Source organism: Streptomyces changchenzhani (assembly GCF_039766235.1).
GTDB lineage: Bacteria > Actinomycetota > Actinomycetes > Streptomycetales > Streptomycetaceae > Streptomyces.
Genome location: NZ_JBDHNH010000007.1, coordinates 56,906 through 113,460 on the forward strand (window position 1 = coordinate 56,906; position 56,555 = coordinate 113,460).

Below are 56,555 nucleotides of genomic sequence, written 5' to 3' on the forward strand. Positions count from 1 at the left end.
GTCACCACCGGGCCCCGGGCCGCTTGCCGCCAATCGATCATGGACAGAGTGTGACGTAACGGGACCGGGTCGGACAGAGTGCCTCGCCGGGTCTCACCTGCTCGACGCCCGCCACGCCCGGTACCCGCGAGGCCGTAGGGTTACGGGCAGTAGGCACAACGAAAGAGGACGGCATATGACGACGGTTCCCCTGCCGACTACCGAGACCCGGTGGCGCTGCGCACTGTGCGGCAATCTCACGCGGTTCGACGTGACCCGCTCCTCCAAGGTCGTCGAGTACGTCCACCTCGACCTGGCCGGAGAGTCCAAGGTCGAGGAACGCGAGGTGGTCAGTGAGACCATCGAGTCGGTGCGGTGCCGCTGGTGCAATGCCGTGGACCAGATCGAACTGGTGGACAGGCCTGGAGTCGGCTCCTGAGCGGACCGGCCCGATAGGTGATGGGGTGACGGATTGTGGAGCACGCGCAAGGCGCCGACCCGGCCGGCTCGGCCGGGGACGCAGCCGAGGTGCTCGACCGCCCGCTGCCCGAAGGCGTGCGGCGCAAGGTCGTCGCGCTGGTCTCGGACGCGTTCGGCGGGCTCACCGTCGCCGAACTCCCGGCCCAGCTGAGACAGTACGCCCGCTTCACCCCGACGCGGCGTGCCAAGTTCGCGGGCAACGCGATGGCAGCCGCCCTGGAGAGCGACCCGCTGTTCCGCCAGCGTATCGGCGAGCGGCTGCGCGAGGCGCAGCCCGAGCTGGCGGGCGCACTGGAGGCCGGTTCGCCGCCCGCCGCCGCCGACCCCGTCGATGTGGCGGCCGCCGCCTACGTGCTGCGGCCCGTCGGCTGGGTCAAGCTGGTGGCCGCCGCGGGCGAAGAGGCGCAGCGCGCGGACGCCGAGCGCGCCGACGAGGCAGCCCAGCAGGAACTGGAGCGGCTGCGCGAGGAGCTGACGCAGGCCCGCGAGCACACCAAGAGCGAGACCGAGCGGCTGCGCACGGAGCTGGAGACGGCCCGCAAGGAAGTCGACATACTGCACCGCAAACTGCGCAGCGCGCTGAGCGATGTGAAGCGCGGCGATGCCGCCCTGCGCCGTACGGGCGCCGAGATCGACTCCATCAAGGCCGCGGCCGCCGCTCATGTCACCTCGGCCGAGAGCGAGTCCAGGCGTCTCAAGTCCCGCCTCGGTGAGGCGGAGGCGGCCGCCGAGGCGGGGCGCAGGGCCGTGCGTGAGGGCCGCAGTATGGAGGACATGCGGGTGCGGCTGCTGCTCGACACGGTGCTGGACGCTGCCCAGGGGCTGCGCCGGGAGCTGGCGCTGCCGCCGGCCACCCTGCGCCCCGCGGACACCGTGGACGCCGTCGAGCCGGGCCGTATGACCCCCAAAGACATCGCGGCCAGGGCACTGTCCGACACGGACCCCGCGCTGCTCGACCAGTTGCTGGCGCTGCCGCAGGCCCATCTGGTGGTGGACGGGTACAACGTCACCAAGACCGGCTATCCGCAGATGCCGCTGGACAAGCAGCGGTTGCGGCTGCTCGGCGGCCTCTCGATGCTCGCCGCGCAGACCGGAGCCGAGGTGACCTGCGTCTTCGACGGGGCGGAGCTGGCGGCGCCGGTGCTGCTCGCGCCGCCGCGCGGGGTGCGGGTGCTGTTCAGCAAGGCGGGGGTGACCGCGGACGAGGTCATCAGGCAGCTGGTGCGGGCGGAGCCGCCCGGCCGTCCCGTCGTGGTGGTCTCCACCGACCGTGAAGTGGCCGACGGAGTGGCCAAGGCGGGCGCCAGGCCGGTCGCGTCCGTCTTGTTGCTGAAGCGGCTTTCGCGCGTCTAGTAACTGGTGCGCGTAATGCCCCAATTGACAGAACGTAACGTCAAGTGGTCATTACTGCGCGTGTGGTGCGAGTAAAGAATGCATCTCTGATGGAGTTTTTTCTCTTGAGGATTTGAACTGATCACAAGAAGGTCACTAAGGTCTGCCCTCGAACCTTCGCGCAGTAGACCACCCATCCGGGGTGGCAGCGAAGGCACCGCCGAGTCCGTGCAGTTCGGTCCAGTTCCGCGGGGGAACCGACCATGGAGCCGGGGATTCGTCCCCACCCGGTAGGCGGCAGAGGAAGAAGGAGCTCGCCTTCGTGGCGTCCCACCGTCGACCCAAGCAGCCGAGCCGCACACGCGTGACCGTGCTCACCGCGACCGCTGCCGCTGCCGTCGCTCTCACATCGCAGACCGCTCAGGCCGACCCCAAGCCGACCAAGACCGAGGTCAAGGCCAAGGTCGACAAGCTCTACCACGAGGCCGAGGCCGCCACCGAGAAGTACAACGGCGCCAAGGAGCGGCAGGAAACGCTCAAGGAAGAGGTCGACAACCTCCAGGACAAGGTCGCCCGCGGCCAGGGTGAGCTCAACGACCTCCGCGGCGAACTCGGTTCGGTGGCGAGTGCCCAGTACCGCACCGGCGGCATCGACCCGTCCATGCAGCTCTTCCTCTCGGCCGACCCGGACAACTTCCTCGACAAGGCCGGCGCGCTCGACCAGCTGAGCGGCAAGCAGGCCGAGGCGCTTCAGAAGGTCAAGGCGAAGCAGCGCACGCTCGCGCAGCAGCGCACCGAGGCGACCGACAAGCTCGACGACCTTGAGGACGTCCGCAAGGAACTCGGCGACAAGAAGCAGAAGTTCCAGGGCAAGCTCGCCGAGGCGCAGAAGCTGCTGAACACGCTGACCGCAGCCGAGCGCGCGAAGATGCAGGAGAAGGAGCAGCGCGCCAGCCGCGCGGCCGGCGACCGGGTCGAGCTCGGCAACGAGGCGCCCGCCTCCCAGCGTGGGGCCGCGGCGCTCAGCGCGGCGGCGACCCAGCAGGGCAAGCCGTACGTCTCCGGCGCCACCGGCCCCAACTCCTACGACTGCTCCGGGCTGACCCAGTGGGCGTACGCGCAGGCCGGTGTCTCGATCACCCGGACGACGTTCACCCAGCACGCCGACGGCACCAAGATCGGCAAGAGCGAGCTCAAGCCGGGCGACCTGGTGTTCTTCAACAACCTGGCGCACGTCGGCCTGTACGCCGGGAACAACCAGATCCTGCACGCCCCGAAGCCGGGTGCCGTGGTGCGCTACGAGTCGATGGACTACATGGGCACCTTCCAGTTCGGTGTCCGTATCTGATCGGTTCGGACCGCCCACCCGAGTCGGTGTGGGTATCCGAAGAACACCACGGGTTGCCGTCGGCACCGCCCATTCGGGCGAATTCCGGTGACTCCCGCTGACGCTCCGCCCCGCCGGTGACCTGGTCCTCCGGCGGGGCGTCACTGTGTGTGCACGGCGCGGTCTTTGGTCAGTGCGTGATCGCACGGCTACTGTCTGCTCGCGCAGCTCCCCGGTCCATTGGTCCGCCCGCCCCGGGCGGCAGGGGGATTGCACGCAGCGGAAGGGAGTGCGGCTTCCTGTGGCGACCCATCGGCGTCCCTCACAGCCCGGCCTCACGCAGAGCGCCCGGGTCACAGTTCTGTCCGCGGCCGCGGCGACCGCGGCGGCGACGCTCGGGGGTGCACCGGCGAGCGCCGATCCACAGGACACGGCCACTGCCACGCAGGCCCGGGTCGACCGCCTGTACGAGCAGGCCGAGCAGGCCACCGAGCGGTTCAACAAGGCCGACGAGCACGCGGACCAGCTGCGCGAGCAGGTGGCCCAGGCCCAGGACAGGGCCGCACGCGGCCAGGAGAGCATCAACCACATGCGGGGGGCGCTCGGTTCGGTCGCGGGTGCCCAGTACCGGTCCGGCGGTATGGACCCGGCCCTGGCGCTGCTGCTGTCCGAGGACCCCGACAGCTATCTCGACAAGGCCGCCGTGCTCGACCGCCTCAGTGCCCGTCAGGCGGACTCCCTGCTCGGCCTCCGGGCCGCGCAGCGCAAGCTGGGCCAGGAGCGCGTGGAGGCCTCCCACAAGCTCACCGAGCTGGAACGCAGCAGGGCGGCGGTCTCCCGTCACAAGCGCGTCGTCGAGCGCAAGCTCACCGAGGCGCGACGGCTGCTGAACTCGCTGCCGTCCGAGGAGCGCGACGAGCACGACCGCGCCTCGCGCGCGGGCCGCGGCGACACACCGCCCCAGTTGGGCGGCGCACCGGCCTCCGGGCGGGCCGCGGCAGCGGTGCTCGCCGCGCAGCAGGCCGTGGGCAAGCCGTACATCTGGGGTGCCAACGGCCCGACTGGCTTCGACTGTTCGGGGCTCACCCAGTGGTCGTACGCGCAGGCTGGCGTCTCGCTGCCGCGCACCTCGCAGGCGCAGCGCTACGCGGGCCGGCAGGTCTCCATGGACCAGGCGCAGCCCGGCGACCTGGTGGCGTACCGCGACGACGCCAGCCACATCGGGATGTACGTGGGCAACGGTCAGGTGGTGCACGCGCCGTACCCGGGCGCCCCCGTGCGCTACGACCCGGTCGGGATGATGCCGGTCTCGTCGGTGACCCGGGTCTGAGCGGGCCAGGCCCGGCGCGGGCCCCCGGCGCTCCGATCGCGCCGCGCCCGGGCACGTACGATCGGCGGGGTGGCAGGTCAGTGGCGGGGTGCGGGACGAGGCCGGTGGGCGGGGCAGGCCCTCGCCGTGCTCCTCCTCGCCTCCGCGTGCACGTCTCCCGGCGAGCCCGGGGGCGCCGCGGCCCGGGACGTCCAGCGGACGCTGGACCGCAGGGCGGCCGCCGTGGTCGACCGTGACGAGGCCGCCTATCTGGCCCCGATCGACCCCCGCGCGGACAGCCTGCGGGCGGCCGAGCGCCGGGAGTTCGCGAATCTCGCGCAGGTGCCGCTGCGCTCCTGGGCGTACCGGCTGACCGGACTCGACCGCACGGGCGCGGGGCGGGCCACCGCCCGGGTCGAGCTGAGCTACCGCCTCGACGGGTACGACGGCGCACCGGTGAAGGCCACCGAGGAACTGGACCTGACGCAGCGGGACGGACGCTGGTACGTCGCGGCCGAAAAGCCCGGCGACACCGAGGGCGGGGACGGTGGCGCCGCACGGCAGCTCTGGGAGCAGGGCAGGGTCACGGCCGTGCGCGGCAAGCACAGCCTGGTGCTCGGCGTCGGCCAGAGCGAGCGGCGCCTGCGCGAGATCGCGAACGCCGCCGACCGCGCGGTGCCCGCGGTCGACCGTGCCTGGCAGGGCCGGTGGACGCGGCGTGTGGTCGTCCTCGTGCCCTCCTCCGTCGACGGCATGGCCTCGCTGCTGGGCGGGCCTGCCGCCGGATACCGGGGCATCGCGGCCGTCACCACCGGAGAGGCGGGCGGCTCGGGCGCGGCGTCGGCTGACCGGGTGATCGTCAACCCCGACGCGTACGCGGTGCTCGGCGGGTTCGGGCAGCAGATCGTCCTCACACATGAGTCGGCCCATGTCGCGACCCGCGCCCATACGTCCGCCGCCACCCCGATGTGGCTCTCGGAGGGCTTGGCGGACTGGGTGGCGTACCGCGGCACCGGACGCACCGCGCGCGAGGTCGCTCCCGAACTGGCGCGCGCCGTACGCGGCCGCGAGCTGCCCGCCGCCCTGCCCACCGACAAGGCCTTCGGCTTCGGCGGGGACGCGGACGCCCTCGCGCAGGCGTACGAGGGCGGCTGGCTGGCCTGCAGGCTGATCGCCGAGGAGTGGGGCGAGAAGCGGCTGGCGGCCTTCTACCGGGCCGTCGGAGGGCACGAGCAGCGGGAGGGCGCGGTCGAGAAGGCGATGCAGGAGGAGCTCGGGACCACGCCCGAGGACTTCACAGTGCGGTGGCGGGAGTATCTGCGCGAGCAGCTGGCCTGAGCGCCCCGCACTCGGCGGTGTCCGGCCCAGGACGCTGGGCCGTTCGGTACTGTCGGCGGCGATGCACAAGACCTTGATCGTGACCAATGACTTTCCGCCCCGCCCCGGCGGCATCCAGGCGTTCCTGCACAACATGGCGCTGCGTCTGGACCCCGAGCAGCTCGTCGTCTACGCCTCGACGTGGAAGCGCGGCCAGGAGGGCGCCGATGCCACCGCGGCCTTCGACGCCGAGCAGCCCTTCACCGTCGTACGGGACCGCGCGACGATGCTGCTGCCTACGCCCCGCGTCACCCGCCGTGCGGTGGGGCTGCTGCGTGAACACGGCTGTACCTCCGTGTGGTTCGGGGCGGCGGCGCCGCTTGCCCTGATGGCCCCGGCGCTGCGCAGGGCGGGGGCGACCCGGCTCGTCGCGACCACGCACGGCCATGAGGCGGGCTGGGCCCAACTGCCCGCCGCCCGGCAGTTGCTGCGCAGGATCGGCGAGGGCACGGACACGATCACCTACCTCGGCGAGTACACGCGCTCACGGATCGCCGGCGCGCTCACGCCCGAAGCCGTCGCGCGGATGGCCCAGTTGCCGCCCGGCGTCGACGAGCAGACCTTCCACCCCGGCTCGGGCGGCGACGCGGTCAGGGAGCGGCTCGGGCTCGCGGACCGGCCCGTGGTGGTGTGCGTGTCCCGGCTGGTGCCGCGCAAGGGCCAGGACACGCTGATCCTGGCGATGCCCCGGATCCTGCGCGCGGTGCCGGACGCGGTGCTGCTGATCGTGGGCGGTGGACCGTACGCCAAGGAGCTGTCGAAGCTGGCCGCCGAGACCGGCGTCACGGACTCGGTGCGCTTCACAGGACCGGTGCCCTGGGCGGAGCTGCCCGCGCACTACGGCGCCGGTGACGTCTTCGCCATGCCCTGCCGCACCCGCCGTGGGGGCCTCGACGTCGAGGGCCTCGGCATCGTCTACCTGGAGGCCTCGGCGACCGGCCTGCCGGTGGTCGCGGGCGACTCGGGTGGCGCGCCCGACGCCGTACTGGACGGGGAGACCGGCTGGGTGGTGCGCGGCAGATCCGCGGAGGAGTCGGCCGACCGGATCGTCACGCTGCTCCAGGACCCCGGTCTGCGACGGCGGATGGGGGAGCGCGGGCGGGAGTGGGTCGAGGAGACGTGGCGCTGGGACCTCCTCGCGGAGAAGCTCAAGGCGCTGCTCTGAGCGGCCTCTGACGCCCTCTCGGGGGAGGGGCGCCCGATGGAGCCCGGGTCGCGGGCTCCATCGGTGTCGGTCCACGGGGGCTGTTCGCACAGCCCCTGCTCCCAGGGCGGCTCAGCCCCGGTAGATCGATTCGATCTCGTCGGCGAAGTCCTTCGCCACCACATTGCGCTTCAGCTTCAGCGACGGCGTGATGTGCCCGGCCTCCTCGGTGAACTGGGCCGGCAGCACCCGGAACTTGCGCACCGACTCCGCCTTGGACACCGCCGCGTTGCCGTCGTTCACGGCCTGCTGGACGACCGCGAGCAGATCCGGATCGTCGCGCAGCTCCACCGCGGTCGACCCGGCCGGCTTGCCGTTCTCCGCTGCCCAGCGGCCCAGGAAGTCCTCGTCGAGGGTGACCAGCGCGCCCACGAACGGCCGCCCGTCGCCCACCACCATGCACTCGGCGACCAGCGCGTGCGCCCGGATGCGGTCCTCGATCACCGCGGGGGCGACGTTCTTGCCGCCCGCCGTGACGATGATTTCCTTCTTCCGGCCGGTGATCGCGAGGTAACCGTCCTCGTCGAGCGTGCCGATGTCACCGGTGTGGAACCAGCCGTCGGTCAGCGCCTCCACGGTGGCGGTCTCGTTGTTCCAGTAGCCCGAGAAGAGATGCTCGCCGTGCAGCAGCACCTCGCCGTCGTCCGCGATCCGCACCACGGAACCGGGCAGCGGCTGGCCGACCGTGCCGATCTTCTGCCGGTCCCACGGGTTGAAGGTCGTCGCCGCACACGACTCGGTGAGGCCGTAGCCCTCCAGGACCGTGAAGCCGATGCCGCGGAAGAAGTGGCCGAGGCGCTCACCGAGCGGGGCGCCGCCGGAGATCGCGTACTCGCCGCGCCCGCCGAGCACCGTGCGCAGCTTGCTGTAGACCAGCCTGTCGAAGACCTTGTGCTTCAGCTTGAGCCCCAGCGCCGGGCCCTGCGGGGTGCCGATCGCGCGGCTGTAGGCGATCGCGGTGTCCGCCGCCTTGTCGAAGATCTTGCCCTTGCCGTCGGCCTGGGCCTTGGCCCGCGCCGAGTTGTAGACCTTCTCGAAGACGCGCGGCACACCGAGGATCAGCGTCGGCCGGAAGGAGGCCAGCTCATCGGTGAGGTTCTTGATGTCCGGTACGCAGCCGAGCTTGATCGGCGCCATCACAGCGGCCACCTCGACCAGACGCCCGAAGACATGCGCGGCCGGCAGAAAGAGCAGCACCGAGCACTCGCCCGTACGGAACAGCGGTTTCAGGCGTTCCACCGCGTTGCCGCACTCCGCGAAGAAGCTGCGGTGGCTGAGCACGCAGCCCTTGGGGCGTCCGGTGGTGCCCGAGGTGTAGACGATCGTCGCCGGGTCGTCCGCCTTGGCGGCGGCGCTGCGCTCGTCGACGGTCTCCTCGGTGACTCCGGCGCCGGCCGAACGCAGCTGCCCGACCGCGTCCTGGTCGATCTGCCAGATGTGTTCGAGGGCGGGAAGCCTCTCGCGTACGGACTCGACCGCCGCGCGGTGTGCGTCGTTCTCGGTGATCACGGCGGTCGCACCGGAGTCGCCCAGGATCCACTGGACCTGCTCGGCGGAGCTGGTTTCGTACACCGGCACGGTGACCGCGCCGGAGCTCCAGATCGCGAAGTCGAGGAGCACCCACTCGTAGCGGGTGGCGGACATCAGGGCGACCCGGTCGCCCGGCTGGACGCCGGACGCGATCAGGCCCTTGGCGGCGGTGCGGACCTCGGCGAGGAACTCGGTGGCGGTGACATCCGCCCAGGCACCTTCGACCTTGCGGCTCATGACCGCCACGTCTGGGTGCTGAGCGGCATTGCGGCGGATGAGATCCGTCAGGTTGCCGTCCGTAGGGACCTCGTACAGGGCCGGAAGGCTGAACTCGCGCAAGACTGCTGCTCCTCATCGGGCGCCGGCGCCACGTCAGTGTGTGCGTCGGCTGCGGTCCAAGATCGGGCAGGTGCTCAGTGGGGTGAGCACGACTGGACTGCCCGGACGTTACCCACGAGTACTGGGTTCCGGATAGGGGGTCCTGGCCAGATGTTCGCTGCGTCACACGTCGTGGCGATGCTCCGCGCAGACTAGTGCACCTTCATGAAGGCCCGGAAGTAACCGCAGGTCCGACCCCCTCTACCGGGGCTGAGCAGGGAGTCCTAGGGTGATCTCCATGCGACTGCATGTGGTGAGTGACGTCCATGGGAACGCGAAGGATCTCGCCAGGGCGGGAGAGGGCGCGGACGCCCTGATCTGTCTCGGCGATCTGATCCTGTTCCTCGACTACGCCGACCACTCACGCGGCATCTTCCCCGACCTCTTCGGCGTCGAGAACGCCGATCTCATCGTGGAACTGCGCAACGCCCGCCGCTTCGAGGAGGCCCGTGACCTGGGCCGCAGGCTGTGGGCGGGCCTCGACCGCAAGGCCGCCACCGAGGCCGCGGTGCGCAAGCAGTACACCGAACTCTTCGCCGCCTTCCCCACCCCGACGTACGCCACCTACGGCAACGTCGACATGCCGGACCTCTGGCCGGAGTACGCCGCGCCGGGCACCACCGTCCTCGACGGCGAGCGCGTCGAGATCGGCGGCCGCGTCTTCGGCTTCGTCGGCGGCGGGCTCAGGACACCGATGAATACGCCGTACGAGATCGACGATGAGGAGTACGCCGCCAAGGTCGAGGCCCTGGGCGAGGTCGACGTGCTCTGCTCGCACATCCCGCCCGAGGTGCCGGAACTGGTGTACGACACCGTCGCGCGCCGCTTCGAGCGCGGCAGCACCGCCCTGCTCGACGCGATCCACCGCACCCGCCCCCGGTACGCCCTCTTCGGCCACGTCCATCAGCCGCTGGCCCGCCGGATGCGCGTCGGCGCGACCGAGTGCGTGAACGTCGGGCACTTCGCGTCCACCGGGCGGCCCTGGGCACTGGAGTGGTGACCTGGCCGATAGCGGTAGCCTTCACGCGGCACGCACCCGTGACCGGAACCGCACTGGAGGAGCCACAGCGATGGCGGAACACACCAGCTCGAGTATCACGATCGAGGCGACACCGGCCGACGTGATGGGCGTGATCGCCGACTTCGCCCGCTACCCCGACTGGACCGGCGAGGTGAAGGAGGCCGAGGTACTGGCCACCGACGCCCAGGGCCGCGCCGAGCAGGTGCGCCTGCTCCTGGATGCCGGGGCGATCAAGGACGACCACACCCTGGCGTACACCTGGACCGGCGACAACGAGGTCAGCTGGACGCTCGTCAAGTCCCAGATGCTGCGCGCCATCGACGGCTCGTACAGCCTCAAGGCCGTGGACGGCGGCAGCCGCACCGAGGTCACGTACCAACTGACCGTCGACGTCAAGATCCCGATGCTCGGCATGATCAAGCGCAAGGCCGAGAAGGTCATCATCGACCGCGCGCTGGCCGGGCTGAAGAAGCGCGTCGAGTCCGACCCGAAGGCCTGATCGCCTGATGCGTACGGTCCTCGTCACCGGCCTCGGAGGCGCGGGCCGCACCACCGTCGCCGCGGCGACCGCACTCGCGGCCGCCCGCAGCGGGCAGCGTGTCCTGCTGCTCTCCACCGACCGGGACGACACCCTGGGCGCGGCTCTCGGCGCACCCACCGGCGCCACGCCCACCGAGGTGGCGCCCGGCCTGTGGGCCGCCAGGACCGACTCGGGCACCCGCTTCCGCACGGAACTCCTCGCCCTCCAGGAACGGGCCGGGTCCCTGCTCGACCTGCTCGGCGCCAACAGGCTGGCCGACGAGGAACTGACCGAGCTGCCGGGCAGCGAGCAGTTCGCACTGCTGCATGCACTGCGCGCGCGGGGCGGCCATGGTTCGTCCAGCGCCGGCCACGACCTGCTGGTCGTCGACATGCCCGCGCTGCCCGAGACCCTCGCCGTGCTCGCCCTGCCCGAACAGCTGCGGCGCTACCTGCGACGGCTGCTGCCGGCCGAGCGCCAGGCGGCCCGCGCCCTGCGGCCCATGCTCGCCCAGCTCGCCGGCGTCCCGATGCCCGCGCAGTGGCTGTACGAGACCGCCGCCCGCTGGGAGGCGGAACTGGCCGCCGTCCAGGCCCTGATAGAGGACGCGGGCACGACCGTACGACTGGTCACCGAGCCGGGACCGGCCGGGGCCGACGCGCTGGGCACCGCCCGCACCGGCATCGCCCTGTTCGGCCTCGGTGTCGACACGGTGGTGGCGAACCGGGTACTGCCGCAGGACTCCCCGGACACCTGGCTCGCCGTGCTTGCCGCCCAGCAGCAGAAGTGCCTGGCCCAATGGCACGACGAGTGGTCGCCGACCGCGCCGCTGCGAGAAGTGCGCCACCTCGGCCGGGACCCGCGCGGCTTCGACGACCTTGCGCTGCTCGGGGAAGGGGCGGGTGCGGAGCTCGCACCCGAGGCGCCCGTGCCCGGCGAGGCGCTGTGGCAGGTGGAGGACCGGCTCGCCGAGGACAATGTCCTTATCTGGAACCTGCCCCTGCCAGGCGCGGTCAAGGACGAGCTGTCGCTGGTCCGGCGCGGCGACGAACTCGTGCTCACCGCGGGCCGGTTCCGCCGCATAGTGGCCCTCCCCTCCGCGCTGCGCCGCTGCACCGTCTCCGGCGCGGGCCTCAGCGACGGCGTCCTTCGCATGCGATTCACGCCGGACCCGCAGCTGTGGCCGCGGCCGCAGTGAACGCCGTACCACCGTTCGGGTAACGTCGGTGGTACGAGGCGTACGCACCGTACGAACCGCCGTCCTGCCGCAGGAGTGTCCGCCATGAGCGATGCCACTGAGCCCGCGCCCCAGCCCGCCGAGGCCTCCGACGCCGACGCCTGGGCGAAGGCCTGTGCCGAGGACCTCGCCGCCGAGAAGGCCCGCCGCCGCGCCCAGCAGGGGATGCCGCCGGGATCCGCGGCCGACGAGCTGCGCAAGCTCGTCGAAGCGGTCGCCGACAAGGTCTCCTCCTTCCAGACGCCACTGCTCGGCATGGCCGCCCAGGGCGCCGCCCGGCAGCTGATCAACCAGGCGAAGTCCGCCGTCGAGCCGGTCATCGAGCGCAACCCCGATGTCATCGACCACCTGGCCGCGGCCGGTGGCGAACTGCTCGCCGCGTACCGCTCCGCCGTCGCCGGTCGGGAAGGCCGCTGGACCCGGGGGCCGGAGGGGTCCGGGAAGTCCCAGGGGCCCCCGGAATCCCAGAAGCCCCAGGGCCACAAGAACGACGACGGCGAGGGCCCCCCGTCCGGCGAACACATCGATCTGGACTGAGCTGCTCCTCGGGTACGGTTGCCCGTTAGCGGGGCACGACCGAAAACTGAGGGAAAAATGGGACTCACCATCGGCGTCGACATCGGCGGCACGAAGATCGCGGCAGGCGTGGTCGACGAAGAGGGCACCATTCTCGAAACACACAAGGTGCCGACGCCGCCGACCGCCGAAGGCATCGTCGACGCGATCTGCGCGGCCGTGTCCGCGGCCGGAAAGGGCCAGCAGATCGAGGCGGTCGGCATCGGTGCCGCCGGTTACGTCGACGACAAGCGAGCCACCGTCCTCTTCGCGCCGAACATCAACTGGCGCCATGAGCCGCTCAAGGACAAGGTCGAGCAGCGCGTCGGCCTGCCCGTCGTCGTCGAGAACGACGCGAACGCGGCGGCCTGGGGCGAGTACAAGTTCGGTGCCGGTCAGGGCCACGAGGACGTCATCTGCATCACGCTGGGCACCGGCCTCGGCGGCGGCATCATCATCGGCAACAAGCTGCGCCGCGGACGCTTCGGCGTGGCAGCCGAGTTCGGGCACATCCGGGTCGTCCCCGACGGCCTGCTGTGCGGCTGCGGAAGCCAGGGCTGCTGGGAGCAGTACGCGTCCGGGCGCGCCCTCGTCCGGTACGCCAAGCAGCGCGCCAACGCCACCCCGGAGAACGCCGAGATCCTCCTCGCCCTGGGCGACGGCACGGCCGACGGCATCGAGGGCAAGCACGTCAGCGCGGCCGCCCGGCAGGGCGACCCGGTGGCCGTCGACTCCTTCCGCGAGCTGGCCCGCTGGGCCGGTGCGGGCCTGGCCGACCTGGCCTCGCTCTTCGACCCGTCGGCGTTCATCGTCGGCGGTGGCGTCTCGGACGAGGGTGAGCTGGTCCTCGACCCGATCCGCAAGTCGTTCCGGCGCTGGCTGATCGGCGGCCAGTGGCGGCCGCACGCCCAGGTGCTCGCCGCGCAGCTGGGCGGCAAGGCGGGAATGGTCGGCGCGGCCGACCTGGCCCGCCAGGGCTGACGCTCCGGCCTCAAGGGGGTGTCCGGTCGATCTCCGTGGCGTCGCGGGGTCCGGCAGGCACTCCCTCAAGGCCTTAAGGGCCAGGGGGGACCTCCTGCGGCGTTGTCGTCACTCGTGATGGCTTCTTCCTCAAGCTCGCGGCTTCGCTCGACCGGGGGAGAGCCCATCTCCCCCTCCTCCGCCTCGCAGCTGCACGCACCACACCCCGCTCCTTGACCCACGGAGACCGACCGGACATCCCCTGGCTCCAGTACGTACGACAGCGCCCGCCGTGCCCTCTGTGGCCACGGCGGGCGCTGCCCTATGTTGATCAGCATGGCGACTGGCATGCTGCCCGAATCCCGTACGGAGGCCGATGGTTCGGCCGTGATCCGTGTTCTCAGCTACAACATCCGCTCGATGCGCGACGACGAGGACGCACTGGCCCGGGTGATCCGTGCCTGCGAGCCCGACCTGGTGCTCGTGCAGGAGGCGCCCCGCTTCTTCCGCTGGCGCAAACACGCGGCGCGGCTCGCGGCGAAGAGTGAGCTCGTGGTGCTGAGCGGCGGCGCCACCGCGTCGGGGCCGCTGCTGCTGTGCTCGCTGCGTGCCACGGTGGAGCGGACCGAGGACGTACTGCTGCCGCGTACGCCGGGGCTGCACCAACGCGGCTTCGCCACAGCGGTCGTGCGGATCGGGGGCGCGAGACTAGGGGTGCTGAGCTGCCACCTCAGCCTGCAGAGCAAGGAGCGCTACGCGCAGGCGGGGCTGCTGCTGGACCGGCTCGCGGCGATGGGCGTGCTGCATGCGATCGCGGGCGGCGACCTCAACGACCGCCCGGACGGCCGGGCGTTCGGCCGCCTGGCGGTGGGGCTTCAGGACTGCTGGGCGACGGCTCCGTGGGGTGGCGAGTACACCTCGACGCCGGACCGCCCACACCAGCGCATCGACGCGCTCTTCGCGACGCGGGGTGTCGAAGTGCTGGGATGCGGCGTGCCGTTGTACCTGCCGGACACGGATCTGAGGGCGGCGACGGACCACTTGCCGGTACTGGCGGCGGTGCGGGTGCCGGCGGCGGGGTAAGGGGTGTGCCTGCGGCGCTGTCCCCTACCCGCCCCTTCCCGTAACTGGGGCTCGGCCCCAGACCCCGGTCCTCAATCGCCGGACGGGCTGAAAGGGTTCCGGATGCGGTGCATATTCAGCCCGTCCGGGGGTCTGGGGGCTTGCCCCCACCACGCGGCGGCAGCCGCAAAATGTCACAGCGGGAAGGGGCGGGTAGGGGGCAAGCTCGCCGCAGGCGCCCGCCCCCCCCGCTACACCACCGCTCCGCGCCCCGGGTCGTCCCCGCCCTCTTCGTCCTCGTGGGCCATCCGCCCCACCAGCGTGCCGAAACCGCCCAGGAACCCGCCGACACCGGCCAGCGTGAGCCACCACGTCATGTCCCACTGGAGCAGCACCGCGACGAGCAGCAGCAGCGGCCCGCCGATGACCGCGAGCCAGGCGAACCTGGCCGTGGTGTCCGCGGATGGCAGCGGCGGCGGCTCCGGCGGGACGAAGTGACCCTCGTCGCTCGCACCGAGGTCGCCGTCGGCGGGCTCCGCCACCGAGTAGTCGCGCGGGCTGCCGACGCCGGGGGCGAAGACGACGGAGCTGCCGAGCGGCTTGCTCGGCTCCGGGTCCGGGTCCTGCTCGGCCGCGGGCTCGCGGTCCTTCTTCAGCGACTTCTCGGAAAGACCGGAGGGGCTGGAGGGGCTGGGCGGGCTGGTAGGGCCGGACGGGCCGGACCGGTCCGCGGCACCGTCCGTGGTGCTGCTGTTGCGCTCGCCCTCCAGCAGGGCCAGATCCTCGATCGACTTGAACGGCTTCGCGCCCGGCGGATCCGGCGGCTCGTCCCCGTACCCGGCGACGATCGCCGCCCAGACGGAGTCCTCGTCCAGGGGCTTCCCGGCAGGGTCGGCGGCGGCATCGGCAGCGGCCGACGCCGGCTCCTCCGGCTCCCGTTCCTCCTCGCGGCCCGCGGGCTCCGCGTCATGCTCAGCCACCGGTGCTGCTCCCCTTCTTTCCGATACTCGGAGCGAGGCGGCCGATGAACGCATAGCTCTCGTCGAAAATCCGCTCCGCGTCATGGTCCAACGTCGCGACGTGGTAGCTCTGTTCCAGCACCACCTCGGTGACGTCCGTGGAGGAGACCCGGCTGAGGATGCGGGCCGAGTCGGCGGGCGGCACCACATGGTCCTGCGGGCTGTGCAGCAGCAACAGCGGCTGGGTGACCTGGGGCAGCTCGGTGTCCACGAGCCGGAAGAAATTCCGCACGGAGTGCGCGGAGTGCAGCGGGACGCGGTCGTAGCCGACCTCCTCCGCACCTTCCTTGGCGATGTCGCTGCGCAGCCCCTTCGTCGTACGGACCAAATGGCGGGCCACCGGCAGCGCGTACGCCGACAGGCCGTGCACCTTGTTGGCCGGGTTGACGACCGCGATACCCGCGACGTCGTGCCCGTGCTTGGCGGCCAGCCGCAGTGCCAGCGCCCCGCCCATCGAAAGGCCGAAGACGAAGACCTGCGAGCACCGCTCCAGGAGCACCCGCAGCTCGCGGTCGACCTCCGCGTACCAGTCCTGCCAGCCCGTGACCTGCATGTCCTCCCAGCGGGTGCCGTGGCCGGGCAGCAGCGGCAGCGAGACGGTCAGCCCCCGCTCGGCCAGATGATCGGCCCAGGGGCGCACTGACTGCGGGGAACCGGTGAAACCGTGACAGAGGAGGACGCCGACCTCTCCGCCCTCGTGGCGGAACGGCTCGGCTCCAGGAAGGACCGGCACCGGGGTCTCCTGTTCATGTGGCTCGATAGGGCTTCTCGGGACTTCGTCGGCCTTCACAAGACCTCATACGCAAGGCCTCATACGTGTCATAGGCCGTCATAAGGCTCCGGAAAGCCGGGATGGCGAGGGGGTGTCAAAGGTGTAGTTCACCGTACGCGACCGGACCGACACCGACCAGGTCCGTCGGCCGTCTTGTGCGCCGCCCGGTGAGCCGCCTTCTGAGAGAGAGCGCAGGCCCGGCACGGGTTAAGGTCGATGCGACAGACAAGGGAAGGCAGTCGAGTTGATCTACGGCGCAATGAAGTTTTCCATCGGAGGGTCGCTGAAGGTTGCTTTCAGGCCCTGGGTGGAGGGCCTCGAAAACATCCCTGCCGAGGGGCCGGCGATCCTCGCGAGCAACCATCTGTCCTTCTCGGACTCCTTTTTCCTGCCGGCGGTTCTCGACCGCAAGGTCACGTTCATCGCCAAGGCGGAGTACTTCACCTCGCCCGGCGTGAAGGGAAAGCTGACGGCGGCCTTCTTCAAGGGCGTCGGCCAGCTGCCAGTGGACCGCTCCGGCGGGCGCGGCGCCGGTGAGTCGGCGATCAACGCCGGCATCGAGGTCATCAGAGGCGGCGGGCTCTTCGGTATCTATCCGGAGGGCACCCGCTCCCCGGACGGCCGGCTCTACCGCGGCAAGCCGGGAGGCCTCGCCCGGGTGGCGCTGGCCACCGGCGCACCGGTGATCCCGGTCGCGATGATCGACACCGAGAAGATCCAGCCGCCCGGCAAGGTCGTGCCCAAGCTGATGCGCCCCGGCATCCGGATCGGCAAGCCGTTGGACTTCAGCCGCTATCACGGCATGGAGGGCGACCGGTTCATTCTCAGGTCGGTGACCGATGAGGTCATGTACGAAATCATGAAGCTCTCCGGCCAGGAGTACGTCGACGTGTACGCGACCGCCGCGAAGCAGCAGATCGCGGTCGCGGAGAAGGCGGCCAAGGCCGAAAGGGCGGAGCTGGAGAAGGCGGCCAAGGCGAAAATCGCCGAAGAGGCGGAACGATCCGGCGCGTAACCGCGTCCGTTCGGGGGTGGGGATGATGGCCAAGGCCCAGCGCGAGCAGGTCGTGCGTATGTCGGTCGAGCAGCCGCTGTGGCGTGCGCTGACCGCGTACCGCGTCCTGACGATGATCTACGCGGTACTCCTGTTCGTGTTCACCCGGCAGAGGTTCGAGCGCCCCTGGGTGGCCGTCGCCTTCCTCGCGGTGATGGTCGTCTGGACCGTCGTCACGCTCCCCAAGGTGGCGAACGCGGCGAGCTGCACCAAGCGCTTCCTCGGCGCCGACCTCACCGTCGCCCTGACCGGCATCATGCTCACGCCCCTCGCCGACGCGCAGGCACAGCAGATCGACGGCCCGACCCTGCCGACGATATGGACCGCGGGCGCCGTCCTGGCGTTCGCGATCAAGGGCGGCTGGCGCTGGGCGGCCTTTGCCTCCAGCTTCGTAGCCGTCGCCAACATCGTCGAGCGGGGCCACCCGAGCCGGGACACCTTCCACAACGTCCTGCTCGTGTGGGTCGCCTCCATCGCCATCGGTTACGTCGTCGAGGTCGCCCGCGCCTCCGAGCGCACCCTCGCCCGCGCCCTGGAGATCGAGGCCGCCACCCGCGAGCGGGAGCGGCTGGCCCGTGACATCCACGACAGCGTGCTCCAGGTGCTCGCCATGGTGCAGCGCCGGGGCAACGCGCTGGGTGGTGAGGCGGCCGAGCTGGGCCGGATGGCGGGAGAGCAGGAAGTGGCGCTGCGCACCCTGGTCTCCAGCGGCCTGGTGCCCGCCACCAGGGTCTCGGAGGACGCGGCGCAGGGCGCGGTGGTCCGTACGGTCGAGGTCGACGAGCCCCATGGCTCCGACAGAGGCGGGCCGTGCGATCTGCGCGCGCTGCTCGCCGCGCACGCCGGGTCGAAGGTGAGCTTCGCTGAGCCCGGCGCCCCGGTCCTGCTGGAACCGGCGGCGGCCAGGGAGCTCGCCGGGGCTGTCAGTGCCGCACTGGACAATGTGCGCAGGCATGCCGGTGAGGACGCCCAGGCCTGGATCCTGGTCGAGGACTGGCCGCAGGAAGTGATCGTGACGGTGCGGGACGACGGGCCCGGTATCCCGGAGGGCAGGCTCGTGCAGGCCGAGGGGGAGGGGCGGCTCGGTGTCGCCCAGTCGATCCGCGGGCGGCTGCGCGACATCGGCGGCACCGCCGAGCTGACCTCGGTACCGGGGCAGGGCACGGAAGTTGAACTGAAAGTTCCACGGGGGAAGGCAGGACAGGCGCGATGAGCGACCAGAGTGATCAGAGTGAGCACGGGACGATCCGGGTGATGGTGGTCGACGATCACCCGATGTGGCGGGACGCGGTCGCCCGCGACCTGGCCGCCGCCGGCTTCGACGTGGTCGCCACGGCGGGCGACGGCCCGCAGGCGGTGCGCCGGGCCAGGGCCGTCATGCCCCAGGTCCTCGTCCTGGACCTCAACCTGCCGGGGATGCCCGGCGTCCAGGTCTGCAAGGAGCTGGTCGGCGCCGACCCGGGCCTGCGGGTGCTGGTCCTGTCGGCGAGCGGTGAGCACGCCGACGTGCTGGAAGCGGTGAAGTCCGGCGCGACGGGCTATCTGCTGAAGTCGGCCGGCCCCGAGGAGCTGATCGACGCGGTGCGCCGCACGGCCGCGGGCGACCCGGTCTTCACCCCCGGTCTGGCCGGTCTGGTCCTAGGTGAGTACCGCCGCCTCGCCTCCGACCCGGTCCCCGCCGCGTCCAACGAACCCAAGGCCCCGCAGCTCACCGAGCGCGAGACCGAGGTACTGCGGCTGGTCGCCAAGGGGCTCTCGTACAAGCAGATCGCCGAGCGCCTGGTGATCTCGCACCGCACCGTCCAGAACCACGTGCAGAACACCCTCGGCAAGCTCCAGCTGCACAACCGTGTGGAGCTCGTGCGGTACGCGATCGAACGCGGCCTCGACGACGCCTGACAGGGGCGCCCGAAGTGGGACTCGGCGATCAACGCCTGTTTTGTATAAGGGAATTGACCTTTCGCCCCATGTTCCTGTGACCTGGATCACCACTAGCGTGGCGGCTCACAGCTGACTGTGGCGAAGGGACAATTCCATGCGGGTAGGAGTACTGACCGGGGGCGGCGACTGCCCCGGGCTCAATGCGGTAATCCGCGCAGTCGTCCGCAAGGGCGTGCAGGAGTACGGCTACGACTTCATCGGCTTCCGGGACGGCTGGCGCGGGCCGCTCGAAGGCGACACCGTACGGCTCGGCATCCCGGAGGTCCGCGGCATCCTGCCGCGCGGCGGCACCATCCTCGGCTCCTCGCGCACCAACCCCCTCCAGGCCCAGGACGGCATCCGCCGTGTCAAGGAGAACCTGGCCGAGCACGAGGTCGACTCGCTCATCGTGATAGGCGGCGAGGACACGCTCGGTGTCGCCGCGCGGCTGTCCGGCGAGGACGGCGTCCCCTGCGTCGGCGTACCCAAGACCATCGACAACGACCTGTCCGCCACCGACTACACCTTCGGCTTCGACACCGCCGTCGGTATCGCGACGGAGGCGATCGACCGCCTCCACACCACCGCCGAATCGCACATGCGCGTCCTCGTCGTCGAGGTCATGGGCCGGCACGCGGGCTGGATAGCCCTGCACTCCGGGCTCGCGGGCGGGGCGAACGTCATCCTCATCCCCGAGCAGCGCTTCGACATCGACCAGGTCTGCGGCTGGATCACCTCCCGCTTCAGGGCGTCGTACGCCCCGATCGTCGTCGTCGCGGAGGGCGCGATGCCCAAGGACGGCGAGCTGGTGCTCAAGGACGGCACGATGGACTCCTTCGGGCACGTCCGGCTGTCGGGCGTGGGGGAGTGGCTGGCCAAGGAGATCGAGAAGCGCACCGGCAAGGAGGCCAGGACCACCGTCCTGGGGCACGTCCAGCGCGGTGGCACACCGAGCGCCTTCGACCGTTGGCTGGCCACCCGCTTCGGGCTGCACGCGATCGACGCGGTGCGCGACGGCGACTTCGGCAAGATGGTCGCGCTCCAGGGGACGGACATCGTGCGGGTGCCGATCGGTGAGGCGACGGCGCAGCTCAAGACGGTCGACCCGAAGCTCTACGCCGAGGTGGGCGTCTTCTTCGGCTGATCCGCTTGGGCTGATTCGGATCAGCCGATTCGGATCTGCTGGTCCGCCGGGTTCCCGGCCGGGCGGGGCCGGGCTGTGGGCCGTATATTCGCGATATCCGGCCCACAGCTCACCTTTGGCTTCGCTTGGCCCTACTTGGGGGAAAAGTCGTGGAAATCCTGGCCTTCGGCGTACAGGTCGACGAGAAGCCGCTCATCGAGAAGGCCTTCGCGGGACACCACGCCCTCGATGTCCGCTGCCGCAGCCTCGATGTGTTCCTCACCGAGGACACCGCGCCCATCGCCGCCGGATACGAGATCATCAGCTCCAGCGTCAACGCCGACCTGGGCGCGAGCGTCCTGCGCGCCCTGGCGGCCGGCGGAACGAAGATGATCGCCCAGCGCTCCACCGGGTTCAACAACATTGATCTCGACGTCGCCCGGGAGCTCGGGCTGACCGTCGCCCGCGTCTCGTACTACTCCCCGTACTCGGTCGCCGAATTCGCCTGGACCCTCGCAATGGCCGTCAACCGCCGCATCGTGCGCGCCGCGGGCCGCACCCGCGACTTCGACTTCCGCCTGGACGGGCTGCTGGGCCGCGACATGCGCGGGCGCACGGTGGGGGTCGTCGGCACCGGCAAGATCGGCGAGGCGTTCACCCGGATCGCCCATGGCTTTGGCATGAACCTGCTGGGCTGGGACATCGCGCGCAACCCCGCCTGCGTCGAGCTGGGCATGAAGTACGTCGAGCGTGACGAGCTGCTGGCCGCCTCCGACGTGATCAGCCTGCACGTTCCGCTGATGCCGGCCACCCATCACCTCATCGACGCGGACGCGCTGCGGTCGATGAAGGACGACGCGATCCTGGTGAACTCCAGCCGCGGCGGGCTCGTGGACACCGACGCGCTGGTCGACGAGTTGCGGCTGGGGCGCTTCGCCGGGGTGGGCCTGGATGTGTACGAGGCGGAGGCCGGGCTCTTCTTCCTGGACAAGTCGCTGGTGGCCGTGGAGGACGACACCCTGGCGCGGCTGATGACCTTCCCCAATGTGCTGGTCACCTCGCACCAGGCGTACTACACGGTGGACGCGGTGGGCGAGATCGTCGCGGCGACCGTCCAGAACGTCGAGGACTATCTGGCAGGCCGCCGCAGCGACAATGTGCTGGTCCCGGAGGCAACCCCCGGACCCGCGTGAGGACTGGTCGGTGGTGAGGACCTATCGGTCGGAGGACTGTCGGTCGTGAGGCCTGTCGGTTACGGCGCCACCGGGGTCGTCAGTCCGGCCAGCAGCTCGCTCACGATCGCCGCCCCGCGCAGCGTCAGCACCGACTCCGGGTGGAACTGGACCGAGGCGAAGCCCGGCCCCCGCAGCGCGTGCAGCTCGCCCGTCGCCGGATCACGGCTGACCTCGACCCCGTGGGCGGCCAGCTCCTCGGCCGCAGCTTCGCCGCAGTGCGCGGCGAAGCTGTTGTAGTAGCCCACCGTCTCCGGGCGCCCGAAGAGGTCGATCCGCTCCTGCGCCCCCTGGTACGGCGCGTTCTTGCGCACGATCCCGAGCCCCAGCTCCGCCGCGATCAGCTCGTGGCCCAGGCAGACCCCGAGCACCCCGTACGCGTGCGAGCCCAGCAGCTCCGCCGTCAGCGCGCGCAGCGCCAGCATGCGGGGGTCGGTCGTGTCCGCCGGATTGCCGGGACCCGGACCCAGCACCACAGGCCCCTCATGGCCGAGGACCGTTTCGCGCAGCCCCGGCTCGTCGTAGCGACGTACCGTGACATCGAGCCCCGAGGCCCGCAGCAGGTGCGCCAGCATCGCGGTGAAGGTGTCCTCGGCGTCCACCACCAGGGCGTGCCCGGACAAGGTGGACGGCACGGTCTGCATACGGAGCCAGAACGGGGCGAGATCGGCGCGCCGGGCCTCCAGTGCGGCCTGGACCCGCGGGTCGTCGGCCAGCCGGGGCCGCACCCCGGTGACCTGCGGTCGCGCCTCGCGCACCCCCAGCGCTGCCAGTACCCCCGCCGCCTTCGCGTGGGTCTCGGCGACCTCGCTCGCCGGGTCCGAGTGGCGCACGAGGGTCGCCCCGACGGGCACCCGCAAGTGGCCCTGCGGCGAGATGTCCGCCGTACGGATCAGGATCGGCGAGTCCAGGGTCTGCGTCCCGCCCTCGTCGCGCCCGATCAGCGCCAGCGCCCCCGCGTAGTAGCCGCGCCCCCCGACCTCGTGGCGTTCGATGACGCGGCACGCGTTCTGTACGGGCGAGCCGGTGACCGTCGCCGCGAACATGGTCTCCCGCAGGACTTCGCGCACATCGAGCGATGAGCGGCCCCGCAGCTCGTACTCGGTGTGCGCGAGGTGCGACATCTCCTTGAGTCGGGGCCCGACGACGACCCCGCCCATGTCGCCGACGGTGCACATCATCTTGAGCTCCTCGTCGACGACCATGGAGAGCTCCTCGGTCTCCTTGCGGTCGCTTAGGAATTCGAGGAGCCCCTCCACGTCCGGCTCGCCCGCCGGGTAGCGGTAGGTCCCGCTGATCGGGTTCATCACGACCGTTCCGCCGGACATCCGCACATGCACCTCGGGGCTGGCGCCGACCAGGGTGCGCTCGCCGGTGTGCACGACATACGTCCAGTACGCGCCGCGCTCCGCGGTGAGCAGCCGCCGGAACAGGGCCAGTGCGTCGGCCCGGCAGAAGCCCGGGATCTCGCCGGTGTACGTCCGGCGGATGACGAAGTTCGCGCCCTGGCCCTGCCCGATCTCGTCCTCGATGACCCGCCGGACGATCCCCGCGTACGCCTCGTCGTCCACGTCGAAGGCGCCGCCCTCGACCCGCACGCCGTGCGCCGGCAGCTGGGCCAGCGCCTCGTCGAGCGGCAGCTCGTACGTCTCGTCGGCGACCAGCACGCTGAGCGGCGTCCCGTCGTCGCGCACGTCGAAGCCACGTTCTCTGATCTGCCGGAACGGCACCAGGGCCAGGGCGGGCGGTCCGTCGGCCGGGATGTCGGCGAGGTGCTCGACCTCACGCACAGAGCCGATCAGGACCTCGACGGTGTCGTGGTCACGCCCCGGCGTGCGCCTGCGCAGCAGCGCGAAGGGCGGACCGTCTTCGCCGAGCAGCCTGTCGATGAGCATGGGATGCGTTCCTTCCGGAGAGGAGGAACGGCCCGAAACAAAAAAGGCCGCCCTCCGGGGCGGCCTTCGCGTTGTCTGGGTACGCGCAATCAGTGGGCCGCTGGATGAGCGGTCCACCACCAGGTGTGGGTCAAGTGCGCGAACATGAAGTGGATCGTAGCGCACGGCCCGGCGCGCGAAGCGCCGTCTCAACGGCTGTCTCAGTGGGCGGGCGTGTGCCGACGAGGCAATGACGACCCCGTACTCTTGTGGCGTGATCGTGAAAGCTGAATCCCAAGGCGTCGCCGCGAAGGCGACCTGGCGAGACCTTCCCGCGGCGCAGCAGCCCGAGTACCCGGATGCCGAGGCCCTGCGCGATGTGATCGCGGAGCTTGAGTCGTATCCGCCGCTCGTCTTCGCGGGCGAGTGCGACCAGCTGCGTGCCCGACTGGGAGCCGTCGCCAAGGGCGAAGCGTTCCTGCTGCAGGGCGGTGACTGCGCCGAGGCCTTCGACGCGGTGTCCGCCGACCACATCCGCAACAAGCTCAAGACCCTCCTCCAGATGGGCGCGGTGCTGACGTACGCCGCTTCGGTGCCCGTCGTGAAGGTGGGCCGGATCGCCGGTCAGTACTCCAAGCCGCGCTCCAAGCCGACCGAGACCCGCGACGGCGTGACCCTGCCGACGTACCGCGGCGACTCGGTCAACGGCTTCGAGTTCACCGAGAAGTCCCGGATCCCGGATCCGGACCGGCTGAAGCGGATGTACCACGCGTCCGCCTCCACGCTGAACCTGGTGCGCGCCTTCACCACCGGCGGTTACGCCGACCTGCGCCAGGTGCACGCCTGGAACCAGGACTTCGTGAAGTCGTCCCCGTCCGGACAGCGTTATGAGCAGCTGGCCCGTGAGATCGACAACGCGCTGAACTTCATGAAGGCGGCGGGCACCGACCCGGCCGAGTTCCGCACGGTGGAGTTCTACGCCTCCCACGAGGCGCTGCTGATGGACTACGAGTCCGCGCTGACCCGCGTCGACTCCCGCACGGGCCATCTGTACGACGTATCGGCCCACATGGTGTGGGTCGGTGAGCGCACCCGCCAGCTCGACGGCGCGCACATCGAGTTCGCCTCGCAGATCCGCAACCCGATCGGCGTAAAGCTGGGCCCGACGACCACGGTCGACGAGGCGCTGCAGTACATCGAGAAGCTCGACCCGGAGCGCGAGCCCGGCCGGCTGACCTTCGTCGTCCGGATGGGCGCCGACAAGGTCCGCGACAAGCTCCCCGAGCTGGTCGAGAAGGTATCGGCCTCCGGCGCCACCGTGGTGTGGGTCACCGACCCGATGCACGGCAACACCTACGAGGCCGCCTCCGGCCACAAGACGCGGCGCTTCGACGACGTGCTCGACGAGGTCAAGGGCTTCTTCGAGGTCCACAAGGGCCTCGGTACGCACCCGGGCGGCATCCATGTCGAGCTGACCGGTGACGACGTCACCGAGTGCGTGGGTGGCGGCGACGAGATCTTCGTCGACGACCTGCACCAGCGCTACGAGACGGCCTGCGACCCGCGGCTCAACCGCAGCCAGTCGCTGGACCTGGCGTTCCTGGTGGCCGAGATGTACCGGGATCAGTAGAAATCTGAGCAGAAAATGACTGTGGGGCGCGGATCGAATGTGATCCGCGCCCCACAGTCGTTCCGGGGGCTTTTGCGAGCAGCCCCGGCCGGGTAAGGTTAGGTTGACCTAACTGAGAACGTGTCCCCCCGGCCCCCGTGAGGAGGTGCTCCGCGTGTTCGTCTGCATGTGCTTCGGCGTTACCGACCGGCAGATCGAGGAGCACGCGGCCGCCGGTGCCTGCACACCGCGCCAGATAGCGTCGGTCAGCAAGGCGGGGACGGACTGCGGATCGTGCGTCCGCACGATCCAGGGGCTCCTCGGCAGGGGCGCGTGTCCGCGCCGTGAGCTGATGGAGCAGGGCGCGGAAGCGCTGAGCGACACAGCTCTGAGTGAGGTCGCGCTCAGCGAAGCCGCCTAGAGCTCCCGGGGTGTCCCCCTAGCTGCTCGGCTGCTCGATCAGCTGCGCGATGTAGAGCGCCTCACCGAGCTTCTCGACCAGCTCCAGCTGGGTGTCGAGATAGTCGATGTGGTGTTCCTCGTCGGCCAGGATGTCTTCGAAGATCTTCGCCGACGTGATGTCGCCCTTGCCCCGCATGACCTCCGCGCCGCGCTTGAGGCGGTCGATCGCCTCGGCCTCGACTTGCCGGTCGGCCTGGAACATCTCGGTGACGGTCTGACCCACACGGACGTGGAAGAGCCGCTGGTAGTTCGGCAGTCCGTCCAGGAAGAGAATCCGGTCGGTCAGCAGCTCGGCGTGCTTCATCTCGTCGATCGACTCGGACCGCGTGTAAGCGGCGAGCTTCGTCCAGCCGAAATTTTCCTGCATCTTCGCGTGGAGGAAGTACTGGTTGATCGCCGTCAGTTCGGCGGTCAGTTGCTCATTGAGGAACTCAAGGACCTCGGGGTCGCCCTGCATTGCAGAGGCTCCTTCCAGGCGTTGTACTCGGCAGGTTTCGCGCATCCTCGCACCACGCGCGCGGACCGTCCAGTAAGTACAGGCTTAGTATGGCTTGCACCGAATCGGGGCAGACCTGGTCATGACCACCCCTCGCGGTCTGTCACCATGGAGTACATGGGTCAGCCGGAAAGCCGGGAACATCGTGCGTCGGGATCGTCCGAGCTTCCGCCGGGCCAGCGACTGCAGCGCGGCTGGCCGGTCACCCATTACGGTCCCGTGCCCAAGTTCAAGCCGGACCGCTGGGAGTTCAGGGTTTTCGGCGCCACGGCCGACGGCGACAAACACTGCTGGAACCACGAGGAATTCTCGGCACTCCCGTTCTCCACGGTCGAGGGCGATCTGCACTGCGTGACGAAGTTCAGCATGCTGGGGGCCGAATGGGGCGGCGTGCTCGCAAGCACCCTCGCCGAACTCGCTCCCCCCGCCCCCGGCGCCACTCATGTCATGGTCTGGGCCGAGTACGGCTTCAGCGCGAATCTGCGGATCGCCGACTTCGTTTCGGACCGCGCGATCTTCGCCACCCACAAGGGCGGTGAGCTGCTCACCGCGGAGCACGGCTTTCCGCTGCGACTCGTCGTGCCTCATCTGTACGCCTGGAAGGGCCCCAAGTGGGTCCGGGGCGTCGAGTACATGACGGCGGACCGCCGCGGCTTCTGGGAAGAGCGCGGCTATCACAATCTGGGCGACCCCTGGCGCGAGCAGCGCTACTCCTATCAGGAGGAGCCGGGGGACGGCCCCGAGCTGTAGCCCGTACGCGCAGCCGGGTGCCTCAGTGGTGGTACTTGGTGCACCTGGGATTCGGGGCGGTTTCGGCGGCCCTCAGAAGTCGCGCATTTCCTTCAGCCGGGCCACATCGGCCGCGTGCCCCTCCTTGCCGCCGGGCGTCTCGATCGTCAGCGGCACCCCCTCGGTCGCCGGGTGCGAGAACAGCTCGCGGAACGGGCCCTCGCCGATATGGCCCGCGCCGATGTTCTCGTGGCGGTCCTTGTGCGCGCCGACGGTCTCCTTGGAATCATTGGCGTGGATCAGCTTGAGCCGGCCCTCGCCGACAGTGTCCACCAGCAGGTCCAGGGTCTGCTTCATCCCGCCGGGGCCCGCGAGATCGTGCCCGGCCGCGTAGATGTGGCAGGTGTCGAGACAGACGCCCAGCTTGGGATGGGCGTCGAGCGCCTCGAAGTACGGGCCGAAGTCCCAGGTCCTCGAGCACAGCGAGAAGCCCTGCCCGGCCGTCGACTCAAGCAGCAGGAACGGGTCGTCGTCGTGGGTCAGTTCGTCCAGGAGCGGCAGCAGATGTGTACGTACCTGGGCGAGGGCCTCCGAGCGCGGCCGGCCGCCGGTGGCCGAACCGGTGTGCACCACCACACCCAGCGCGCCGATCTCCCGGCCGCGGCGCAGCGAGTGCCGCAGCGACTCCACCGACTTCGCCACCGTTGCCTCGGTGTGCGAACCGAAGTTGATCAGGTACGGGGCATGGACGTACACCGGGATCCGCTCCGCGGCGCAGGCCGCGCGGAACTGCTCGTCCTGGGCCGGGTTCCCGGTGGGCGTCGCCCAGCCGCGTGGATTGGCGACGAAGACCTGCACGGCCTCGGCGCCCATCTCACGGGCGTACGGAAGCCCGGTGGTGGCGAGGCCGCCCGCCACGGGGATGTGGCCGCCGACGGGATTGCGGGAGGGAAAAGGTGCGTTGCTCATCACCCTCCAGGATGCCAGGGCGGGCGCCGCCCATCGACACGGGCACCCGGCCCCGTCCTACAGCCCCTTGGTCGTGATGGTGATCGTGCTGCCCTCCGGGGCCTCGCTGCCGCCGTCCACCGACTGGCTCGCGATCTCGTCACTGAAGGAGAGGAAGGGCTGGTCGACTTCGACCGCGAAGCCCGCTTCCTTCAGCTCGGCCTTCGCGTCGTCGACGTTGTCACCGACCACATCGGGTACGGAGATCATCCGTGGCCCCTTGGAGACCGTCAGCGTGATGGTGTCGCCCGCGGCGAGCTGGGCGCCCTCGGCCGCGGACTGCCTGGCGACGGAACCCGCGTCCTGGGGCGAGAAGACCTGGTCGGGCGCGGTCTTGACGGTGAACCCGGCTTCCTTCAGCTCGGCGGTGGCGTCCGCCACGGTTTCGCCGGTCACGTCGGGCACATCGAGAGGGGCGCCCCTGCTGATGACCATGGCGACCGCGGAGTCCGGCTGCCGGCCGGTCCCTGCGGCGGGCTTCGTGCGGATGACGGCGCCCTGCGCGATGTCCTCGTTGAATTCCCTGGTCACGATGCCAGGAGCCAGGCCTGTCTTTTTCAGCTCACTCCTGGCCTTGGCCAGCGGCATCTGCTCCAGGTCGGGGACCTTGACGATCTCCGGGCCGCGCGAGACGACGAGCGTCACCGAGCCGTTGGTACGGATGCGCTCGCCGGACTTGGGGGCGCTGTTCATGACGGTGCCCCGGTCGAAGCTGTCGCTGAACTTCCGCTCGACCTTCTTCACATCGAGCCCGGCGTCCGAGAGCCGCTTGCCGGCCTGCTTCTCCGACTGCGTGAGAAGCGGCGGGACACGGGTGAACTGGCCGGAGTTGATGTACCAGACGCCTGCGCCCACACCGAGGACCAGCAGGACGGCGATGACCAGCGCCAGTACACCTCGACGGGGCGCGAAGGCACGGCTGCGGCGCGGCGGTTGGGGCTGCGGCGGCCCCGGCGGCTGCATCTGAAGCCGACTGGTGCGGTTGAGGGGCTCCTGGCGGCCGCCGTCCGCGGGAACGGGCGTACGGGCCGCTCCGAGCGCCCGCGGAATGACGCTCGTGCGGTCCTGGGAGCCGTCGTGCGCCTCGGTACGGGCCTGCGGCGGCACCGCGTCGAGCTGCTCGTCGCCGAGCTCGGCGCGCGCCTCCCTGGCCCGCGCGAGCAGTGCGACGGCGTCGTACGGCCGGATCTCGGGGTTGCGTGCGGTGGCGCTCGCCACCAGCTCGTCCAGTGCCACGGCCAGACCGGGCACGGCGGCCGACGGGGCGGGCACGTCCTCGTGGAGGTGCTGGTAGAGCACGTGGGCGGCGGTGCCGCCCGAGTGCGGCTTGGCGCCGGTCAGCATTTCGTAGAGCACCACGCCGCAGGCGTAGACATCGACACGGGTGTCCGCCGTGCCGTGTTCTATCTGCTCGGGCGCGAGATACGACACCGTGCCGAGGATGGATCCGGTGGTGCTGGTGATGGTGTCCACCGCCCGCACGAGGCCGAAGTCGGCGACCTTGACCCGGCCGTCGTCCCCTATCAGCACGTTCTCCGGCTTCATGTCCCGGTGGACGAACCCGGCGCGATGCGCGGCGCCGAGCGCGGCCAGGACCGGCTCCAGGATGTCCAGGGCGGCACGCGGCTGGAGCGCGCCGCGCTCGCGCAGTACGTCGCGCAGGGTGCACCCTGCGACGTACTCCATCGCGAGATAGACGTACGCCCCATCGGCGCCCTGGTCGAACACCCCGACCACATTGGGGTGCGACAGCCGGGCCACGGACTTCGCCTCGCGGATGAACCGCTCGACGAAGGAGACGTCGGCCGCCAGCGCGGGGTGCATCACTTTCAGCGCGAGCACCCGGTCGAGGCGGGTGTCGACGGCCCGGTAGACCGTGGCCATGCCGCCCACGGCGATGCGCGCATCGACGCGGTAGCGGCCGTCGAGCACATGCCCGACGAGCGGGTCCTGAAGGGTCGTATCCACGCAGGCGAGTCTACGAGCCAGGACCGGCACCCCGAACTCCGCGGGCAGCCCCGCGACCGTACTGAAGCCGACCTGTGACAGCCCTCACTCGTTCCACGCACGTCTGTGCGGGCCGCCGAGCCCGCTCAGAACGCCGGACGCTCCGGGTCCAGGGCCGCCAGGCCGCCCGTCGGGGACGACGCCTCGGCGAAGTGCCGGCGCGGGATCCGGCCCGCCCGGTACGCGAGACGGCCCGCCTCGACCCCGTGCCGCATGGCCTCCGCCATCAGCACCGGCTCCTGGGCCCGCGTCACCGCCGAGGCAAGCATCACCGCCGCGCACCCCAGCTCCATCGCCAGCGCCACGTCCGACGCGGTGCCCGCACCCGCGTCGAGAACGACCGGCACGCGCGCGTGCTCGGTGATCAGCTGGAAATTGTGCGGGTTGCGGATGCCAAGACCCGAGCCGATGGGAGAGCCGAGCGGCATGATCGCCGCGCAGCCGACATCCTCCAGTTTGCGGGCGAGCACCGGGTCGTCGTTGGTATAGGGCAGCACGGTGAAGCCGTCGTCCACGAGGGTCTCCGCAGCGTCGAGCAGCTCGATGGGGTCGGGCAGCAGCGTCCGCTCGTCGGCGACGACCTCCAGCTTGATCCAGTCCGTGCCGAGCGCCTCGCGCGCCAGCCGGGCCGTGAGCACGGCCTCGCCCGCCGTGAAGCACCCGGCGGTGTTCGGCAGGACCCGGATGGAGAGCCTGTCGAGAACGGACAGGACCGACCCCTGCACCGTCGGGTCAAGACGCCGCATCGCGACCGTCGTCAGTTCGGTCCCGGAGGCGACAAGGGAGCGTTCGAGCAGGTCGAGGCTGGGTGCGCCGCCCGTGCCCATGATCAGCCGGGAGGAGAAAGTGGTGTCTCCGATGGTGAGGAGATCGTCGGCCATGGTTCAGCCTCCCTGGACCGCGGTGAGGACTTCGACGCGGTCACCGTCGCCGAGCGTGGTGGCGGCCCACTGGCCGCGCGGCACGACGGTTTCGTTGAGTGCGGCGGCGACGCCCGAAGGCGCCCGGGTGAGGGTCGCGACAAGAGCGTCGAGAGTGACGCCGTCGGCGATCTCACGGGGCTCGCCATTGACCGAGACGGTCGGGCCGGTGGAGTCCGCGGGGTTGCTGGGACCGGTGGTGTTCGGCTCGCTCGGGCCGGTGGGGACGCTCATGCGGGCTGCTCCTGCGGTACGGGCTCCTGCGGTACGGGCTCCTGCGGTACGGGCTCGTGCGGTACGGGGGAGAACCGGCGCGGGGTGAACGGCCTGGCCTCTTCCGGGAGTTCCCCGGTGGCCAGGACGGTCGCCATCACATCGCCGGTGACGGGCGTCAGCAGGACCCCGTTGCGGTAGTGCCCGGTGGCCAGATGCAGTCCGGGCAGCGCGCTCGGCCCCAGCAGGGGCGCGTTGTCGGGGGAGCAGGGGCGCAGCCCGGCGCGGGTCTCCGTCAACGGCAGCTCGGTGATGCCGGGCACCAGCTCGTGCGCGTCGCGCAGCAGCCCGTAGACCCCGCCCGCCGTGACCGTCGTGTCCCAGCCGAGCTCCTCGCTGGTCGCGCCGACGACCAGCTCGCCGTTCTCGCGCGGCACCAGATAGACATGGCTGCCGCGCACGAAGGCCCGTACGGTCCGGCTCAGGAACGGCGCGTACGCCCCCGGCACGGTCAGCCGCAGCAACTGCCCCTTCACCGGCCTGACCGGCGGCAGTACGTCGTCGGGCACACCCGCGAGCCGGCCGCTGAGGCTGCCGGCCGCGAGGACCACCTGATCGGCTGCGAGCTCGGTGCCGTCGGCGAGGACGGCGCCGGTGGCCCGGTCCCGTACGACCGAGAGCCGGTCCACCCAGTCGCGGTGGAAGACCACCCCGGCCCGCTCGCACGCCGTCACCAGCGCGGCGGCCAGCCGTCTCGGGTCGACCTGGTGGTCGCCGTCGACCCGCAGGCCGCCGCGCACGCCCGGCGCGAGCATCGGCTCAAGGCGTCGGCATTCGCGCCCCGTGAGCCACTGTGAGTCCAGCCCGGACCGGCGTTGCAGGGCATGGAGTTCGCGCAGGTGGGCGCGGTCGTCGGCGTCCAGTGCCACGGCCAGCGTGCCGCATGCGCGGTAACCGGTGTCCTGCCCGCTCTCTGCTTCGAGCTCGGCGATGAAGGCCGGATAGCGCTCGGCGGAGGCCAGGTTGAGGCCGAGCAGGGTCTGCTCGCCGTAGTGGAGCTCGGTGACGGCGGCGAGCATGCCCGCCGCGACCTGCGCGGCCCCGCCGCCCGGCTCCGGATCGGCGACCGCGGTCCGCAGACCGCGCTGCGCCGCCCGCCAGGCCGTGGCCAGGCCGATGATCCCGCCCCCGATGACCAGGACGTCGGATCCTGTGGGTCCTGTCGTCCCGGTGATGGTCCCGGTGGTGGTCCCTGTGGATCTTGTGTGGGATACGTGCATGGGTGTCCAGCCCCTCCCTTCGCCGGCATGACCCGGATCAGGTTCGTACGGTCGGAGGCCGTCCAGCCTCCCTCTCAGCCCGGTCCGACCGGGCTCCCGCGAGTGCCTTACGGTGGCCACCCTAACGCCAGGCCCCAACGCGCAGTAAGGGAGCAACCCCCGTGGCCCGCTCGCTCGACGGACTCGTCCTCTCGCCGGTCGCCGACCAGGCCCCCGGCCAGGTGGGGACGCGGACCCGTTTCACGTACCACGAGGAGAACGGCCGGATCTGGGCCGAGTACGCGGGCGGCGACGTGGTGCGCGGCCACCTCGTCGGCACGCGCGAGGGCGACCTGCTGGACTTCCGGTACGTGCAGCTGAAGCAGGACGGCGCCACCGCGTCCGGGCATTGCCGGTCCACTGTCGTCGACCTCGTGGACGGGCGCGTACGGCTGGAGGAGACCTGGGAGTGGGAGTCGGGGCCCGGCAGCGGGACGAGTGTCGTGGAGCAGCAGGTTCAGTGACGCGGTCCGGTGAAGCGGCGCGTGGACCTTGTTGATGACTCCGCGTCAGTGACGTTGTGTCAGAAGTCTCCCCACCTGGCTCTGAGGGCCGCTCTACACGCCGCCCTACAGTGATCGGGTGAGCGAGCAGAGGCAGGCAGACGAGCAGAAGCGCGCGGAGCGGCACGTGGTGGTCGTCGGGGCCGGAATGGCCGGCGTGCAGAGCGCCGTGGCGCTGCGCGAGCAGGGCTGGACCGGCCGCGTCACACTGATCGGTGCCGAGCCGCACCAGCCGTACGACAGGCCGCCGCTGTCCAAGGCGGTCCTGCTCGGAAAGGCCGAGGGGTCGGCCTTCGACATCGACTTCGAGGCGCTCGGCATCGAGCTCAGGCTGGGGCTCGAAGTGAGCGGCGTGCGCTCCTCGGCGCACGAGATCGACACCCCCGCGGGGCCCGTCCCGTACGACGTCCTGGTCATCGCCACCGGAGCGGAACCGATCATGCTGCCCGGCAGTGAGGGTGTCCCCGGCGTCCATCTGCTGCGCACCCTCGACGACGCCGCGCGGCTGCGGCCCGTACTCGACGAGCAGCACGACGTCGTGGTGGTCGGGGCGGGCTGGATCGGCGCGGAGTTCGCGACGGCCGCGCGTGAGGCGGGCTGTGCGGTGACCGTCGTCGAGGCCGCGGACCGGCCGCTCGCCGGCACCATGCCCGCCGAGGTCGCCGTCCCGATGGCCGACTGGTACGCGGAGAGCGGCGCGCGGCTGCTGACGGGGGCGCGCGTCGCGCGGATCGAGCCGGGGCAAATCGTCCTCGCCGACGGCACGCGGATCGCGGCGGGCGCGGTCGTCGTCGGCATCGGCGCCAGGCCCGCGACGGCCTGGCTCGCGGAATCCGGCATCGAGCGGGGGCCGGACGGCGCCGTCGTCGCAGACGACCGCCTGGGCACCTCCCTGCTCGATGTGTACGCCGTCGGGGACTGCGCCTCCTTCCCGTCGCGGCGCTACGGCGAACGGCTGCTCGTCCACCACTGGGACAACGCCCTCCAGGGGCCGCGGACGGTCGCGGCGAACATCGTCGGCGAGACCCCGCAGAGCTACGACCCGATTCCATACTTCTGGTCCGAGCAGTTCGGCCGCTTCGTGCAGTACGCCGGGCACCACGCGTCCGCCGACACGATGGTGTGGCGCGGCGACCCGTCGGGAGCGGCCTGGTCGGTGTGCTGGCTGCGGGAGGGGGCCCTGGTCGCGCTGCTGACCGTGGCCCGGCCGAGGGATCTCGCCCAGGGGCGCAAGCTCATTGGCTCAGGCGTGGCGCTGGACCCGCAGCGGGCCGCAGACCCGTCCATTCCACTCAAGTCGGCCACGCTCTGAGCCGAGGTGAGGCCGCTCCGGGCGGACTCGACTACCGGCTGTCAGTCCAAGATGGCACGCTTGTCCTGTGACCCAGATTGACGCAAAGATCGATGCTCTTGTCCCCGCCTGGCTCCACCTCCCCGACATCGCCGAAAAGTTCGATGTCGAGGTGACGCGCGTCCGGCAGTTGGTCAGGGATGGCCAGCTGATCGCCGTGCGCCGTGGAGAGAGCAGGGCGCTTCAGGTGCCTGCCGTCTTCATCGACGGCGACAAGGTGGTCAAGGGGCTCGCAGGGACCCTGACCCTCCTGAGGGACGACGGCTACTCCGACCAGGAGATGCTCGAATGGCTCTTCACCCCCGACCCGTCTCTGCCCGGTACCCCCGCGCAGGCGCTGAGTGAGAATCGCGGCACGGAGGTGAAGCGCCGCGCCCAGGCGCTCGCCGTCTGACGGCCCGACGCCTGGGGTTCGACGCCTGAGGCCTGACGTCTGACGCCAGAACGAGCTGTTCCGACTGTTCTGACGTGTGACGCCAGAACGAGCTGATCACCTGCGGTGCACAGGCTCGCGAGGCCCGTGCACCGCCGACCAACGGGGGTTATTCGCCGTGCCCAGTCCCAGTCCCACTCCCAGCCCCATGTCCAGTCCCATCTCCACGGGCGCCCGAGCCCGGCTCTCCGCTGCCCGGCTGTATCTCTGCACGGACGCCCGCAAGCGTCAGGGCGACCTTCCGGAGTTCCTGGACGCCGTCCTGGCCTCCGGTGTGGACATCGTGCAGCTGCGGGACAAGGGCATGGAGGCGGCCGAGGAACTGGAGCACCTCCAGGTCTTCGCCGAAGCCTGCCGTCGGCACGGCACGCTCCTCGCGGTCAACGACCGGGCCGATGTCGCCCACGCCATCGGCGCCGACGTGCTGCACCTGGGACAGGGCGACCTGCCGGTCCCGGCCGCGCGCGCGATCCTCGGCCCCGATGTGCTCACCGGCCGCTCTACGCACGCCGAGTCCGAGGTGGACGCGGCCGTCGCCGAGCCGGGCGTGGACTACTTCTGCACGGGCCCCTGCTGGCCCACCCCCACCAAGCCCGGGAGGTACGCACCGGGCCTGGGGCTCGTCCGGTACACGGCAGCGCTGCGCCAGGACCGGCCGTGGTTCGCGATCGGCGGGATCGACGCGGGCAACCTCGACGAGGTGCTGGACGCGGGTGCCCGCAGGATCGTGGTGGTGCGGGCGATCACCGAGGCCGACGACCCGGCAGCCGCGACGGCCGCACTCGCCAAGCGGGTCGCTGAGCGGTTCGGCGCCTAGCGCGGGGATCATCCTGGGGGAGCGGGGCGGGGACGTGCCGGGTAAGTGTCCGAAGGGTGGACAGCAAAGCGGCAAAACGGTCATAACCGTCGCTCTGGTTGGGGGTTCGCGCGCGCCCCTGGCTAACCTGCCGGTATGGCCTTTGGCACTGCTTCCACCAGGACTGATCGCGCACGAACGGTTCGCGACATGCTCGCGACCGGAAAAACCTCGTACTCTTTCGAGTTCTGGGCGCCCAAGACGGAGAAGGGCGAGCGCAACCTCTGGAACGCGCTGCGCCGCGTCGAGGCAGTCGCCCCCAGCTTCGTCTCGGTGACCTACGGCGCCGGCGGCTCCACCCGCGCGGGCACGGTCAAGGCCACTCAGCAGATCGCCGCCGACTCCACCCTGACGCCGGTCGCGCACCTCACCGCCGTCGACCACTCGGTCGCCGAGCTGCGCAACATGGTCGGGCAGTACGCCGACGCGGGCATCCGTAACATCCTCGCCGTGCGCGGCGACCCGCCCGGCGACCCGATGGGCGAGTGGGTCCGTCACCCGAAAGGCGTGATGTACGCGGCGGACCTGGTCCGGCTGATCAAGGAGTCGGGCGACTTCTGCGTGGGCGTCGCTGCCTTCCCCGAGATGCACCCGCGATCAGCCGACTGGGAGGCTGATATCAGCCATTTCGTGGACAAGTGCCGGGCCGGTGCCGACTACGCGATCACGCAGATGTTCTTTGATCCGCAGGACTACCTGCGGATGCGCGACCGCGTGTCGCAGGCGGGCTGCGAGACTCCGATCATCCCGGAGGTCATGCCGGTGACCAGCGTCAAACAGATCGAAAGGTTCAGTCAGCTCAGCAACGCGTCGTTCCCGGAGGCTCTGAAAGAGCGGCTCCTCGCGGTCAAGGACGATGCGGCGGCTGTACGCTCCATTGGCATCGAGTTCGCGACGGAGTTCTGTGCGACGTTGCTGTCCGAGGGTGTGCCCGGACTGCACTTCATCACGTTGAACAACTCCACTGCGACGCTTGAGATCTACGAGAATCTCGGACTGCACGAGCAGTCGTGACAGCAGTGCCTGCCGTGTCCCAGAAGCGGCGGTCGTACGAGGAGGGGCGTACATGGGCTGGACGGTCCTCTACATCGCGTTCGGAGTCGTAGCGCTGTGGCTGCTCGGTGAAGTGCTGCTGCAGTACAAGGCGCGACTGCGCTGGCGGCTGCTCGCCTTCACCGGCTTCCTGGGCGTGGTGATCGGAGTCCTGCTGCCCTCCGTCTTCGTGATCGCAGCGGGAGCCGTCGCCTTCGCGATCGGGCAGCTGTACGTGACGCTGTCCTTCCGCCGCGGTTTCTCGACGGGCTGGGCGATCGGCGGCAAGCCCGGCGAGAGCCGGCGCCGCAAGCGCGGCAGTGGGCGCGTCGCCGACAAGGAGCCCTCCCTGGAGGTCTCCGACCTCGCATACGAGCCGGTCCCGCAGGCGGAGGCGGTGTACGAGCCGGAGCCCCTGCCGGACGAGACCGGGCAGTACGCCATCTACAACGACGCGGCGTACGCGGCGACGCAGTCCCGGGACGAGGTGTTCGCCGGGTACGACACCGCCTACTCCGGATACCAGCAGCCGGACCCCCAGCAGCACGACAACTACGTCGGGCAGTACGACTACCCGGTCGGCGAGCAGCAGTACGCCGCCTACTCCGACCCGTATATCGGCACCCAGCAGTACGGCGGCCAGCAGTACGGCGGGCAGTACGACAACGGTTACGGCGGCCAGCAGGGCTACAACGAGACGCCGCCCGGCGGGGTCTGGGTCCCGCAGCAGCGCGACGGCGAGCAGCCCTTCGGCGGGGAGCAGCCTTACGGCGGGGAGCAGCCTTTCGGCGGGGAGCAGCCGCCCCAGGAGCCGTACCAGAACGGCTACGACTCCACCGGCTACAACGAGCAGTACCGCTACTGAACGAGCAGCACCGCTACTGACGGAACGGGCCGTCCGGTCTCAGCTCCTCCGGATCAGGGGCCGGGACCGGATCACTCACCCGCCGTTCGCCGATGCGGGCCCACTGCCCGTTCACTGTGAGCCCCGAAAGCCGTCGCCCTCGACGATGAGGCCCGCGACAAGGGCCCCCGACATCCCGGCGTGCGCCAGTCCGCCGCCGGGATGCGCCCAGCCTCCGGCGAAGTAAAGACCGGGCAGCCGAGTCGTGTTGGCGGGTGCCAGATACGCGCCGCCCGCGCCCGCCAGGGCCGGTGAGGGCATACCGCCCTCCGGAGCGCCTGTCGCGTCGGCGGTGTCCGCCGGAGTGCGGACCTCGTGCCACAGCACACGACCGGCCAGGCCCTCCATCGCCGCCCCGGCGACGGCGGTCATCTCGTCCGCCCAGGTGTCCGCGACACCCGGCGCCGACCAGTCGCACCGGTCCGGGGGCGGTGCGGCGGCGGTGAGCACGACGGCCTCGTGGGCGGCGTCCGGCCGCAGCGCCGGGTCGTCGGGGCGCGAGACCCACACGGTGGGTCGCCGGGCGGCGGAGTCCTCGTGGCCGCGGTGGAAAAGGCCGCGCAGCTCGTCGTCGCGGCCCGCCGTGTGCACCACGGTGCGATGGGCGACGCCGGGGTCCCGCGGCCCGGAGAGGGCCAGGCAGACCGTGACCCGGCCCGCCCTGCCGCGCGGACCATCGCGCCGGACCCGGTCCTCGGCGAACAGCTCCTGGTCCGGCCCGCGCAGCAGCGCGCTCAGCCGGGACGGGTGGACGGCCGCGACCACCGAGTCCGCGTCGACCGCGGTGCCGTCGGCCAGCTCCACTCCCGCGACGCGGCCCTCCTTCTCCAGCAGGCCGCGCACCTCGGCGCCGAAGGTGAACTCCACCCTGCGCGCCAGGCACCGCTCGTACAGGGCCCTCGCCAGCTCCCGCATCCCGCCGGCCACGTACCAGTTGCCGAAGGTCTGCTCCATGTACGGAAGCACGGCGGCGGACGCGGGGGCGTCGCGCGGATCGAGGCCGTACGCGAGGGCGTAACTCTCCAGTAGGGCCGCCAGACGCGGGTCCGACAACTCCCACTCACCAACCTCCGCGAGCGTGCCCGCCGCCCGGCTGCGCCGCAGGACCCGGCGGTGCGGCACCGACGGATACGGGTCACGGGCAAGGGCCTGCCGGTCCGGGCGCAGTGGCTCCTCCAGGAGCGGCCGTCTGGTCCGGTCCCAGGCGTCGCGGGCGCGGGTCAGGAACTCGCCCCAGCGCACGCCCGCCCCCGCGCCGAGCGCCGAGTCCAGCGCGGCGACGACCCCCGCACGCGAGGCGTTGGGCAGAGAGACGTCCGTACCGTCGGCGAAGAGGTGCCGGGCGGCCGGGTCCACCGGTGTGAGCCCCACGCACTGCTCCAGGGACTCCTTGCCCGTCTTGGCGAACAGGTCCCGGTAGACCGCGGGCAACTGCAGCAGACCGGGCCCCGTGTCGAAGGCGAAGCCGTCCCGCTCGAAGCGGCCCACCGCGCCGCCGTATGTCGACGCGCGCTCGTACACCGCCACCCGGTGGCCCGCGACGGCCAGCCGGGCAGCGGCCGCCATCGCGCCCATGCCGGCGCCGATCACCGCAATCCGTGCCATGCCGAAGACTTTATCGGCCACCACTGACAGCCCGGCCGACAGCCCGGCCGACAGCTCAGCCGGGAGACCGGGGAGTGCCGAGCCCGAGCCTTTTCTCCTCGCGCCGCTGTGCTCTGCGCCGCCGGAACCGCCGGATCCTCGCCGCGAGGAAAATCAGTATCACCAGGCCGAGCAGGAGCAGTGTCCCGGCGATGATCGCGGCGGCGACCGGGTAGAAGATCGCGAAGCTGATGATCCCGGCGACGCCCAGGTCCTCCGCCGTGCTGACGGCGATGTTGCTGAACGGCTCGGGCGAGGTGTTGACCGCCATCCGGGTGCCGGCCTTGACCAGGTGGCTCAGGAGCGCTGTCGAGCCGCCCACCGCACCGGCCGCAAGCTCGGGCAGGGAACCGCTCTGCCCGGCCAGCAGCGCGCCGACGACGGCGCCCGAGACCGGCCGGACCACGGTGTGCACCGAGTCCCAGACCGAGTCGACGTACGGGATCTTGTCGGCGACCGCCTCGCACAGGAAGAGCACCCCGGCGACGATCAGGACGTCGGGGCGCTGAAGCGACTCGGGCACCTCGTCGGTGAGCCCGGTCGCGCCGAAGATGCCGAAGAGCAGGATCACCGCGTAGGCGTTGATTCCGCTGGCCCAGCCGCTGGTGAAGACGAGGGGGAGTACGGACACGGACGTGATCGTAACCAGTCGCGGTCCCGCCGGACTGAGGTTGAGCACGCACGGGTGAGTATCCGTACCTAGTGGGCGAGATGAGTAGTTACGCGGATGGGCCGCCACCTGCGCAGACGGCAGAGTGGGGACCACGGAAGGGGCGCAGCGCCGATACCGCCGACACGGGGCGGCGGAGCGGCGCGGCACCCCCGAAGTACACGGGGGAGGACCAACGGGGGTCGGGGGACCGCCGGGGGAGCACGGGGGAGCACGGGGGACGAAAAAACGCCGGTCCGGCGAAGCTCGGGGGGATCGAGCTTCACCGGACCGGCGCATTCGTGTGAGCACGCGCCCCTGCCCCGGGCGGTGGCGCGCCGACGCTAGCGGCCGCTCACGCGCCCGTGCAGCAGCCGCGACAGCGCCGCGTGCACATCGTCGATCGTCCGCTCCCGCTGGAACGCCTGCCAGTCCAGCGCCGCGACCAGCACCATCCCGACCAGCGCCGCCGCCGTCAGCGGAATGTCGATCTCCTCGCTCAGCTCACCGTTCTCGATGGCTTCCCGCAGCACCGTCTCGACGACGGCGACCGCCTCCTGCCGAACCACCAGGAGTGTCGACTGCCAGGCCCTGTTGGTGCGCCACAGCTCGGCGACGTACAGCTGGGTGAAGGCCGGATAGCGGTCGATGAAGACCAGCCCCGCCTTGATCATGGCGTCGAGGGCCTCGACCTTGGTGCCCTCCCGTTCCTCCGTTTCGTCGGCCGCGGCCTGCAGGGACGCGGTGAGCAGGCCGACGCCGTGCCGCAGCAGCTCTTCGAAGAGCTCGCTCTTGCTCTTGAAGTTGTAGTAGACCGTGCCCTTGGCGACCCCGGCGCGCTCGGCGATCTCGTCCACCGTCGTCGAGGAGAAACCCTGCTCCGCGATGAGCGTGACAGCTGCCTCGTAGAGCTTCTGCCGGGTGCCTTCGCGGCGCGTTCTGCTGCTTTCCATGGACACGATTCTCACAGGCTGAGGTCCGGGTGAAGACGGTCGAGCGTCCACACCTGCTTGCGTCGCGCGGAGACGGCGGTCAGTGCCAGCGCCCCGGCGGTGAAGGCGAGCAGCACCACGCTGCCCGTCCAGACGGGCTCCAGGCCACCGCCGGTGATCAGCCTGCGCAGCCCCTCCACGACGTAAGTCATCGGCAGGAAAGGATGGATGGCGTTGAAGAAGTCCGGGCTGGTCTGTACAGGGTACGTACCGCCCGCCGAGGTGAGCTGGAGCATCAGTACCGCCAGGACGAGGATCCGGCCCGCCGCGCCGAAGCGGGCGTTGAGCCACTGCACGATCGCCGCGAAGCAGCCCGTCACCAGTACCAGGAAGCCGGCCGTCCCGGCGGCCCGTTCCATCTGCAGCCCGAGCGCCCAGTGCAGTACGGACAGCAGCGCGGCGCTCTGCAGCACCCCGAGCGCCGCCACCGGCAGCCAGCCGGCGAAGGCGATCCGCCAGGCCGACGCACCGGCCGCGAGTGCGCGGCGGTTCAGCGGCTGGATCAGCATGTACGCCACCATCGCGCCGACCCACAGGGACAGCGGGATGAAGTACGGGGCGAAGCCGGTGCCGTAGTTGGGGGCCCGGTGCATCGACTGGGAGGCGAGCTGGACCGGGTCGGCCATCACTTCGGTGCGGTCGTCGCGGTCGCTCTTGCCGTAGTCGGGGATCTTGCCGACACCCTTGTGCAGTCCATTGGCCAGTTCGCCGGAACCGTCGGAGAGCTTGATCAGGCCGCCGTCCAGCTTGCCAGCACCGGACTTGAGCTTGCCGACGCCGGTGTCCAGCTTGGTGGCGCCGGTGTCCAGTTTGCCGACTCCGCGGTCGAGGTCGACGGCGCCGTTCTGCGCCGTGGCCAGGCCGGTGTCGAGCTTGGCCGCGCCCTTCGCGACCTTCTTGGCACCGGTGTTGAGCGCGTTGACCTTGGCGACGGCGCCGTTCAGGTCCTCGTCCAGATGGGGGGCGCGCACCGACAGCTCGCGCGCCTGCTTCTGCAGCTTCGCCAGGTCCCTGTCCAGCTGCTTGAGGTCGGAGCCCTGGTCCTTGACGAGCGCGTTGACGTCCCCGGAGATCACGGCGGCGTCCGCCGCGGCCTTGTCGGCCTTCTTCAACTGGGGGCAGGCCAGGTCCGGGACGGGCTGGTCCACACAGCGCGCGGTGTACACGCTGTGCAGTTCGGTGGCGGCGGTCCGGGAGCCCGCCGCCGCGACGGGCGCCTTCTCCACGAGCGTGCCGAGCCGGTCGCGTACCACCTGCGTGCTGTCGGCGACGAGCCGCGCCGTGTCACCGACCGTCTTCCCGTTGTCCTGGAGATACGGGCGGACCGCGCCCGAGATCCCGTTGACCTTGTCGGCCAGCGTCTGCGTGCCGTCCGCCACCCGGCGCGTACCGCTCTTCAGCTCGCCGGAGCCCTTGTGTAGCTTCTTCACCCCGCGGGCGAGGTCGCCGCTGCCCTTCTTGGCGTCCTTCTGACCGTCCGCGAGGGCCTTCGTGCTGTCCTTGGCCTTGTTCAGCCCGCTCTTGAGCTCGCCCGAGCCCTTCTTCGCCTTCCCGACCCCGCCGTCGAGTTCGGAGGCACCCTTGGCCGCCTTCTCCGTCTCGTCGTGGATGTCGGAGAAGGAGATGAAGATCTTGTCGAGGAACGAGCGGGAGGCGTTCTTCGACGCGGCCGTCCGCACCTCGGAGAAGACCGTCCGGGAGATCTGCCCGACGATGTAGTTGTTGGCATCGTTCGTGCGGACCTGAAGGGCGCTGGTCTCGGGTACGTCGCCGGAGCTGGACGCGATGCGCTTGCTGAAGTCGGACGGCATGGTCAGCGACAGGTAGTACGCCCCGTCCTCCACACCTTTGTCGGCCTCGTCGGCGCTCACCTCGTGCCACTCGAAGACCTTGCTGTCGCGCAGCTTTCCGGTGATCTCGTCACCCGCGGCGATCTTCTTGCCGGCGGCGGTGGCGCCCCTGTCGTCGTTGACCAGCGCGACGGGTATCCGGTCGAGCTTGCCGTACGGGTCCCAGAAGGACCACAGGTACAGCGCGCCGTACAGCAGCGGAAGCAGCAGGAGCGCGACGAGCGCGGCACGTGGCAGCTTCCCCCTGCCGAACCGCTTCAGCTCAAGCGCGGCCAGCTTCGGCGAGTGCATCGTCCGCCCCCTTTTCGGTGTCGGTGGTGTCGGTGGTGGTGGCGTCGGTGCCGACGCCGCTGTCTGTGCCTTCGGTGGCGCCGGCGTCCGCGGTAGTGACCCGCAGCGCGTCGTCGGGGGCCTCAGTGCACACCGCCAGGACGGTGGTCCCCTCCCGGGTGATGGAGCGCAGCAGCTCCCAGGCCAGCGCGCGTTCAACGTCGGAGAGCTTCATGCCCACGTCGTCGACGGCGAGCAGCCGGGGGCGGCTCATCAGCGCGAGACCGACGGACAGCCGCAGCGCCTCCAGCCGCTCCAGGTCCCGTACCGAAGTGCGGGGTCCCTTGGGGAGCGTCGCCAGATCCAGACCGGCGGCGTCGAGCGCGGCGTCGATCCTGGCCTGTGCCTCCGCGGCGCGTACGGTGCGCGGGCGCAGCAGCGCGCGCAGTGAACCGTCGTAGCGGCCCTGCAGCAGGGCGCGTTCACGGAGATGTTCGGCCACGGTGAGGGCGGGATCGAGTTCGTTGACACCGGTGACCGGGCCGAGCGCGCTGAAGCGGCGTACGGCGCCCAGCTCCTTGGGCAGGTGATGGCCGCCCACCTCCGCGCGGCCCTCGGTGGGGCGCATGCGGCCGGTGAGGGCGAGCAGGAGACAGGTACGGCCGGAGCCGGACGGGCCCTCGACGGCGACGAGTGCGCCGGGCTCCGCCTCGACGCGTACGCCCCGGAAGGCCCAGCCGCGCGGCCCCTTCAGGCCGAAGTCGTCGGCGGACACAGCTGCCCCGTGCGCTGGGCTGTCCACGAGCCCTCCCTCTTTTAGACTGACCAGTCAGTGCAAAAGTATCTCGAACCTGCGATCGAAGCAAAAGGCCAGGTCAGGCCGGATTGTCAGTGGTGTCCCTCACGATGGACACATACGGCCACAGTGCCGTCACACGACGACAGGAGGTTCGTCATGGCTCGCACGTCCGCAGCTGCCGCACACCGGCGCCGCGTCACCGGCCCTGCACCCTCACCCAACGGCCCGGCGAGTGACGTCCACCCCGTGTTGCGCAGGGCCACTGCGCCACCCGCCGCCCTCGATCTGCTCGCCCAGGCCCGTAGCGGCCTGGAAGAGGCAGCCGGCCTCGAAACGTCAAACGAGCGGTACGCCACGGCCCATCTGGCCGCCCTGCGCACCGCGGCCGCGGTTCTCGCGGCCCGGGGCCGCCCCGAGATCGGGCCGCGCCGGCGGCAGCGCATCCGCAGTGCCTGGGAGGTCCTCCCGGAGATAGCGCCGGAGCTGTACGAGTGGAGCGCCCTGTTCGCCTCCGGCGCCGACCGCCGGGCGCGCGCCGAGGCGGGCATACAGGGAGCGGCGAGCACCAGGGACGCTGACGACCTGCTGCGTGACGCTGCCATGTTCCTGCGCCTGGTCGAGCGGCTGCTCGTCCTCGACCCGGTGCTGCCGCAGCCCCGCACGGAGCGGGCGGATCACCCGGACGCGGGGTGAGCCGGACAGGCTGGGGAAGGCAATAGGGTGGGCAGGGCCTTTTAGCCCCCGCACTGTTCACCGCCCCGCCGCCCGCGGCGGCGCCGCGCCGAGGAGTCAACTGCCGTGTCGGACCCGATGCGCCCCCGCGCCTCTCTCCGTACCGCTGTGGTCTGGGAGGTCCTCAAGGACGGCCTCGACCGCAGGGTCAAGGCGACCGGGAGGGACGCCCTGGACGTCCTCGACACCGGCGGCGGCACGGGCAACTTCGCGGTGCCCGTCGCCCGCCTCGGCCACCGCGTCACTGTCGTCGACCCCAGCCCCAACGCGCTCTTCGCGCTGGAGCGCAGGGCCGCCGAAGCGGGCGTGGCAGAGCGGGTGCGCGGTGTGCAGGGCGATGTCCACGGCCTGTTCGACGTGGTCGAGCGCGAGGAGTACGACGCGGTCCTGTGCCACGGCGTCCTCGAATACCTGGACGACCCTGCCGAAGGCCTGCGCAACGCGGTGGACGCGCTCCGCCCCTGCGGGACGCTCAGCCTGCTCGCCGCCGGACTCGGAGGCGCCGTCCTCGCGAGGGCGCTTGCCGGGCATCTCACCGAGGCGAGGCAGGCACTCACCGACCCGGCCGGGCGATGGGGCGAGGGCGACCCGGCGGGCCGCCGTTTCACCGCCGACCAGCTCACCGAGCTGGCTCGGGCGGCCGGTGTGGAAGTCGGCTCAGTGCACGGTGTGCGGGTCTTCGCGGACCTCGTACCAGGGGTTCTGGTGGACACCGAGCCCGGCGCCCAGGAGGCCCTGCTCAAACTCGAAGCCGCGGTCGCGGAGCTGCCCGCTTTCCACTCCATCGCCACCCAGCTCCACGTTCTGGGCGAGAAGCGGCAGCCCGACGCGGGCTGAAGTGGACGCCGACGGTGGCTGATCAGCGACGCAGTCATGCATGGAGTACGCCACAGGCCGTCCGATCAGGCCTCTCGCCCCGTATGATCGAGGGACACCATCCGGCATGACGGGTCGGCGAATGGGGAATGCACGCCTCAGGCAGCTGAAACGGCATGGCGGCCCGGATTGGTTATTTGGCGTAGAGGGCGGGTTTCACGGGGGCGATTCCCTGCCTATTCTGAAAGGGCCGCAAACGGTCGCCCCCCGCGACCGACGAGTAGGAGGACTCCGTGCCGCTCTCGGAGCACGAGCAGCGAATGCTCGAGCAGATGGAGCGAGCGCTGTACGCCGAAGATCCCAAGTTCGCGACAGCGCTCGAGGGAAGCGGGCTGCGTACGTATACCCGACGACGGGTCTACCAAGCAGTCGCTGGCTTCCTGGTGGGTATCGCGCTCCTCATGGCCGGAATGGTCGCACAGCAGATCTGGGTCAGCGTGGTGGGCTTCCTTGTGATGCTCGGCTGCGCGGTACTCGCGGTCACTGGCTGGCGCAAGGCCCCGAAGCCGGGTGAACAGTCGGCTTCTGATCCGGCGGCCGGCCGCCAGACTAGGCAGCGCCGGTCGATGATGGGCCGAATCGAGCAGCGATGGCAGCGCCGTCGCGACGAACAACAGGGTCAGTGACAACCGGCCGCCGCACAGCACCGTCCCATACTTGAAGTACCAGTGAGGGGTGACCGCCTTCGGGCGGTCACCCCTCACGCATGCCCTGTGATGCCCGGCCCGCCCCGGCCTCGCGGCCCGCCGGGCATCAGCGCGGCCCTGCCGTGTCAGCCCTGGCCCTGCCCTTGTCGCGGCTGGGCCCGCCCCGCTTCGTGAGCGGGGGCTCGCAGCGTCAGCACGGCCCCGGTGTCAGCACGGCCCGTTCCCGGCGGCCCGGCCTTCGCCTCAGTCGGGCCGACCTCGGCCCCCGGCCGGCAGCAGCCCCCGGCCCCGCGTCGGCCCGGACCCGGGCCCAGACCTGCCCGAATCCGGCCCCGGGCCCGGCCCCGTACGCCCGGCCCCGGACCCGTGAGCCAGGCCCCTTCAGCCCCGCTGGCGGAACGGCCGGCGCCGTAGGGCGAGTGCCCAGCGCTCCAGGTTCCAGCGGCGCGTTCCCCACCGGTTCGCCACGGCGCTCCACTGCTCCGACAGCTCCCAGACCACCCGGACGGCCGAGCGCGGCGCGAGCACTGCTCGCAGGCGTGCCAACCGCCCCACGACGGCCCGCAGACCCGCCCGTACGCGCTGTGCATCCTCGGCGAGCCCGCTCACGGCCTGCGGTCGCGGCGCGTAGAGCACCTGCTCCACCGCGCCCGCCACCCGGTGAACCGCCTCGGCGGGTGTGCCTTCGAGGCCGCCGAGGCGCACGATGCGTGCGGCGGCCTTGCGCGGTGTCTGTGACTCGTCCGGCGCAATGCCGTAGTCCCACGCCGAATCGGTGATCTCACGCCAGGCGGCCAGCGTCCGGGCGTCCGCGTCCGCGAGGGTGCGCCCGCCTGAGCCCAGTCGTCGCGCGCGGACCCGCGTTCGCCAGAGCAGTGGCAGCAGTGGCAGCAGCGCCACGAGCAGCACGGCCAGCCCCACCCCGATCACCGTGCCGACCGGTGTCCCCGTGTCCGTGGGGCCTGCCCCGCCCTGTGCGGCGGCCGCGCCGCAGTCGCCCTGCTTCCTGAGGTCCGCGGGGCAGCTCTCGGAGACGCTGGGCGCCGCCGACGGTGCGGCCGACGCGCTGGGCCGAGGCCGCGCGGCCTCGGACGCGCGGCCCGCCGGGGTGTCCGCGCGGGTGTAGTCGGGCACCGAGCCGCGGGACGGCGTCGGCTCGAACCGCGTCCACCCCACGCCCTCGAAGTACAACTCCGGCCAGGCGTGCGCATCGCGCAGGCCGACCGACATGGTGCCGTCCGGCTGCGAGGTGCCGGGGGTGAAGCCCACCGCCACCCGCGCCGGAATACCCATGGTCCTGGCCATCGCGGCCATCGAGAACGCGAAGTGGACGCAGAACCCTTCCTTGTCCCTGAGGAAACGCGAGATCGCGGCCGTTCCGCTGCCCGACCGGACCTGCGTGTCGTAGGTGAACCCGCCGTCCGCGGCGAACCAGTCCTGGAGCCTGACAGCCCGCTCGTAGTCGTTCGCCGCGCCCCGCGTCACATCGAGCGCGGTCGACCTGACCACGTCCGGCAGCGAGTCGGGGACCTCGGTGTACTCGCGGAGCAGCCCCGACGGCGCCGGGGCCGCTCCGGACAACTGCTGGGAGGTCGGCTGCACTATCAGGCTGCTCACCGAGTACCGCGCACCGCGCGTGTTCTGGCCCCGGTCGCCCACGAGAGTGCGGCCCGTCGGCTCGTAGCGCCAGCGGCCGTCGACGTCCACCTTCGTCGCCGGATAGGGGAGCGGCAGATAGGTCTGGGAGTACCAACCGGCGGCCGAGACATTGGAGTTGATCTCGGTTGCCCTGACATCGGGGCTGAGTCCCGGCGGGCTGGGCAGCCGCTCCGGTACGTCGTTGATCCGGCGCTCCGAGGACTTCCACGCCGCGCCGTCGAACTGGTCGAGCGCGACGATCCGTAGATACAGGTCCTGCGTACGGTCCGCGTTCGTGCGGTACCGCAGGACCTCGCGGTCCTCGGGCTCGTTCAGGCTGTTCTGCAGCGAGACCAGCGGATTCACCGCCGAGATGGTGCCGCCGCCGGTGCCCGCGCCGCCCCCGGAGCCGGCGGTGTTCAGCAACCCGCCGTCCAGCGCGGGCAGCATGGCGGGTACCACCAGGGCGATGCCCAGCGCGACCACACCGATGCGCCTGCCCGTACGGACCGGGGCATGTGCGGATCCGCCCGCGGTGTCGGCCCCGGCAGCCGTCCGGCCCGCCGCGCGTGGCGCGCCGCCGAATACCCGCCCCCACTGGGAGAGCCGGTCACGGCCCTCGGACAGCAGGAGCAGCAGATAGCCGGTGGCGGCCAGCAGGAACCACGCCCAGCCCGCGCCGCCCGGCGAGAGCCCGGCGGCGACCGAGTAGAGCGCGAGCAGCGGCAGCCCGGCCGGCGCCGCGCTGCGGAACGTCACGGCGAGCGTGTCGACCGCGAGAGCGATCAGCGCGACGCCCGCGACCAGCATCAGCTTGATGCCGTCGGTCGCCGGCGCCGGGATGGCGTACCGCCCGACCTCCTCCGCGCCCGTCGACAGCAGCCCGCCGAACTCCTTGAACGCGTCGGGCCCCGGCAGCACACCGGCGATCGCCTCGTCCATCGTGAACATCATGGTGAGCGCCACCAGCGTCACCAGGGCCTGCACCGCCACGGTCAGCACCCGGGCCAGCGGCACCCGCCTGGCGATCGCGCCCACTCCCGCCTGGACCGACACGAGCAGCACGACCTGGAGGTACCAGGAAGCGCTCTCGATCAGTGGCAGCAGTGCGCCCGCAGCCATCAGCGTGGCCGCCGTGGCGCACAGTGTCAGCCTTCCGCGACCGCTCATGACCAACCCCCAGTTGTCCCCCCCGCGCCGCCCGAGGGAGAGGCCCCCGAACCCGCGCGCTGTCGCTCCGCCAGTCGCCACAGATCGGCGAGCGAGGCGCCGGGCGGCACGGTCACCACCGTCCACCCCGCATCGCGCAGTGGTCTGACCCGGTCCTCGGCCCGCGCCGAGACCTCCACGGGGACCTTCGCCGGAACCCGCCCGCCGGGCTGCCCGGCGTCCGTACCGTCCTGGCCCTGCACCCAGGTGGCGCTGTCCAGGACAAACGCGACGGCGGCGCCGCCGCGCTGGCGCATCCGCGCCGCCACCGCCGCCTGGTCCTCGTCCAGGTCACCGAAGAAGGCGATCAGCAGTCCTTCGTTCCCGCCGCGCAGCACGTCGTACGACCGGGACAGGCCGGCCTCGTCCGAGTGCCCGACGACGGCGAGCGTGTCCATCATCAGCCCGGACGAGTCGGCCGTTTCCTGGGTGGCCCCGGCGAAACCGCCGGCCCCCTCGCCCGGCACCGAATTGCCGGTGTCGGTCAGCAGCCGCACCGAAAAGCCGCGTTCGAGCATGTGCACCAAGGCCGACGCCGTCCCCGACACCGCCCACTCGAAGGCCGAGTCGGGGCCGGCCCCCTGGTAGGCGGTGCGCCGGGTGTCGAGCAGCACCGTGCACCTGGCCCGCTGCGGCTGCTCCTCGCGGCGGACCATCAACTCGCCGTAGCGCGCGGTGGAACGCCAGTGCACCCGCCGCAGGTCGTCGCCGTGCCGGTAGCCGCGCGGGATCACATCGTCCTCGCCGGCCAGTGCCAGCGAACGGTTGCGCCCGTCGCCGTACCCCGAGGCCTCGCCCGCGAGCCGCACCGCGGGCAGCGGCTCGACCTGCGGGATCACGGTCAGCGTGTCGTACGCGCTGAAGGAACGGGTCAGTTCGCACATGCCGAAGGGGTCGGTCAGCCGCAGTTGCAGCGGGCCAAGCGGGTAGCGTCCGCGCAGGTCGGAGCGGACCCGGTAGGACACCTCGCGCCGCCCACCCGCCTCCACCCGGTCCAGCACGAACCGGGGCCGCGGCCCGAGCACATACGGCACCCGGTCCTGCAGCATCAGCAGTCCGGTGGGCAGCCGCGAGACGTTGTCCATCCGCAGATGCACGCGTGACTCCGCGCCCGTCGGCACACGGGACGGCGCGAGGCGCCTGCTGCCCGCGACCCGGTAGCGCGTGCGGTACAGCACGGCCACGCACACCAGCGGCAGCACGGCAAGGAGCAGCCCGACGCGCAGCAGATCGCTCTGGCCCAGGGCGTACGCGCAGACCGCGGCGGCGACGCCGGCCGCCAGGAACGAGCGGCCGCGGGTGGTGAGCCCGGACAGGGCCGCGCGCAGACCGCCCCTGCCGTCCGGGTCCCTGCCGTCGTCGACCGGCGCGGGCTCCCCGGCCGTCATCACAGCCGCCGAACGCCGGGCGGCTGATTTCCGTACAGCGGGCCGCCGGACGGCGGCGGCGTCACACGCCCCGCGACGCGGCCGGCGTCGGGCGCCGCCGCGGTGGGCACAGCGGTGCGCTGGAGGATCTCCAGGACGACCTGCTCCGCCGTGCGCCGGTTCAGCTGGGCCTGCGCGGTCGGCAGCAGCCGGTGCGAGAGCACCGCCACCGCGAGCGCCTGTACGTCGTCGGGCAGCGCGTAGTCACGCCCGCTGAGGGCGGCCGAGGCTTTCGCGGCGCGCAGCAGATGCAGCGTCGCGCGTGGCGACGCGCCGAGTCTCAGATCGGGGTGGTTGCGGGTGGCGCCGACCAGCTCGACCGCGTAGCGCCGTACCGCGTCCGCCACGTGGACCGCACGGACCGCGTCGATCAGCTTCAGGATCTCGTGCGCGTGGGCCACCGGCTGGAGATCGTCAAGCGGCGAGACACCACCGTGCACGTCCAGCATCTGGAGCTCGGCCTCCGGGCTCGGATAGCCGATGGACACCCGCGCCATGAAACGGTCGCGCTGCGCCTCGGGCAGCGGGTACGTGCCCTCCATCTCCACCGGGTTCTGCGTGGCGACCACCATGAAGGGGCTGGGCAGCTCGTAGGTCTGGCCGTCGATGGTGACCTGGCGCTCCTCCATGGACTCCAGGAGCGCGGACTGGGTCTTGGGCGAGGCGCGGTTGATCTCGTCGCCGATCACGATCTGGGCGAAGATCGCACCCGGCTTGAACTCGAAATCACGCCGCTGCTGGTCGTAGATGCTCACGCCGGTGATGTCGGAAGGCAGCAGGTCGGGCGTGAACTGAATACGCCGGACCGAGCAGTCGATGGACCTGGCGAGAGTCTTGGCGAGCATGGTCTTGCCGACGCCCGGCACATCCTCGATGAGCAGATGCCCCTCGGCGAGGAGCACGGTCAGCGAAAGCCGTACGACCTCCGGCTTGCCCTCGATCACACTCTCCACCGACCTGCGGACACGCTCCGCTGTGGTGGTCAGATCAGTGAGGCTCGCTCGATCGTCATAGGTCGTCACCCGGCCCTCCTCGGCCCTTCCCCAAGCTCTTGAGGAGCAGGGGATACCCCATTCACGGGCCGACGCCACAACGACGGAACGGCCCACCCCGAAACACGGACACCACGCGTGGATTGGTTCCGGCGCGATGTCACTCCCGCATTCTTGTTGCCGTTACCGCTTCGTGTCACTCGCCTGTGGATAACTGGGTCGGATATGCCGGTATTTGCCGTCTTTCTGGCGGCTCACTTCACATCACTTGGCGGGATCGATCTCCCGCAGCAACCCGTTCGCCACCTCGAAGACGAAGCCGCGCACATCATCGGTGTGCGGCAGGAACGGCGAGGTCCGCACGCGCTGCATCGACTGCCGTACGTCCTGGTCCACATCACGGAAGGCCTCCACCGCCCAGGAGGGACGCTGCCCCACCTCGTCCTCCAGCTCGTGCCTGAAGTCCTCGGTGAGGCTTTCCAGACCGCAGTTGGTGTGGTGGATCAGTATGACGCTCCGGGTGCCGAGTGCCCGCTGGCTGATGGTCAGCGACCTGATCACATCGTCGGTGACCACGCCGCCCGCGTTACGGATGGTGTGGCAGTCGCCCAGTTCGAGGCCGAGGGCGTCGTGCAGGTCGAGCCGCGCGTCCATGCAGGCGACCACGGCGACGTGCAGCACGGGGCGGGCGTCCATACCGGGGTCGTCGAAGCTCGCGGCGTATTCGCGGTTCGCCTCGACGAGACGGTCGGTGACCGTACCTCCGGTGCGCGCCGAGGCCGGCGCGGCGGTGACGGACTCGGCGGGGAGGTGCGGGGAAGTCGACATGCCCTAGACGTTAGTGGTCGCGGTGGGGGTGGGCCCGCTGTGAGATGGGACAAAGAACGTCAACAAGGCTTGTTGTGAGGTAACCCACAGGCGTTGTGGTGCCTCCTCCGAACGGGTGAAAACGCGCACGCGCGACGCGCCAGCCGGTTGATTGACCGGAAGGACGTGTCGACTAAAGTGACGCGAAGTGGGTGGCGTGAAGCGCTCCTTGCTGCTTTACGGACACTGCTTTACGACACATCACGCACATCGTGAATCCCGCAAGTTACTCCCGCGTGCGCGGCGTACGTACGGCCCGGCCTCCTCCCGCTCGCCGGTCGGCCGACGCCACTTCCCCGGCGCCGGCAGGCCACTTCCCCTTCTGCAGAGCGGGCGGGGACCAGGCCGTACGTACCACCGCGCCGCTACCTGAGAGGGCGCATGAGCCAGACCCGACACGTCCCGGTGATGCTCCAGCGATGCCTGGACCTGTTGGCCCCGGCTCTCGCCGAACCGGGAGCCGTGGTCGTCGACTGCACTCTCGGCCTCGGCGGGCACAGCGAGGCCCTGCTTTCCGCCTTCCCCTCGGCGCGGCTCATCGCGCTGGACCGGGACAAGGAGGCGCTGCGGCTCTCCGGCGAGCGGCTCGCGCCGTTCGGCGACCGGGCCACCCTGGTGCACGCTGTCTACGACGAGCTGCCCGAGGTCCTGGAGCGGCTGTCCGTCCCACGGGTGCAGGGCATCCTGTTCGACCTCGGCGTCTCGTCGATGCAGCTGGACGAGGCGGACCGCGGGTTCGCCTATGCCCAGGACGCCCCGCTCGACATGCGGATGGACCAGACGACGGGCATCAGCGCCGCCGAGGTGCTCAATACCTATCCACCGGGTGAGCTGGTGCGGATCCTGCGCGCGTACGGCGAGGAGAAGCAGGCCAAGCGGATCGTCTCGGCGGTCGTGCGTGAGCGCGACGGCGAACCCTTCAGCAACAGTGCCCGGCTCGTCGCGCTGATCCGTGACGCGCTGCCGCAGGCCGCGAAGCGCACCGGCGGCAACCCCGCCAAGCGCACCTTCCAGGCGCTGCGCATCGAGGTCAACGGTGAGCTCACGGTGCTGGAGCGGGCCATCCCGGCGGCGGTGAAGACCCTCGCCGTGGACGGCCGGATCGCGGTCCTGGCGTACCACTCGCTGGAGGACCGGCTGGTCAAGCACGTGTTCTCGGCGGGCGCCGCCAACACGGCGCCGCACGGCCTGCCGGTCGTGCCCGAGCGTTATCAGCCACGTCTGAAGCTGCTGACACGCGGTGCGGAACTGCCGACGGAGGAGGAGATCGCCGAGAACCGGCGGGCTGCTCCGGCCCGGCTGCGGGGCGCGCAGCGCATCCGGGAGGACGTGCTGTGAGCAAGCCGGCCAAGCAGTTGAAGGGGCGGGCCGCGAGGTTGTCGCAGCTGATGCCCTCGGGTCCCAGTACGGCGGCTCGCACCCCCTTCGTGCTGCTGGTCGTGCTCCTTCTCGGCGGTGGGCTCATCACTCTGCTGCTGCTGAATTCCTCGCTCAACGAGGGCTCGTTCAGACTGAGCGAGCTCAAGAAGCGGACCACTGAACTGACCGACGAGGAGCAGGCGCTCCAGCGGGACGTGAACGACAGGTACGCGCCCGACGCCCTGGAGCGCAGGGCGCGCGAGCTGGGCATGGTGCCCGGTGGCAGCCCCGTCTTCCTCAACCCGGACGGTACGGTCCGCGGCGTGCCCACCGAGGCGTCGGCCGAGCCCGTCGCCCAGCCCACCGCGCTGAGCGTGCCCGCTCCGCAGCCGCCCGCGGCGGCGCCCTCCGCGCCGGTGGCCCCGGCCTCGCCCCCCGCGTCGTCCGCCCCGCCCACGCCTTCGCCCACGGCTCCTCCCGCTCCGGCTTCCGACCCCGCTCCCGTCCCGGTGAGCCCGTCCACGCAGCCGACCACGACACCCGGCAGGTGACGCAGTGCCTCCCAAGGAACCAGCCACACCGCGCCGCCGAGTACCCGGCCCCGCGCGTGCGCAGGGCGGGGGGCGCTCCAGATCCACCGCGCGCCCCCCGGCGGGACGCCCGCGCCCCGCGCGCAAAACGGCACGCTCCCTGCGGCTTGGCAGTCCCAGGCCACGGCTGCGGCTGGTCGGCCTCGGTCTGACCCTGGTCATGCTGGCCTTCGTCGTACGGCTGCTCCAGGTACAGGCCGTCGATGCGAGCGCGTACGCGGCGAAGGCGGAGAAGAACCGGTACTCCAGCTCCACGCTGGCCGCCGAGCGCGGTGAGATCACCGACCGCGACGGCATCGCGCTGGCCACCAGCGTCGACGCGTACGACATCACCGCCGACCCGTCGATGTTCACCACGAAGTTCAGCAAGGCCGACGACACGCCGGAGCAGGCCGCCGCGCTCCTCGCGCCCATCCTCCGCAAGGACGAGGGCGACCTGGCCAAGCAGCTCAGAAAGCCCAAGAGCAGGTACACGATCCTGGCCCGCCGCCAGACCCCGCAGATCTGGAAGCAGATCAAGGACCTCAGAAGCGTCTTCACCGAGAAGGCCAGGACGGACAAGGCCAACGGCGGCACCGGCGCCAATGTGCTCGCCGGCGTATTCCAGGAGCCCAGCAGCAAGCGCGTCTACCCCAACGGCGATCTCGGCGCCGGAATACTGGGTTACGTCAATGCCGACGGCAAGGGCGGTGGCGGCCTGGAGACCCAGCTGAACAAGGAGCTGGCGGGCAAGGACGGCGAGATCACCTACGCGCAGTCCGGCGGCCGCCGGGTGCCCACCGCGGGCAACCGCGAGGTGCCCGCGGTGCCCGGCTCCGACATCGAGCTGACCATCGACCGTGACATCCAGTGGGCCGCCCAGAAGGCCATCGCCGACCAGGTGAAGAAGTCCGCCGCGGACCGTGGCTACGTCATAGTGCAGGACAACAGGACCGGCGAGGTCCTCGCCATGGCCAACGCCCCCGGCTTCGACCCCAACGACCTCTCGCAGGCCAATTCGGCCGCGATGGGCAACGCGGCGCTTCAGGACGCCTTCGAACCGGGCTCCACCGCCAAGGTCATGTCCATGGCCGCGGTACTGGAGGAGAACGCCGCGGTTCCCGACACCCACGTGGTCGTGCCCAACCGGCTGCACCGCGGCGACCGGCTGTTCAAGGACGACATCGACCACCCCACCTGGTACCTGACGCTCAACGGCGTACTCGCCAAGTCCAGCAACATCGGCACGATCCTCGCGACCGAGCAGCTCGGCAAGACCCGTGCGGAGGCCAACCAGGTCCTCCACTCGTATCTGCGCAAGTTCGGCCTGGGCAGCCCCAGCGGGCTCGGCTATCCGGGTGAGACGGCCGGCATCCTCGCCAAGCCGCAGGACTGGAGCACCTCGCAGCAGTACACGATCCCATTCGGCCAGGGCCTGTCGCTCAACGCCATGCAGGCCGCTTCGGTCTACTCGACGATCGCCAACGGCGGCGTAAGGATCGAGCCAACTCTGGTCCGCGGCTCCAAGGGCCCCGACGGCCGCTTCACCCCGGCCCCCGCGCCCAAGAAGACCCGCGTGGTCAGCGAGAAGACCGCCAAGACCCTGGCGTCGATGCTGGAGTCCGTGGTGGACGACGAAGAGGGAACGGGCACCAAGGCACGCATCCCCGGCTACCGCGTCGGCGGCAAGACCGGCACGTCCAACCGGGTGGATCCGGCCACCGGCCGCTACAAGGGCTACACGGCGTCCTTCGCCGGCATCGCGCCCGCCGACAACCCGCGCATCACCGTGTACTGCGCCATCCAGAACCCGACCAGGGGCAGCTACTTCGGCGGCCAGATCTGCGGTCCCATCTACAAGCAGGTCATGGAATTCGCGCTGAAGACCCAGCAGGTCGCCCCGAGCGGCACCGCCCCCGCGCGGCTGCCGGTGTCCTTCCAGCCCGGCGAGTGACTCAGGACCATCAGTGACAACGATCACCCGCGATTCCGGGAACCGGCAGAACCCATCCACCGACCCGCCCCCCTCACTTCGCGGCAGGCCGGGTCGGCCCGGTACGCTCACCGCCGTGCCACACGCTGATCAGTCCCAAACCACCCAGAAGGACGCCCCGGTGACGTACCCCGGAGCGCCCAGGCCGGTCCAGGTCCGCCCGACACCCGTAGGGAAGCTGGCCGCACGGCTGGGCATCGAATCCCCGGGTGCGGCCGAGGTCACGGGCATCACCCACGACTCCCGTGCGGTGAGGCCGGGTGATCTGTACGCCGCGCTGCCCGGGGCCCGTCTCCACGGGGCCGACTTCGTCACCCAGGCGGCGAGCCTCGGCGCGGCCGCGATCCTCACCGACCCGGCGGGTTTGGAGCGGGCCGCCGCGACCGGCCTGCCGGTCCTCTCGGTCGCCGACCCACGCGGCCGGATGGGCGAGATCGCCGTCGAGATCTACGGCCACCCCGGCGAGGACCTGCTCCAGATCGGTATCACCGGCACGTCGGGCAAGACCACCACCGCGTATCTCGTCGAGGGCGGCCTGCGGGCCGCCGAGGCCGCGGAGGCCGCCGAGAACAAGGAGTCGCCGGCGCTGACGGGCCTCATCGGGACCGTCGAGATGCGCATCGGCGACGAGCGCATCAAGTCCGAACGCACCACCCCCGAGGCAACCGACCTGCAGGCCCTGTACGCCGTCATGCGCGAGCGCGGCGTCAAGGCGGTCGCCATGGAGGTTTCCAGCCACGCGCTGGTGCTCGGCCGGGTCGACGGCTGCGTCTTCGACGTGGCGGTCTTCAACAACCTGAGCCCCGAGCACATGGAATTCCACTCCGGCATGGAGGACTACTTCCAGGCGAAGGCACGGCTGTTCACGCCGGAGCGCAGCCGGGTCGGCGTGGTCAACTTCGACGACGAGTACGGCCGCAGGCTCATCACCGAGT

At 70.9% G+C, this 56,555-nt stretch carries 53 protein-coding genes, 1 pseudogene and 1 riboswitch (2 of these 55 running past the window's edge); of the genes and pseudogenes, 33 read left to right on the forward strand and 21 right to left on the reverse strand.

What is annotated here, in order from left to right; genetic code table 11:
* On the reverse strand, positions 1 to 41 hold the 5' end (the start) of the coding sequence (locus tag ABCR94_RS22135) for a rhomboid family intramembrane serine protease (protein WP_347121487.1). The gene continues 670 nt to the left of window position 1, outside the view; the window shows 41 of its 711 coding nt (coding positions 1-41); it begins with the start codon at positions 39 to 41; its stop codon lies off the left edge, out of view.
* A gap of 134 nt (positions 42 to 175) precedes the next feature.
* On the opposite strand from ABCR94_RS22135, the gene ABCR94_RS22140 reads away from it, so the two are divergent.
* The 6 genes from ABCR94_RS22140 to ABCR94_RS22165 all read left to right on the forward strand — a co-directional run bounded on the left by ABCR94_RS22140 (position 176) and on the right by ABCR94_RS22165 (position 6,969).
* Complete coding sequence (locus ABCR94_RS22140; protein WP_347121489.1) at positions 176 to 418, forward strand: hypothetical protein; 243 nt, start codon at positions 176 to 178, stop codon at positions 416 to 418.
* 35 nt (positions 419 to 453) lie between these two features.
* Positions 454 to 1,812: an NYN domain-containing protein gene (locus ABCR94_RS22145; RefSeq protein WP_347121491.1), complete on the forward strand. Its 1,359-nt coding sequence runs from the start codon at positions 454 to 456 to the stop codon at positions 1,810 to 1,812.
* Between the two features lie 301 nt (positions 1,813 to 2,113).
* Positions 2,114 to 3,139, forward strand: a complete 1,026-nt coding sequence (locus ABCR94_RS22150; RefSeq protein ID WP_347121493.1) for a C40 family peptidase — start codon at positions 2,114 to 2,116, stop codon at positions 3,137 to 3,139.
* 280 nt (positions 3,140 to 3,419) lie between these two features.
* Complete coding sequence (locus tag ABCR94_RS22155; RefSeq protein WP_347121495.1) at positions 3,420 to 4,448, forward strand: C40 family peptidase; 1,029 nt, start codon at positions 3,420 to 3,422, stop codon at positions 4,446 to 4,448.
* A 69-nt stretch (positions 4,449 to 4,517) separates the two neighbouring features.
* A complete protein-coding gene (locus ABCR94_RS22160) occupies positions 4,518 to 5,765 on the forward strand; it encodes a hypothetical protein (RefSeq protein WP_347121497.1) in 1,248 nt (415 codons plus the stop codon).
* A 61-nt stretch (positions 5,766 to 5,826) separates the two neighbouring features.
* A complete protein-coding gene (locus ABCR94_RS22165; RefSeq protein WP_347121499.1) occupies positions 5,827 to 6,969 on the forward strand; it encodes a glycosyltransferase family 4 protein in 1,143 nt (380 codons plus the stop codon).
* A gap of 111 nt (positions 6,970 to 7,080) precedes the next feature.
* Here ABCR94_RS22165 and ABCR94_RS22170 read toward each other — a convergent pair whose 3' ends face one another.
* Entirely contained in the window at positions 7,081 to 8,877 is a 1,797-nt protein-coding gene (locus ABCR94_RS22170; RefSeq protein ID WP_347121501.1) for an AMP-dependent synthetase/ligase, read from the reverse strand.
* A 289-nt stretch (positions 8,878 to 9,166) separates the two neighbouring features.
* Here ABCR94_RS22170 and ABCR94_RS22175 point away from each other — a divergent pair, with 289 nt between their 5' ends.
* From ABCR94_RS22175 to ABCR94_RS22200, 6 genes are all read left to right on the forward strand, one after another.
* Positions 9,167 to 9,916, forward strand: a complete 750-nt coding sequence (locus tag ABCR94_RS22175) for a metallophosphoesterase family protein (protein ID WP_347122009.1) — start codon at positions 9,167 to 9,169, stop codon at positions 9,914 to 9,916.
* 70 nt (positions 9,917 to 9,986) lie between these two features.
* Entirely contained in the window at positions 9,987 to 10,436 is a 450-nt protein-coding gene (locus tag ABCR94_RS22180) for an SRPBCC family protein (protein WP_347121503.1), read from the forward strand.
* Between the two features lie 7 nt (positions 10,437 to 10,443).
* Positions 10,444 to 11,655, forward strand: coding sequence for an ArsA family ATPase (locus ABCR94_RS22185; RefSeq protein ID WP_347121505.1), 1,212 nt, complete (start codon positions 10,444 to 10,446; stop codon positions 11,653 to 11,655).
* 84 nt (positions 11,656 to 11,739) lie between these two features.
* Positions 11,740 to 12,231: a DUF5304 domain-containing protein gene (locus tag ABCR94_RS22190; protein WP_347121507.1), complete on the forward strand. Its 492-nt coding sequence runs from the start codon at positions 11,740 to 11,742 to the stop codon at positions 12,229 to 12,231.
* Positions 12,232 to 12,288: 57 nt separating this feature from the next.
* On the forward strand, positions 12,289 to 13,230 hold the full coding sequence (locus ABCR94_RS22195; RefSeq protein WP_347121508.1) for an ROK family glucokinase: 942 nt from the start codon (positions 12,289 to 12,291) through the stop codon (positions 13,228 to 13,230).
* A gap of 315 nt (positions 13,231 to 13,545) precedes the next feature.
* Positions 13,546 to 14,292: an endonuclease/exonuclease/phosphatase family protein gene (locus ABCR94_RS22200; RefSeq protein WP_347121510.1), complete on the forward strand. Its 747-nt coding sequence runs from the start codon at positions 13,546 to 13,548 to the stop codon at positions 14,290 to 14,292.
* 230 nt (positions 14,293 to 14,522) lie between these two features.
* On the opposite strand, the gene ABCR94_RS22205 is transcribed toward ABCR94_RS22200, so the two are convergent.
* Complete coding sequence (locus ABCR94_RS22205; protein WP_347121512.1) at positions 14,523 to 15,251, reverse strand: hypothetical protein; 729 nt, start codon at positions 15,249 to 15,251, stop codon at positions 14,523 to 14,525.
* A complete protein-coding gene (locus ABCR94_RS22210) occupies positions 15,244 to 16,023 on the reverse strand; it encodes an alpha/beta hydrolase (protein WP_347121513.1) in 780 nt (259 codons plus the stop codon). The genes ABCR94_RS22205 and ABCR94_RS22210 overlap by 8 nt, the downstream gene beginning before the upstream one ends.
* A gap of 298 nt (positions 16,024 to 16,321) precedes the next feature.
* On the opposite strand from ABCR94_RS22210, the gene ABCR94_RS22215 reads away from it, so the two are divergent.
* From ABCR94_RS22215 to ABCR94_RS22235, 5 genes are all read left to right on the forward strand, one after another.
* The gene (locus ABCR94_RS22215; protein ID WP_347121515.1) at positions 16,322 to 17,077 is read left to right on the forward strand and encodes a lysophospholipid acyltransferase family protein; all 756 of its coding nucleotides are present in this window, start codon (positions 16,322 to 16,324) and stop codon (positions 17,075 to 17,077) included.
* Between the two features lie 22 nt (positions 17,078 to 17,099).
* Positions 17,100 to 18,329, forward strand: coding sequence for a MacS family sensor histidine kinase (macS, locus tag ABCR94_RS22220; protein ID WP_347121517.1), 1,230 nt, complete (start codon positions 17,100 to 17,102; stop codon positions 18,327 to 18,329).
* Complete coding sequence (locus tag ABCR94_RS22225) at positions 18,326 to 19,015, forward strand: response regulator (RefSeq protein WP_347121518.1); 690 nt, start codon at positions 18,326 to 18,328, stop codon at positions 19,013 to 19,015. The genes macS and ABCR94_RS22225 overlap by 4 nt, the downstream gene beginning before the upstream one ends.
* 136 nt (positions 19,016 to 19,151) lie before the next feature.
* The gene (locus ABCR94_RS22230) at positions 19,152 to 20,180 is read left to right on the forward strand and encodes a 6-phosphofructokinase (RefSeq protein ID WP_347121519.1); all 1,029 of its coding nucleotides are present in this window, start codon (positions 19,152 to 19,154) and stop codon (positions 20,178 to 20,180) included.
* Between the two features lie 149 nt (positions 20,181 to 20,329).
* Positions 20,330 to 21,352, forward strand: a complete 1,023-nt coding sequence (locus ABCR94_RS22235; RefSeq protein WP_347121521.1) for a 2-hydroxyacid dehydrogenase — start codon at positions 20,330 to 20,332, stop codon at positions 21,350 to 21,352.
* 59 nt (positions 21,353 to 21,411) lie between these two features.
* Here the strand turns inward: ABCR94_RS22235 and ABCR94_RS22240 are convergent, their stop codons facing one another.
* Both ABCR94_RS22240 and ABCR94_RS39170 read right to left on the reverse strand, forming a co-directional pair.
* A complete protein-coding gene (locus ABCR94_RS22240) occupies positions 21,412 to 23,286 on the reverse strand; it encodes an anthranilate synthase family protein (RefSeq protein ID WP_347121522.1) in 1,875 nt (624 codons plus the stop codon).
* An 89-nt stretch (positions 23,287 to 23,375) separates the two neighbouring features.
* The gene (locus ABCR94_RS39170; protein ID WP_521977647.1) at positions 23,376 to 23,432 is read right to left on the reverse strand and encodes a trp operon leader peptide; all 57 of its coding nucleotides are present in this window, start codon (positions 23,430 to 23,432) and stop codon (positions 23,376 to 23,378) included.
* Positions 23,433 to 23,515: 83 nt separating this feature from the next.
* Between ABCR94_RS39170 and ABCR94_RS22245 the strand changes: the two genes are divergently transcribed.
* Together ABCR94_RS22245 and ABCR94_RS22250 are read left to right on the forward strand one after the other, a co-directional pair.
* Positions 23,516 to 24,895, forward strand: coding sequence for a class II 3-deoxy-7-phosphoheptulonate synthase (locus ABCR94_RS22245; protein WP_521977528.1), 1,380 nt, complete (start codon positions 23,516 to 23,518; stop codon positions 24,893 to 24,895).
* Positions 24,896 to 25,040: 145 nt separating this feature from the next.
* Positions 25,041 to 25,295 (forward strand): (2Fe-2S)-binding protein, encoded by a 255-nt coding sequence (locus ABCR94_RS22250; RefSeq protein WP_347121526.1) that lies wholly within the window; start codon positions 25,041 to 25,043, stop codon positions 25,293 to 25,295.
* A gap of 18 nt (positions 25,296 to 25,313) precedes the next feature.
* Here the strand turns inward: ABCR94_RS22250 and bfr are convergent, their stop codons facing one another.
* On the reverse strand, positions 25,314 to 25,793 hold the full coding sequence (bfr, locus tag ABCR94_RS22255; RefSeq protein ID WP_347121527.1) for a bacterioferritin: 480 nt from the start codon (positions 25,791 to 25,793) through the stop codon (positions 25,314 to 25,316).
* Between the two features lie 156 nt (positions 25,794 to 25,949).
* Here bfr and ABCR94_RS22260 point away from each other — a divergent pair, with 156 nt between their 5' ends.
* Positions 25,950 to 26,582 (forward strand): sulfite oxidase-like oxidoreductase, encoded by a 633-nt coding sequence (locus ABCR94_RS22260; protein ID WP_347121529.1) that lies wholly within the window; start codon positions 25,950 to 25,952, stop codon positions 26,580 to 26,582.
* A 72-nt stretch (positions 26,583 to 26,654) separates the two neighbouring features.
* On the opposite strand, the gene ABCR94_RS22265 is transcribed toward ABCR94_RS22260, so the two are convergent.
* The 5 genes and pseudogenes from ABCR94_RS22265 to thiO all read right to left on the reverse strand — a co-directional run bounded on the left by ABCR94_RS22265 (position 26,655) and on the right by thiO (position 31,989).
* Positions 26,655 to 27,530 carry a deoxyribonuclease IV gene (locus tag ABCR94_RS22265; protein WP_347121531.1) on the reverse strand — a complete coding sequence of 292 codons (876 nt, stop codon included), beginning with the start codon at positions 27,528 to 27,530 and terminating at the stop codon, positions 26,655 to 26,657.
* A 57-nt stretch (positions 27,531 to 27,587) separates the two neighbouring features.
* Positions 27,588 to 29,537 carry a Stk1 family PASTA domain-containing Ser/Thr kinase gene (gene pknB / locus ABCR94_RS22270; RefSeq protein ID WP_347121532.1) on the reverse strand — a complete coding sequence of 650 codons (1,950 nt, stop codon included), beginning with the start codon at positions 29,535 to 29,537 and terminating at the stop codon, positions 27,588 to 27,590.
* 125 nt (positions 29,538 to 29,662) lie between these two features.
* Positions 29,663 to 30,457 (reverse strand): thiazole synthase, encoded by a 795-nt coding sequence (locus ABCR94_RS22275; protein WP_347121534.1) that lies wholly within the window; start codon positions 30,455 to 30,457, stop codon positions 29,663 to 29,665.
* Between the two features lie 3 nt (positions 30,458 to 30,460).
* Positions 30,461 to 30,658: pseudogene (thiS, locus tag ABCR94_RS22280) on the reverse strand (sulfur carrier protein ThiS); the annotation flags it as partial.
* Positions 30,659 to 30,726: 68 nt separating this feature from the next.
* Complete coding sequence (gene thiO / locus ABCR94_RS22285) at positions 30,727 to 31,989, reverse strand: glycine oxidase ThiO (protein ID WP_347121536.1); 1,263 nt, start codon at positions 31,987 to 31,989, stop codon at positions 30,727 to 30,729.
* A riboswitch (TPP riboswitch) is annotated at positions 31,987 to 32,099 on the reverse strand. (Overlaps the previous gene by 3 nt.)
* Positions 32,100 to 32,150: 51 nt before the next feature.
* Here thiO and ABCR94_RS22290 point away from each other — a divergent pair.
* The 6 genes from ABCR94_RS22290 to ABCR94_RS22315 all read left to right on the forward strand — a co-directional run bounded on the left by ABCR94_RS22290 (position 32,151) and on the right by ABCR94_RS22315 (position 37,068).
* Positions 32,151 to 32,492, forward strand: coding sequence for an avidin-fold protein (locus tag ABCR94_RS22290; RefSeq protein ID WP_347121537.1), 342 nt, complete (start codon positions 32,151 to 32,153; stop codon positions 32,490 to 32,492).
* Positions 32,493 to 32,679: 187 nt separating this feature from the next.
* On the forward strand, positions 32,680 to 33,843 hold the full coding sequence (locus ABCR94_RS22295; RefSeq protein WP_347122010.1) for an NAD(P)/FAD-dependent oxidoreductase: 1,164 nt from the start codon (positions 32,680 to 32,682) through the stop codon (positions 33,841 to 33,843).
* A gap of 67 nt (positions 33,844 to 33,910) precedes the next feature.
* Positions 33,911 to 34,276, forward strand: coding sequence for an Rv2175c family DNA-binding protein (locus ABCR94_RS22300; protein ID WP_347121538.1), 366 nt, complete (start codon positions 33,911 to 33,913; stop codon positions 34,274 to 34,276).
* A gap of 187 nt (positions 34,277 to 34,463) precedes the next feature.
* On the forward strand, positions 34,464 to 35,132 hold the full coding sequence (gene thiE, locus ABCR94_RS22305) for a thiamine phosphate synthase (protein WP_347121539.1): 669 nt from the start codon (positions 34,464 to 34,466) through the stop codon (positions 35,130 to 35,132).
* 135 nt (positions 35,133 to 35,267) lie between these two features.
* Positions 35,268 to 36,185, forward strand: coding sequence for a methylenetetrahydrofolate reductase [NAD(P)H] (metF, locus tag ABCR94_RS22310; protein ID WP_347121541.1), 918 nt, complete (start codon positions 35,268 to 35,270; stop codon positions 36,183 to 36,185).
* A gap of 52 nt (positions 36,186 to 36,237) precedes the next feature.
* Positions 36,238 to 37,068, forward strand: a complete 831-nt coding sequence (locus ABCR94_RS22315; protein ID WP_347121543.1) for a hypothetical protein — start codon at positions 36,238 to 36,240, stop codon at positions 37,066 to 37,068.
* A 111-nt stretch (positions 37,069 to 37,179) separates the two neighbouring features.
* On the opposite strand, the gene ABCR94_RS22320 is transcribed toward ABCR94_RS22315, so the two are convergent.
* The 5 genes from ABCR94_RS22320 to ABCR94_RS22340 form a co-directional block, all read right to left on the reverse strand.
* The gene (locus ABCR94_RS22320; protein ID WP_347121545.1) at positions 37,180 to 38,712 is read right to left on the reverse strand and encodes a phytoene desaturase family protein; all 1,533 of its coding nucleotides are present in this window, start codon (positions 38,710 to 38,712) and stop codon (positions 37,180 to 37,182) included.
* Between the two features lie 55 nt (positions 38,713 to 38,767).
* Positions 38,768 to 39,382: a DUF4126 domain-containing protein gene (locus ABCR94_RS22325; protein ID WP_347121547.1), complete on the reverse strand. Its 615-nt coding sequence runs from the start codon at positions 39,380 to 39,382 to the stop codon at positions 38,768 to 38,770.
* 362 nt (positions 39,383 to 39,744) lie between these two features.
* Positions 39,745 to 40,353, reverse strand: a complete 609-nt coding sequence (locus tag ABCR94_RS22330) for a TetR/AcrR family transcriptional regulator (RefSeq protein ID WP_347121548.1) — start codon at positions 40,351 to 40,353, stop codon at positions 39,745 to 39,747.
* Positions 40,354 to 40,364: 11 nt separating this feature from the next.
* Positions 40,365 to 42,533, reverse strand: a complete 2,169-nt coding sequence (locus ABCR94_RS22335; RefSeq protein ID WP_347121550.1) for a YhgE/Pip family protein — start codon at positions 42,531 to 42,533, stop codon at positions 40,365 to 40,367.
* The gene (locus tag ABCR94_RS22340) at positions 42,505 to 43,314 is read right to left on the reverse strand and encodes an ATP-binding cassette domain-containing protein (RefSeq protein ID WP_347121551.1); all 810 of its coding nucleotides are present in this window, start codon (positions 43,312 to 43,314) and stop codon (positions 42,505 to 42,507) included. The genes ABCR94_RS22335 and ABCR94_RS22340 overlap by 29 nt, the downstream gene beginning before the upstream one ends.
* 153 nt (positions 43,315 to 43,467) lie before the next feature.
* Between ABCR94_RS22340 and ABCR94_RS22345 the strand changes: the two genes are divergently transcribed.
* From ABCR94_RS22345 to ABCR94_RS22355, 3 genes are all read left to right on the forward strand, one after another.
* Positions 43,468 to 44,004 carry an SAV_6107 family HEPN domain-containing protein gene (locus ABCR94_RS22345; RefSeq protein ID WP_347121553.1) on the forward strand — a complete coding sequence of 179 codons (537 nt, stop codon included), beginning with the start codon at positions 43,468 to 43,470 and terminating at the stop codon, positions 44,002 to 44,004.
* 105 nt (positions 44,005 to 44,109) lie between these two features.
* Positions 44,110 to 44,880 (forward strand): class I SAM-dependent methyltransferase, encoded by a 771-nt coding sequence (locus tag ABCR94_RS22350; protein ID WP_347121555.1) that lies wholly within the window; start codon positions 44,110 to 44,112, stop codon positions 44,878 to 44,880.
* Positions 44,881 to 45,152: 272 nt separating this feature from the next.
* Positions 45,153 to 45,545: an SCO2097 family morphological protein gene (locus ABCR94_RS22355; RefSeq protein WP_347121557.1), complete on the forward strand. Its 393-nt coding sequence runs from the start codon at positions 45,153 to 45,155 to the stop codon at positions 45,543 to 45,545.
* Positions 45,546 to 45,947: 402 nt separating this feature from the next.
* On the opposite strand, the gene ABCR94_RS22360 is transcribed toward ABCR94_RS22355, so the two are convergent.
* The 4 genes from ABCR94_RS22360 to ABCR94_RS22375 all read right to left on the reverse strand — a co-directional run bounded on the left by ABCR94_RS22360 (position 45,948) and on the right by ABCR94_RS22375 (position 51,660).
* Positions 45,948 to 48,374, reverse strand: a complete 2,427-nt coding sequence (locus ABCR94_RS22360) for a transglutaminase TgpA family protein (RefSeq protein WP_347121559.1) — start codon at positions 48,372 to 48,374, stop codon at positions 45,948 to 45,950.
* On the reverse strand, positions 48,371 to 49,801 hold the full coding sequence (locus ABCR94_RS22365) for a DUF58 domain-containing protein (protein WP_347121561.1): 1,431 nt from the start codon (positions 49,799 to 49,801) through the stop codon (positions 48,371 to 48,373). Before ABCR94_RS22365 ends, ABCR94_RS22360 begins: the two co-directional genes overlap by 4 nt.
* The gene (locus ABCR94_RS22370; protein WP_347121562.1) at positions 49,801 to 50,862 is read right to left on the reverse strand and encodes an AAA family ATPase; all 1,062 of its coding nucleotides are present in this window, start codon (positions 50,860 to 50,862) and stop codon (positions 49,801 to 49,803) included. Before ABCR94_RS22370 ends, ABCR94_RS22365 begins: the two co-directional genes overlap by 1 nt.
* A 234-nt stretch (positions 50,863 to 51,096) precedes the next feature.
* Positions 51,097 to 51,660, reverse strand: coding sequence for a beta-class carbonic anhydrase (locus ABCR94_RS22375; RefSeq protein ID WP_347121563.1), 564 nt, complete (start codon positions 51,658 to 51,660; stop codon positions 51,097 to 51,099).
* A gap of 420 nt (positions 51,661 to 52,080) precedes the next feature.
* On the opposite strand from ABCR94_RS22375, the gene rsmH reads away from it, so the two are divergent.
* The 4 genes in view from rsmH to ABCR94_RS22395 are tightly spaced (at most 13 nt apart) and all read left to right on the forward strand, a layout consistent with a single transcriptional unit that may run on beyond the window.
* Positions 52,081 to 53,037, forward strand: coding sequence for a 16S rRNA (cytosine(1402)-N(4))-methyltransferase RsmH (rsmH, locus tag ABCR94_RS22380; protein ID WP_347121565.1), 957 nt, complete (start codon positions 52,081 to 52,083; stop codon positions 53,035 to 53,037).
* Positions 53,034 to 53,609 (forward strand): cell division protein FtsL, encoded by a 576-nt coding sequence (gene ftsL / locus ABCR94_RS22385; RefSeq protein WP_347121567.1) that lies wholly within the window; start codon positions 53,034 to 53,036, stop codon positions 53,607 to 53,609. The genes rsmH and ftsL overlap by 4 nt, the downstream gene beginning before the upstream one ends.
* Before the next feature lie 4 nt (positions 53,610 to 53,613).
* A complete protein-coding gene (locus ABCR94_RS22390) occupies positions 53,614 to 55,581 on the forward strand; it encodes a peptidoglycan D,D-transpeptidase FtsI family protein (protein ID WP_347121569.1) in 1,968 nt (655 codons plus the stop codon).
* Between the two features lie 13 nt (positions 55,582 to 55,594).
* Positions 55,595 to 56,555: the 5' portion of a UDP-N-acetylmuramoyl-L-alanyl-D-glutamate--2,6-diaminopimelate ligase gene (locus tag ABCR94_RS22395; RefSeq protein WP_347121570.1), read on the forward strand. 740 nt of this gene lie beyond the right edge of the window; 961 of the gene's 1,701 nt are visible here — the first part of the coding sequence; the start codon lies at positions 55,595 to 55,597; the stop codon falls past the right edge of the window.

Coding starts and splice junctions, on each gene's coding strand:
- ABCR94_RS22140 (WP_347121489.1), top strand. CDS start 176: ATGACGACGGTTCCCCTGCCGACTACCGAGACCCGGTGGCGCTGCGCA.
- ABCR94_RS22165 (WP_347121499.1), top strand. CDS start 5,827: ATGCACAAGACCTTGATCGTGACCAATGACTTTCCGCCCCGCCCCGGC.
- ABCR94_RS22180 (WP_347121503.1), top strand. CDS start 9,987: ATGGCGGAACACACCAGCTCGAGTATCACGATCGAGGCGACACCGGCC.
- ABCR94_RS22185 (WP_347121505.1), top strand. CDS start 10,444: ATGCGTACGGTCCTCGTCACCGGCCTCGGAGGCGCGGGCCGCACCACC.
- ABCR94_RS22190 (WP_347121507.1), top strand. CDS start 11,740: ATGAGCGATGCCACTGAGCCCGCGCCCCAGCCCGCCGAGGCCTCCGAC.
- ABCR94_RS22195 (WP_347121508.1), top strand. CDS start 12,289: ATGGGACTCACCATCGGCGTCGACATCGGCGGCACGAAGATCGCGGCA.
- ABCR94_RS22200 (WP_347121510.1), top strand. CDS start 13,546: ATGGCGACTGGCATGCTGCCCGAATCCCGTACGGAGGCCGATGGTTCG.
- ABCR94_RS22215 (WP_347121515.1), top strand. CDS start 16,322: ATGAAGTTTTCCATCGGAGGGTCGCTGAAGGTTGCTTTCAGGCCCTGG.
- macS (WP_347121517.1), top strand. CDS start 17,100: ATGATGGCCAAGGCCCAGCGCGAGCAGGTCGTGCGTATGTCGGTCGAG.
- ABCR94_RS22225 (WP_347121518.1), top strand. CDS start 18,326: ATGAGCGACCAGAGTGATCAGAGTGAGCACGGGACGATCCGGGTGATG.
- ABCR94_RS22230 (WP_347121519.1), top strand. CDS start 19,152: ATGCGGGTAGGAGTACTGACCGGGGGCGGCGACTGCCCCGGGCTCAAT.
- ABCR94_RS22240 (WP_347121522.1), bottom strand. CDS start 23,286: ATGCTCATCGACAGGCTGCTCGGCGAAGACGGTCCGCCCTTCGCGCTG.
- ABCR94_RS22245 (WP_521977528.1), top strand. CDS start 23,516: ATGACGACCCCGTACTCTTGTGGCGTGATCGTGAAAGCTGAATCCCAA.
- bfr (WP_347121527.1), bottom strand. CDS start 25,793: ATGCAGGGCGACCCCGAGGTCCTTGAGTTCCTCAATGAGCAACTGACC.
- ABCR94_RS22260 (WP_347121529.1), top strand. CDS start 25,950: ATGGGTCAGCCGGAAAGCCGGGAACATCGTGCGTCGGGATCGTCCGAG.
- ABCR94_RS22265 (WP_347121531.1), bottom strand. CDS start 27,530: ATGAGCAACGCACCTTTTCCCTCCCGCAATCCCGTCGGCGGCCACATC.
- ABCR94_RS22275 (WP_347121534.1), bottom strand. CDS start 30,457: ATGGCCGACGATCTCCTCACCATCGGAGACACCACTTTCTCCTCCCGG.
- thiO (WP_347121536.1), bottom strand. CDS start 31,989: ATGCACGTATCCCACACAAGATCCACAGGGACCACCACCGGGACCATC.
- ABCR94_RS22295 (WP_347122010.1), top strand. CDS start 32,680: ATGGCCGGCGTGCAGAGCGCCGTGGCGCTGCGCGAGCAGGGCTGGACC.
- thiE (WP_347121539.1), top strand. CDS start 34,464: ATGTCCAGTCCCATCTCCACGGGCGCCCGAGCCCGGCTCTCCGCTGCC.
- metF (WP_347121541.1), top strand. CDS start 35,268: ATGGCCTTTGGCACTGCTTCCACCAGGACTGATCGCGCACGAACGGTT.
- ABCR94_RS22315 (WP_347121543.1), top strand. CDS start 36,238: ATGGGCTGGACGGTCCTCTACATCGCGTTCGGAGTCGTAGCGCTGTGG.
- ABCR94_RS22320 (WP_347121545.1), bottom strand. CDS start 38,712: ATGGCACGGATTGCGGTGATCGGCGCCGGCATGGGCGCGATGGCGGCC.
- ABCR94_RS22330 (WP_347121548.1), bottom strand. CDS start 40,353: ATGGAAAGCAGCAGAACGCGCCGCGAAGGCACCCGGCAGAAGCTCTAC.
- ABCR94_RS22335 (WP_347121550.1), bottom strand. CDS start 42,533: ATGCACTCGCCGAAGCTGGCCGCGCTTGAGCTGAAGCGGTTCGGCAGG.
- ABCR94_RS22345 (WP_347121553.1), top strand. CDS start 43,468: ATGGCTCGCACGTCCGCAGCTGCCGCACACCGGCGCCGCGTCACCGGC.
- ABCR94_RS22360 (WP_347121559.1), bottom strand. CDS start 48,374: ATGAGCGGTCGCGGAAGGCTGACACTGTGCGCCACGGCGGCCACGCTG.
- ABCR94_RS22365 (WP_347121561.1), bottom strand. CDS start 49,801: ATGACGGCCGGGGAGCCCGCGCCGGTCGACGACGGCAGGGACCCGGAC.
- ABCR94_RS22375 (WP_347121563.1), bottom strand. CDS start 51,660: ATGTCGACTTCCCCGCACCTCCCCGCCGAGTCCGTCACCGCCGCGCCG.
- rsmH (WP_347121565.1), top strand. CDS start 52,081: ATGAGCCAGACCCGACACGTCCCGGTGATGCTCCAGCGATGCCTGGAC.